The following is a 52,553-nucleotide window of genomic DNA, read 5'->3' on the forward strand; positions in this document are numbered from 1 at the left end:
CTGTTTGTGTGAAGTGATTCACATCTGCCGTGTCAGTGGGTGCGCATTATAGGGATCCCATTTTTTTGCACAAGCCTTTTTTCGATCTTTTTTTCTGAATGATGATTTTTCGCGCTTTTCGCACTGTTATTGCTCAAATAGCTCAATTTTTATCAGAAAAAGGGGTTGCGGGAGCGCCTGAAAGCTACCAAAGTCTGGTTATCTACCCTGATGTTGAGGCAGTCATGTCCAGTTATTTACGTCCTTATAAAGAATTATTCCCTCAAATCGGTCTGCGGGTGATGGTGGATCCCAGCAGCGTTGTGATCGGCGATGTCAGAATTGCCGATGACGTCAGCATTTGGCCGCTGGTCGCCATCCGCGGCGACGTGAATTATGTGTCTATCGGCGCACGTTCGAATATTCAGGATGGTAGCGTCCTGCATGTCACCCATAAGTCGTCTTATAACCCTGAGGGTAATCCGCTACTCATAGGAGAAGATGTCACCGTCGGGCATAAGGTCATGCTGCACGGCTGCACTATCGGCAATCGCATTCTTGTCGGAATGGGGTCAATTCTGCTGGATGGCGTGGTAGTAGAAGATGACGTGATGATCGGCGCCGGCAGCCTGGTGCCGCAAAACAAGCGGCTGGAAAGCGGTTATCTCTATTTTGGCAACCCGGTAAAACAAATCCGCCCCCTGACGGAGGCGGAATATGCAGGGCTGAAGTATTCAGCCAACAACTATGTGAAGTGGAAAGACGACTACCTGGATCAGGAAAGCCAGAGCCAACCCTGATGATCTTCTTGCCGATCGCGAATCAACGCTTCCGCTTCATCTTCCAAATCCCAGCGATGTTCACTAAAGAGAGCCAGCCATCGCGCTGGCTCATCGCCACCGAACCGTTGCTGCAGTATCTGACCCCGAATCGCGCAAGTTAACTGCATGCCATTGACCAACGCGGGGAAAACGATGCACTGCCGTTCAGCGTCCCACTCTTCTCTATCGGGAAATTGGATCGCCTGGTTCACGCATTCAGTTCCTGATGTAAAACGGCAATCACCGGGGCAATTTCCGGTAGTCTACCGTGCCAGAGCAGAACGGCATGTGCGGCCTGAGCCACCAGCATACCTAATCCATCTGCCATTTTTTTAGCGCCATACTGTTGGCACCAATGCAGAAATGGCGTATTTCCTTTCTGATAAAACATGTCATAGCAGTAAACATCGGCATGAATTAACGAGGAAGGTATTGCCGGGATATCGCCGCTTATTCCGCTGGACGTCGCGTTAATAATGAGATCGAACTGATGACCTTCCAGTTTATCCAGCGATAACGCGCTAACGCTGCCGGTATGAGCAAATAGCGTTGCCAGCTCATGAGCGCGGGAAAAAGTACGGTTAACGATGGTGACCGCGCAATCTAAAGAGAGCAGCGGTAACAATACGCCGCGAGATGCGCCGCCTGCGCCAATCAATAAAATCCTCATACCAGGCTTGATAAAGCCCAGACGCTCTAAGTCGCTTAATAACCCAATGCCATCCGTATTGTCGCCAAGCAGACGACCATCCTCAAGACGCTTTAACGTATTGACCGCGCCGGCTAGCGCAGCGCGCTCGGTGAGTTCGTCGGCGCGGGCAAACGCTTCTTCTTTGAAAGGGACAGTCACGTTAGCGCCCTTACCGCCCGTGTTGAAGAAAGCGTCCAGGGTATTCACAAAATCATCTAATGGCGCCAGTACCCGACCATAGGGGTGCGCAATATCTAACTGTTTGGCAAACAGCTGATGAATAGAAGGCGACTTGCTATGGGCTATAGGGTTACCAAAAACGGCATAAGTTTCCATTAATTACCCCTGGCGGAACTGTTCACCCGTCAGGGCATCACGAATTTCAGATGGGTTTTGCCGCCCGCCCGTTGCGCCATCCACCACCGGGAAACTATCGCCAAACTGGGCGCGTACTTCAGCAGTAGTCCGGCACGGCGGCTGACCGGTTAAGTTGGCGCTCGTCGAGACCAGCGGCTTTCCGTAGGCTTCACATAATTCAATTACCAGTGGGTGATCGGTAACGCGCACGGCAAGCGAATCAAAGCGCCCCGTCAGCCAGCGTGGCGTATCCGGACGCGCCGGGAACACAAACGTCACCGGCCCAGGCCAACTGGCAAAGATAACCGCTCTCTGCGCGTCGCTTAATCGGGAATCATCAATATACGGTTTCAGTTGGTCAAAACTGGCGGCGATAAGTATCAGCCCCTTTTCCACAGGGCGTTGCTTTAACGCCAGTAGGCGCATCACGGCCGTTTCGCTATCCGGATCGCAACCGACGCCAAACACAGCTTCGGTTGGATAGGCGATGACATGTTCATTATTCAGTACCGCGACAGCCTGGGCGACGGTCTCTGAGGGCAGGTTTTTATTCACTTATTTGTTCCGCCGGGATCGGCTTTCCACATTGTTTACTGGCGCAAAAGCGTTTAACACCCTGCGCCGTTTTCTTTTCTATTAATAGCGGGTAATGGCATTCAGGGCATTCGCCCGCCACCGGTTTAAAATTAATTACGAACTGGCAATCAGGGTAGCGATCGCAGGAATGAAAGGTTTTACCGAAACGGGAGCGACGCTGCACCAGATGACCCTGTCCGCATTGCGGACACGCGATAGCGGTCTCATCAGGTTTATCAATCAGCTCGGTATGTTCGCATTCGGGATAGCGACTGCAGCCGATGAACATACCAAAACGCCCCTGGCGTAACACCATGACAGCGCCGCAAGATGGGCACTCTTGCCCCTCCAGCACCTTGACGATATGGCCGTCCGCCTGGCTTTTCAGGGGACGGACATAGTCACAGTCCGGATAGTGAGAACAGCCGAGAAACGGGCCATGTTTCCCGGAACGAATCACCAGTTCGGCCCCGCACTGCGGGCAGGGCTCGTTTTTACGCACCGAAAACAGTGCTGATTTGGTCATAACAACTCGATGTTGCTGCAATAAGATTAATGCAGCATACCTTCATTTACTTCGAAGAGTAATTCTTCCATTTGCTGATAGGCGTTTTCACAGCCTGGAATATTAAACAGAACCATCAGGATCACCCATTTCAGGTCTTCCAGTTCAAACTCTGCCGTATCCAGCGCCAGTACGCGCTCTATCACCATTTCTCGCGTTTCGAGGTTCAACACCTGGATCTGCTCGAGGAAGAGTAAAAATCCTCGACAGCTGGCATCCAGACGCTGGCACTCTTCGTCGGTGTATACCCGAAGAGAGAGCGGATCGGAGGCGAGCTGCATGGGTTCAACGAGACCTTCCTGATAATCAGCCAGTTTCTCGAGCCACATTAACGCGTTATAGATATCTTCCCGTTCAAAACCTGCATCGGTCAGATCCCGCGTTAGTTTGTCCTGATCCACGCGCATTTCTGCTTCGTTATGGATATAAGTCTCAAACAAATACATGAGTACGTCGAACATGGCTTGCCCTCCTTAATCGGACATAGCCGCCGGGTACAGCTGCGATCCAGCCTGCTAACTCCAGTTCAAGTAGCTGGGCTACGGTTACTGGCACAGATTGGCCGGCACGTTCAGCGACAACGTCAACAGGTGTTACCTCATCTCCTACGTTAGCCAGGAGCTCTGGAAATGGCAATGCTACAGGAGGCTGATCTGCGTAATTATTTAGCAAATCAGCGGTCTCTTCCCGCGCTGAAAGCTCATATTGCCAATACTCAAGGATCTCTTCCGGCCCGGTAACCGGAACTGCTCCCTGCTTTATTAGCCAGTGCGGCCCTTCAGAGCCAGGATTGCCAATTGGCCCAGGCAGGGCAAAAACATCTCTCCCCTGCTCCAGCGCGCAACGGACAGTTACCAGAGAACCGCTTTTCAAGGCGGCCTCTATCACCAGAACCCCAGCGCTTAACCCGCTGATAATCCGGTTGCGGCGCGGGAAATTCCCTGGTAACGGTAGCGCAGAGAGAGGAAATTCGGAAAGTAGCGCGCCGCCGCTTTCCACGATCTGCTTTGCTAAAGCCCGATGCCGGTGCGGGTAGATATCAGAGAGACCGTTGCCTAATACGGCGATGGTTTTTCCCTTTGCCGCCAATGCCCCGCGGTGGGCGATGCCATCAATCCCCAACGCCAGACCACTGGTAAGGGTCAAGCCATACTGAGCAAGCGCTTCACTGAATGCTTTTCCCCACCGCGCGCCGTACCACGAGTGTGCACGGCTCCCAATGATAGCCAGCTGCCGGCTACACAGGAGATCGACGTTACCGTAGACCAGCAGCGCGCCGGGATAATCATCGATAGCGCGTAGCTGCGGCGGATAGAGCGCGTGATCCGCCGTGATCAGATGATGTTCTGGTTGCTCTAACCATTGCAGTGAAACATCAATTTGCTGTTGGTTGAAGGCAAGAAACTGTGTTGCCTGCGCTTTAGTTAAACCCGCAGCCCGCAACGTTTCAGTATTCAGCTGGCCTGCACATCCTAGCCGTCGTGCAATCAATACCATTTCATCGCCGTACAGGTTATTCACCCGCATCAGGCGCAACCAAATCTCCGTGGGCGTCATCCGTTCCCCCCTGCCATTAGCGGCTCAGCCAATCCTTGTGATTGGTTAGCGAGACTGTCAATTAGAGGGGGTTTTGTCTAGAATAGAGGTAATAATCTTATCAACTACTGAATACGACTCTGGATCTTTATGGCAGTTTTGCAAGTGTTACATATTCCGGACGAGCGCCTTCGCAAAGTCGCCGAGCCGGTCAAAGAAGTGAATGCAGAAATTCAGCGTATCGTCGATGATATGTTCGACACGATGTACGCTGAAGAAGGTATTGGTCTGGCCGCCACGCAGGTGGATATCCATCAGCGCATTATCGTTATCGATGTCTCGGAAAACCGTGAAGAGCGTCTGGTGCTCATCAACCCAGAGCTACTCGAAAAAGACGGCGAAACCGGCATTGAAGAAGGTTGTTTGTCAATTCCGGAACAACGTGCGCTGGTTCCACGAGCCGAAACCGTAAAAATCCGCGCGCTGGACCGTGAAGGTAAGACTTTCGAACTGGAAGCTGATGGCTTGTTGGCTATTTGTATCCAGCATGAAATGGATCACCTGGTCGGTAAGCTGTTCATTGACTATCTGTCGCCGCTCAAACAGCAGCGCATCCGCCAGAAAGTTGAAAAACTGGATCGTTTACGCGCCCGTGCCTGATAACAAGGATTAACGTGTCACAAACACTACGTATCATTTTCGCCGGAACCCCCGACTTTGCAGCGCGTCACCTTGACGCGCTGTTGTCGTCTGAACATCAGGTTGTCGGCGTATTTACTCAGCCCGACCGCCCTGCTGGTCGCGGCAAAAAATTGATGCCGAGCCCGGTAAAAGTGCTGGCTGAAGCCAATAATCTACCGGTCTTCCAGCCATCTTCCCTACGTCCGCAGGAAAATCAGCAGTTAGTTGCCGACCTTAACGCCGATGTTATGGTCGTCGTGGCTTATGGACTGATCCTGCCGAAAGCGGTTCTTGAAATGCCGCGTTTGGGCTGCATTAACGTTCACGGCTCCCTGCTTCCTCGCTGGCGTGGCGCTGCGCCGATTCAGCGTTCGCTATGGGCTGGCGATGCCGAAACCGGTGTCACCATCATGCAGATGGACGTCGGTCTTGATACCGGTGACATGCTGTATAAACTCTCCTGCCCGATTACCGCGGAAGATACCAGCGGCAGCCTGTACGATAAACTGGCCAACCTTGGACCAGAGGGTCTACTGGCGACCTTAGCGCAGCTGGCGGATGGTAGCGCAGAGCCTGAAGTTCAGGACGAATCGCGGGTCAGCTACGCCGAGAAGCTGAGTAAGGAAGAGGCCCGTATTGATTGGTCGCTTTCCGCAGAACAGCTCGAACGCTGCATCCGCGCATTTAATCCCTGGCCGATGAGCTGGCTGGAAATCGATGAACAACCGGTGAAGGTATGGCGCGCATCCGTTATTACGGAGTCCGCCAACGCTGAGCCAGGTACGATCGTCGCAGCAACCAAGCAAGGGATCCAGGTCGCCACCGGCAACGGGATTCTGAATCTGGAATCGCTGCAGCCGGCAGGGAAAAAAGCGATGAGTGCCCAGGATTTACTGAACTCTCGCCGGGAATGGTTTATCCCCGGAAACCGTCTTGCCTGACGCACTTCTCTTCTAAAGCCCGGGTTCGCCGGGCATTTTTATTTTTGCGCTTATGAAAAAGAATAGTAATTTACGCAGCCTGGCAGCCCAGGCCATTGAGCAGGTCGTTGAGAAAGGCCAGTCTTTAAGCAATGTTCTGCCGCCGCTGCAGCAAAAAGTGAGCGAGAAAGACAAAGCGCTGCTGCAGGAGCTGTGCTTCGGCGTCTTGCGTACCCTCAGCCAACTCGAGTGGCTGATCGGTAAGCTGATGGCCCGCCCAATGACCGGCAAACAGCGTACCGTTCATTTCCTGATCATGGTCGGCCTGTATCAGCTACTTTATACGCGAATTCCCCCACACGCCGCGCTGGCGGAAACGGTGGAAGGCGCGGTGGCAATTAAACGTCCGCAGCTTAAAGGGCTTATCAATGGCGTATTACGCCAGTTTCAGCGCCAGCAGGAAGAGCTGCTGGCCGAATTCGCCCAGCACGAGAACCGTTATCTCCATCCTAAATGGCTGCTTAAACGTCTGCAGCAGGCCTGGCCGCAACAATGGCAGGATATTGTGTCAGCCAATAATCTACGTCCGCCAATGTGGCTGCGTGTGAATCGCAATCATCATTCGCGAGATGAATGGCTCGCACTGCTGGAAGACGCTGGTTTACAGGGTTTCACTCACCCGGAGTATCCGGATGCCGTCCGTCTTGCGACCCCAGCCCCGGTCCATGCGTTACCAGGATTTGATAAAGGCTGGGTAACCGTTCAGGACGCCTCAGCCCAGGGCTGCATGCGCTACTTGCAACCGGCAAACGGCGAGCGCATTCTCGATCTCTGCGCGGCGCCGGGCGGCAAGACGACGCATATTCTGGAAGTCGCGCCGCAGGCGAGTCTGATGGCGGTCGACATCGACCAGCAGCGCCTGTCCCGTGTCTATGACAACCTGAAACGTCTGGGCATGAAAGCGGAAGTGAAACAGGGCGATGGCCGCTATCCTGAACAGTGGTGCGGCGATGAGCAGTTCGACCGTATTTTGCTTGATGCGCCATGTTCGGCCACCGGCGTTATCCGTCGCCATCCGGATATTAAATGGCTGCGCCGGGATCGCGATATCGCCGAGCTAGCGCAATTACAGGCAGAAATTCTCGATGCCACCTGGGCCCATCTTAAGCCTGGCGGTACGCTGGTCTATGCGACATGCTCTATTTTGCCGGAAGAGAACAGCCAACAAATCGCCGCTTTCCTGACCCGTACCCGAGATGCCGAACTCCATGAGACGGGAACGCCGGAAACCCCGGGTCAGCAAAATCTGCCAGGAGCGGAAGAAGGCGATGGCTTCTTTTACGCTAAGCTAATCAAAAAGCGCAATTAATGGGTCACTGCTGATGAAGATTATTATTCTTGGCGCCGGACAGGTAGGCGGCACGCTGGCGGAAAATCTCGTTGGCGAAAACAACGATATTACCCTGGTCGATACCAACGGCGACCGTCTGCGCGGCCTGCAGGATAAGTTCGATCTCCGCGTCGTTCAGGGCCACGGTTCGCATCCGCGCGTGCTGCGCGAAGCTGGCGCCGATGATGCCGATATGCTGGTCGCCGTAACCAGTTCGGATGAGACCAACATGGTAGCCTGCCAGGTCGCCTATTCGCTGTTTAATACGCCGAATCGCATCGCCCGTATTCGTTCGCCCGATTACGTTCGCGATGCCGATAAACTTTTTCATTCAGAAGCGGTGCCAATTGACCATCTGATCGCTCCGGAGCAGTTAGTCATCGATAATATCTACCGCCTGATCGAATATCCAGGCGCGCTGCAGGTGGTGAACTTCGCAGAAGGGAAAGTAAGCCTGGCCGTTGTGAAGGCTTATTATGGCGGCCCGCTGGTCGGTAATGCGCTTTCCACGATGCGCGAACATATGCCGCACATCGACACGCGCGTTGCGGCAATTTTCCGCCACGATCGACCGATTCGCCCGCAGGGATCAACCATCGTAGAAGCGGGCGACGAAGTCTTCTTTATCGCCGCGTCGCAACATATTCGCGCGGTAATGAGCGAACTCCAACGTCTGGAGAAACCCTACAAACGCATTATGCTGGTCGGCGGCGGCAACATCGGCGCGGGCCTCGCTCACAGGCTGGAGAAAGACTACAGCGTGAAGTTGATCGAGCGCGATCAACAGCGTGCCGCTGAACTTGCCGAAAAGCTGCAGAATACGATCGTCTTTTATGGCGATGCATCGGATCAAGAGTTACTGGCGGAAGAGCATATCGATCAAGTCGATCTCTTTATTGCCGTCACCAACGATGACGAAGCCAATATCATGTCGGCAATGCTAGCCAAGCGGATGGGCGCGAAGAAGGTCATGGTGCTGATCCAGCGTCGCGCATATGTTGATCTGGTTCAGGGAAGCGTGATCGATATTGCGATATCACCGCAACAAGCCACGATTTCTGCCTTGCTGAGCCACGTACGTAAAGCTGATATTGTCGGTGTTTCGTCGCTACGCCGCGGCGTTGCCGAAGCCATTGAGGCCGTCGCGCATGGCGATGAAAGCACCTCGCGGGTAGTCGGCCGTTCAATTGATGAAATTAAGCTGCCGCCAGGCACCATTATTGGCGCGGTGGTGCGCGGCAATGACGTAATGATCGCCAATAATAATTTACGTATTGAGCAAGGCGACCACGTAATTATGTTCCTGACCGACAAGAAATTTATCTCCGATGTTGAGAGACTATTCCAGCCGAGTCCGTTCTTCCTGTAATTACAATGGGCGTCGCGCAGACGCCTTTTTATTATCCCTTATTTATCAATGGATAATATTTTCCAGCAATTATTCAACAGCAATGGAAAATGGAAATACATTTGATAAACTTATCAATGTCAGCTGGCTCAAGGAGAGTAAAATGGGTATGTTAAAAGAATTCCGCGAATTCGCGATGCGCGGGAATGTTGTCGATTTGGCAGTGGGTGTCATCATTGGTGCAGCATTTGGTAAAATTGTATCGTCTTTAGTGGCCGATATTATTATGCCTCCGCTGGGTTTGCTCATTGGCGGGATCGACTTTAAACAGTTCGCCGTTACGCTACGCGATGCGCAGGGGGATGTCCCAGCCGTTGTCATGCATTATGGTGTGTTTATTCAGAACGTCTTCGATTTCATCATCGTCGCCTTTGCGATTTTCATGGCGATCAAACTGATGAATAAACTGAACCGTAAGAAAGAAGAAGCGCCAGCCGCTCCGGCACCGAGCAAAGAAGAAGTACTTCTGAGTGAAATCCGCGATCTGTTAAAAGAACAAAATAACCGTTCTTAATCAGCACACAGAAAGCAGAAGGCCAGTGGTAAAAAAGCGATTCGCTTGCTTGCCACTGGCCTCCCGGTCATTACGTCCTGCATGTTTGTCTTTACGTTGATAGCTTCCTTTCCCTTTCTTATTTTTCTCAATCCGCTGTCTGAATAATGGGTCATGCAGTAATGCCTCAATCGCATTATCTTTAATTTGCCCTTTGGTATGCTGATAGCGACTCATAGTAACTCCAGTTCATGTGTGAATTCGGCGCGAGTGTAGATCCGCGCGCGGAAAAAATCAACGCCCGGCGTGGCTACCACTGGCGCCTTGCTCTAAGGCTTCGAGAATAGAGCAGTAAACGCTACTGTGCGCCGTGCCGCAGCAGGCATCATTCAGCCGCTGTAAAGAACGCCGCATTGTTTCAAGTTCTTTGATACGCGCTTCGACTTCACTCAGGCGGGCCTGGACGATCCCTTTAGACTCCTGACAAGTATGATGTTCTGGATCGATGCGGATCGATAATAATTCGCGGATCGACTCCAGAGTGAAGCCTAATTGCCTGGCATAACGGATAAAGCGCAGCCGCTGCAGATCGTTATCCGAATAGAGGCGGAAACCGCCTTCAGTGCGAATATCGTGATCCATCATTTGCTGCTTTTCGTAATAGCGGATGGTATCCGGGGTGACATCAGCCAGTTTGGCCAGTTCGCCAATCCGATACATAGCTACTCCTCGTTAATTTTGTGCCACAGTCTATCGGCATAATCACCGCGTAGAAAATCGGTATTCATACCCGCCTGACGTAATTTCAGTTCAAACAGAGTCAAGCGACGATTTAATTCAGTATACCGCGGATCATCATGCTCTACGGTCTTGAGTAAGTCGCTCAACGCCATGGCATCTCTACGTAACTCAAGCTCCGGTGGCAAACAGCCGGCATTTTTTAATAAGCGATAACCGGCGCGCAGTTCAGGGGGCACGTGTGAATCATCATCCAGCGCCAGCGGTTCGCCGCTGCCGGTCAGATTATCAAACTCGCCTTTAGACTGTGCGTCGAGGATGTGGCGTTCTGCCCACTGGTCCAGTAACCACATTATACGGCTCCCAGGGATGAACAAAAAGAGTACAGATAGTGTAGTGAAGTGGGATTGCAGTAGATATAAAAAAACCCGCCGGGGCGGGTTTTTTTACGTTACTACAGATTACTCTGCAGCAGCTTCTGCTTTCAGCTCAGCACGATCAACCAGCTCGATGTATGCCATCGGCGCGTTGTCGCCTGCACGGAAGCCACACTTCAGAATGCGAGTGTAACCACCGGCGCGGCTCGCGAAACGCGGGCCCAGCTCGTTAAACAGTTTTGCCACGATCTCGTTATCACGAGTGCGGGCGAATGCCAGACGACGATTAGCAACGCTATCAGTCTTGGCAAGAGTAATCAGCGGCTCAACTACGCGACGCAGTTCTTTCGCTTTCGGCAGGGTCGTCTTGATGATCTCATGACGAACCAGCGAACCTGCCATGTTACGGAACATAGCCTGGCGATGGCTGCTGTTGCGGTTCAGTTGACGACCACTCTTACGATGGCGCATGACCTTATCCTTCTCAGTAAAACCTTAACCTGTGATCCGGTTACTCGTCAGCAATGCTTGCCGGCGGCCAGTTTTCCAGGCGCATGCCCAGAGACAGACCACGTGAAGCCAGCACGTCTTTAATCTCAGTAAGAGATTTTTTACCCAGGTTCGGCGTTTTCAGCAACTCAACCTCGGTACGCTGTACCAGATCACCGATATAGTGGATAGCTTCTGCCTTGAGGCAGTTAGCAGAGCGGACAGTCAATTCCAGATCGTCAACAGGGCGCAGCAGGATCGGATCGAACTCTGGTTTCTCTTCTTTCACTTCCGGCTGACGTACATCACGTAAGTCAACGAAAGCTTCCAGTTGTTCAGCCAGAATGGTTGCCGCACGACGAATCGCCTCTTCAGGATCGATTGTGCCGTTGGTTTCCATTTCGATGACCAGCTTGTCCAGGTCGGTACGCTGCTCAACACGCGCGGCTTCAACATTGTAGGCAATACGCTCTACAGGGCTGTAGCAGGCGTCGACCAGCAGACGGCCGATTGGGCGCTCATCTTCTTCCGAATGAATTCGGGCAGAAGCCGGCACATAACCGCGACCGCGCTGAACTTTGATGCGCATGCTAATAGATGCGTTCTCATCGGTCAGGTGGCAGATCACGTGCTGCGGCTTGACGATTTCGACATCACCGTCGTGGGTAATGTCGGCTGCAGTCACAGGGCCAATGCCAGATTTATTCAAAGTAAGGATGACTTCATCTTTACCCTGAACTCTCACCGCCAGCCCTTTCAGGTTGAGCAGGATTTCAAGGATGTCTTCCTGAACGCCTTCTTTGGTGCTGTACTCGTGCAGTACACCATCAATCTCAACCTCGGTCACCGCGCAACCCGGCATCGATGAGAGCAGAATACGGCGCAGTGCGTTACCCAGAGTATGGCCGAAGCCACGCTCTAAAGGCTCAAGGGTCACCTTGGCGTGCGTCGAACTCACTTGCTCGATATCGACCAGGCGCGGTTTTAGAAACTCTGTCACAGAACCCTGCATTGTGTCCTCTCTTTGGTACTAAGCTTTACTTGGAGTAAAGCTCGACGATCAGGTGTTCGTTAATGTCCGCAGACAGATCAGAACGCTCCGGCTGACGCTTGAACGTACCTTCCATCTTGCCAGCATCAACTTCCAGCCAGGTTGGCTTTTCACGCTGCTCAGCCAGCTCCAGAGCGGCTTTCACGCGAGATTGCTTTTTCGCTTTCTCACGGATGCTAACAACGTCATTCGCTTTTACCTGATAAGAAGCGATGTTAACAACACGACCGTTTACCATGATAGCCTTGTGGCTAACCAGCTGGCGTGCTTCAGCACGAGTGGCGCCGAAGCCCATACGGTATACAACGTTGTCCAGACGACCTTCCAGCAGAGCCAACAGGTTTTCACCGGTGTTGCCTTTCAGACGTGCTGCTTCTTTATAGTAGTTACGGAACTGACGCTCCAGCACACCGTACATACGGCGAACTTTTTGCTTTTCACGCAACTGCACACCATAGTCAGACAGACGCGGCTTACGCGCACCGTGCTGGCCAGGAGCTTGTTCAATTTTACACTTGGTATCGATCGCGCGAACGCCAGACTTAAGGAATAAGTCAGTGCCCTCACGACGGCTCAGCTTGAGCTTAGGACCCAAATATCTTGCCATTTTCTTTCTCCAACAATCCTAGAAACGAGGCGTTATACGCGACGTTTTTTCGGCGGACGACAACCGTTATGAGGGATCGGAGTCACATCAGTAATATTAGTGATGCGGAAACCAGCGGCGTTCAGTGCACGAATAGTAGATTCGCGACCTGGACCCGGACCTTTAACCATAACTTCCAGATTCTTGATGCCGTATTCTTTTACGGCTTCTGCGCAACGCTCTGCTGCAACCTGAGCTGCAAACGGAGTGGATTTGCGAGAACCACGGAAACCGGAACCACCGGCTGTTGCCCAACCCAGCGCGTTACCCTGACGATCAGTGATGGTAACGATGGTGTTGTTAAAAGAAGCATGGATATGAGCCACGCCATCAGAGACTTGTTTTCTTACACGCTTACGTGCACGAACTGGTGCCTTTGCCATTATTCAATCACCCCGATTATTTCTTGATCGGTTTACGCGGACCCTTACGGGTACGTGCGTTGGTCTTAGTACGCTGACCGCGAACCGGAAGACCACGACGATGGCGTAAACCACGGTAGCAACCAAGGTCCATCAGACGCTTGATGCTCAGGGTGATTTCACGGCGCAGATCACCTTCAACGACAAATTTACCTACTGCTTCACGCAGAGAATCAATCTGTTCTTCAGACAGCTCACTGATCTTAACATTTTCAGCGATACCCGTTTCAGCGCAGATGGCTTTAGAGCGGGTCTTGCCGATACCAAAAATTGCAGTTAAAGCAATTACGGTATGTTTCTGATCAGGAATGTTAATGCCTGCTATACGGGCCACTATGCACTCCTACTATTTAATATGTACGTACCATGCTGAAAAGCCCGTTTTCAGGATACTCAAATGGAAACGTACAGACATACAAAAGATTGGCTGGCTAATCTAGCCAGCTCAACCCAACTTTGCAAGAAAAATATGCGAATAAATCAGCCTTGGCGCTGTTTATGCTTTGGCTCGGCACTGCAAATCACACGGATGACACCATCACGCTTAACGATTTTGCAGTTACGGCATAATTTCTTGACGGAAGCACGAACTTTCATTTTTACTCTCCGTAACTTCTCGGGCGACCAGTTAGCGGCCGTAGCCTTTCAGGTTCGCCTTCTTCAATGCAGACTCATACTGACTAGACATCATCAGAGTTTGCACTTGAGCCATAAAGTCCATAATCACGACGACAACAATAAGCAGCGAGGTTCCACCGAAGTAGAACGGCACTTTCATTGCATCACGCATGAACTCCGGGATCAGGCAGATAAAAGTGATATACAACGCACCGACCAGAGTCAGGCGGGTCATTACTTTATCGATATACTTCGCCGTTTGTTCTCCCGGACGAATTCCTGGTACAAATGCACCGGACTTCTTCAGGTTATCTGCTGTTTCACGCGGGTTGAAAACCAACGCCGTGTAGAAGAAACAGAAGAAGATGATTGCAGACGCATAGAGTAACACATAAAGCGGTTGCCCAGGCTGCAAATACAGCGAAATTGTTGTCAGCCAGTTCCAACCAGTACCGCCCCCGAACCATGACGTGATGGTTGCCGGGAACAGAATAATACTGGAAGCGAAGATTGCCGGGATTACCCCCGCCATATTCACTTTCAGCGGTAAATGTGTGCTCTGTGCAGCATAGACACGACGACCCTGTTGACGCTTAGCGTAGTTTACCACAATGCGGCGTTGACCACGTTCAACGAATACAACGAAGAAGGTCACTGCAAATACTAATACTGCAACCAACAGCAACAGGAGGAAGTGCAGGTCGCCTTGACGCGCTTGCTCGATAGTATGGGCGATGGCCGGCGGGAGTCCCGCAACGATCCCGGCGAAGATCAGGATCGAGATACCGTTTCCGATACCGCGTTCGGTGATCTGTTCGCCGAGCCACATCAGGAACATAGTCCCTGTGACCAGACTAACAACAGCGGTGAAATAGAATGCAAAGCCCGGATTAATCACCAGGCCCTGCATACCAGGCATATTCGGCAGACCGGTAGCAATACCGATCGACTGGAATATAGCCAGCACCAGAGTACCGTAGCGGGTGTACTGGCTGATCTTACGACGACCAGACTCCCCTTCTTTCTTCAGTTCTGCCAGCGGTTGATAAACAACGGTCAGCAGCTGGACAATGATCGACGCCGAAATATACGGCATGATCCCCAGAGCAAAGATAGAAGCACGGCTGAGAGCACCACCAGAGAACATGTTAAACATTTCAATGATGGTGCCTCGCTGTTGCTCAAGCAGTTTGGCAAGTACAGTGGCATCAATACCAGGGATCGGAATAAAAGAGCCAATACGGAACACAATCAGCGCACCGATAACAAACAAAAGTCTGCGTTTCAGTTCGCCAATTCCACCTTTGGCACTTTGAAAATCTAATCCCGGTTGTTTAGCCATCTGCTACTTATTCCTCAATTTTACCGCCAGCAGCTTCGATAGCAGCACGAGCGCCTTTAGTCACGCGCAGGCCACGAACAGTTACCGGACGAGTTACCTCACCAGACAGGATCACCTTCGCGAACTCGATCTGGATACCGATAATGTTAGCCGCTTTCAGCGTGTTCAGGTCTACCACATCGCCTTCTACGTGAGCCAGATCAGACAGACGAACTTCTGCAGTGATCATTGCTTTACGAGAAGTGAAGCCGAATTTCGGCAGACGACGGTACAGTGGCATCTGACCACCCTCGAAACCGCGACGTACGCCACCGCCAGAACGAGAGTTCTGACCTTTGTGACCACGACCACCGGTTTTACCGAGGCCAGAACCGATACCACGACCCAGGCGTTTACCCGCCTTTTTGGAGCCTTCGGCCGGAGACAGAGTATTTAAACGCATCTCTTACTCCTCAACTTTAACCATGAAGGAAACCGCGTTGACCATACCACGAACAGCAGGAGTATCCTCGCGCTCTACGGTGTGACCAATACGACGCAGACCCAGGCCAAGCAGCGTTGCCTTGTGTTTCGGCAAACGACCGATTGCACTGCGGGTTTGAGTAATTTTAATAGTCTTTGCCATGGTTTATTTCCCCAGAATTTCTTCAACGGATTTACCACGCTTGGCAGCGACCATATCTGGAGACTTCATATTTTCCAGGCCATCAATAGTTGCACGAACCACGTTGATCGGGTTGGTGGAACCATATGCTTTAGCCAGAACGTTACGAACCCCAGCGACTTCCAGAACGGCGCGCATTGCACCACCGGCGATGATACCGGTACCTTCGGAAGCCGGCTGCATGAATACACGAGAACCCGTGTGAGTACCCTTAACCGGGTGCTGCAGGGTGCCAGTATTCAGCGCGACGTTAATCATATTGCGACGGGCTTTTTCCATCGCTTTCTGGATCGCTGCTGGAACTTCACGCGCTTTACCGTAACCAAAACCTACGCGACCGTTACCGTCACCAACTACAGTCAGAGCTGTGAAGGAGAAAATACGACCACCTTTAACGGTTTTAGATACGCGGTTTACCGCGATCAGCTTTTCCTGCAGTTCGCCAGCTTGTTTTTCGATGTGAGCCATCTTACACCTCTACCTTAGAACTGAAGGCCAGCTTCACGGGCAGCATCTGCCAGTGCCTGGACACGACCATGATATTGGAACCCGGAACGGTCAAAGGAAACATCTTTGATGCCTTTTTCCAGAGCGCGTTCAGCAACAGCTTTACCCACAGCTGCAGCCGCGTCTTTGTTACCGGTGTACTTCAGTTGTTCAGAGATAGCTTTTTCTACAGTAGAAGCAGCTACCAGAACTTCAGAACCATTCGGAGCAATTACCTGTGCGTAAATATGACGCGGGGTACGATGTACCACCAGGCGAGTTGCACCCAGCTCCTGGAGCTTGCGGCGTGCGCGGGTCGCACGACGGATACGAGCAGATTTCTTATCCATAGTGTTACCTTACTTCTTCTTAGCCTCTTTGGTACGCACGACTTCGTCGGCGTAACGAACACCCTTGCCTTTGTAAGGCTCAGGACGACGGTAGGCGCGCAGATCTGCTGCAACCTGACCGATCACCTGCTTATCAGCGCCTTTCAGCACGATTTCAGTTTGAGTCGGGCATTCTGCAGTGATACCGGCCGGCAGTTTATGCTCAACAGGATGAGAGAAACCTAAAGCCAGGTTTACTACATCCCCTTTGACCGCTGCACGATAGCCTACACCAACCAGCTGAAGCTTTTTAGTGAAGCCTTCGGTAACACCGATAACCATTGAGTTCAGCAGGGCACGCGCGGTACCAGCCTGAGCCCATCCGTCTACGTAACCATCACGCGGACCGAAGGTCAGTGCATTATCTGCATGTTTAACTTCAACAGCATCGTTGAGAGTACGAGTCAGCTCGCCATTTTTACCTTTGATCGTAATAACCTGACCGTTGACTTTAACGTCAACGCCGGCAGGAACAACGACCGGTGCTTTAGCAACACGAGACATTTTTTCCTCCGATTAGGCTACGTAGCAGATAATTTCGCCACCAAGACCAGCTTGGCGCGCTGCACGATCAGTCATAACACCTTTAGAGGTAGAAACAACTGCGATACCCAGACCCGCCATAACTTTCGGCAGCTCATCTTTACGTTTGTAGATGCGCAGACCTGGGCGGCTGACACGCTGAATGCTTTCTACAACAGCTTTACCCTGGAAATACTTAAGAGTCAGTTCCAGTTCCGGCTTGATGTCGCCTTCAACTTTAAAATCTTCAATAAAGCCTTCTTCCTTCAGCACGTTGGCAATTGCCACTTTCAGCTTGGAGGAAGGCATGGTGACCGCAGCTTTATTCGCGGCCTGACCGTTACGGATACGGGTCAGCATATCCGCGATCGGATCTTGCATGCTCATCTGTCTTTACTCCCGTGATTCAATTGGTGACAATTACCAGCTAGCCTTTTTCAGACCCGGGATTTCACCGCGCATAGCGGCTTCACGGACCTTGATACGGCTCAACCCGAACTTCCGCAGGAAACCATGCGGACGACCTGTTTGACGGCAGCGATTACGCTGACGAGACGGGCTGGAATCACGCGGCAGAGTCTGCAGCTTGAGAACAGCGTTCCAACGATCTTCGTCGGTTGCGTTCACATCAGAGATGATAGCTTTCAGTTCAGCGCGTTTAGCGAAGAATTTATCAGCTAAAGCCACGCGCTTTACTTCGCGTGCTTTCATTGATTGCTTAGCCATTAAGTAACCCTACCTTACTTGCGGAACGGGAAGTCAAAGGCAGCCAGCAGAGCGCGGCCTTCTTCATCAGATTTCGCAGTAGTGGTAATGGTAATATCCAAACCACGAACGCGGTCGACTTTATCGTAGTCGATTTCTGGGAAGATGATCTGCTCACGGACACCCATGCTGTAGTTACCACGACCGTCGAAAGACTTAGCGGACAAGCCACGGAAGTCACGGATACGCGGTACAGCAATAGTGATCAGGCGCTCAAAGAACTCCCACATGCGCTCGCCGCGCAGAGTTACTTTACAGCCGATCGGATAGCCCTGACGGATTTTGAAGCCTGCAACTGATTTGCGTGCTTTGGTGATCAGCGGTTTTTGACCGGAGATTGCTGTCAGGTCAGCTGCTGCGTTATCCAGCAGTTTCTTGTCAGCGATCGCTTCACCAACACCCATGTTCAGGGTGATCTTCTCGACCCGAGGGACTTGCATGACAGAATTGTAGTTAAACTCAGTCATGAGTTTAGCGACTACTTCGTCTTTGTAGTAATCATGCAGTTTCGCCATCGTACTACTCCAAATTACTTGATAGTTTCGCTATTAGATTTGAAGAAACGGACTTTTTTGCCGTCTTCGAATCTAAAGCCTACACGGTCAGCCTTGCCGGTTGCCGCGTTGAAGATAGCAAGGTTAGAGACTTGAATAGCTGCTTCTTTCTCTACGATGCCGCCTGGTTGGTTCAGGGCCGGAACCGGCTTCTGATGTTTCTTAACCAGGTTGATACCTTCAACAATGACCTTGCCGGAAGACAGGACATTTTTAACTTTACCGCGTTTACCTTTATCTTTACCGGTTAACACGATAACTTCGTCATCACGACGGATTTTCGCTGCCATGATTCGCTCCTTAGAGTACTTCTGGTGCCAGAGAGATAATTTTCATGAACTTCTCGTTACGAAGTTCACGAGTTACCGGCCCAAAAATACGCGTACCGATAGGTTGCTCGCTGTTATTGTTTAAAATAACGCATGCATTACCATCGAAGCGAATGACAGAACCGTCCGGGCGACGAACACCCTTCTTGGTGCGCACCACTACCGCCTTCAGCACATCACCTTTCTTGACCTTACCACGCGGAATTGCTTCTTTGATGGTGATCTTGATGATGTCGCCTACGCCTGCGTAGCGACGGTGCGAGCCACCCAGAACCTTGATACACATTACGCGACGTGCACCGGAGTTGTCGGCGACGTTCAGCATAGTCTGTTCTTGGATCATTTTAGTGCTCCGCTAATGTCAACTACTACTGGGACCCAAAAGCTGGGTCGTTAAAAAGCCCCATATCGAGGGCGCGGCATTATAACACCGCTTCTGCAATATGGGTAGAAAAAATAAACGGCCCATCGCTGAGCCGTTTATTCGTATTGAGAATGCGTACTCTATTACAGAACCGCTTTCTCTACAACGCGAACCAGCGTCCAGGACTTAGTCTTGGACAGTGGACGGCATTCACGGATTTCAACCTTGTCGCCGATACCACATTCGTTGTTCTCGTCATGTACGTGCAGTTTGGTCGTACGTTTGATGAATTTACCGTAGATCGGGTGTTTCACAAAACGTTCGATAGCAACAACAATGGATTTCTCCATTTTGTCGCTAACTACGCGACCTTGCAGAGTACGGATTTTATCGGTCATTACGCACCCGCCTTCTGAGTCAGTAAAGTCTTAACGCGTGCAACATCACGACGCACTTGCTTCAGCAGATGAGTCTGTTGCAGCTGGCCACTTGCAGCCTGCATACGCAGGTTGAACTGCTCACGCAGCAGGTTCAGCAGCTCAGCGTTCAGCTCTTCAACGCTTTTTTCACGCAGCTCTTTTGCTTTCATTACATCACCGTCTTAGTTACAAAGGTGGTTTTGATCGGCAGTTTCGCTGCTGCCAGGCCGAATGCTTCACGGGCCAGCTCTTCCGGTACGCCGTCCATTTCATAAAGGACTTTACCCGGCTGAATCAAGGCAACCCAGTACTCCACGTTACCTTTACCTTTACCCATACGAACTTCCAGCGGCTTCTCGGTGATCGGTTTGTCCGGGAATACACGGATCCAGATCTTACCTTGACGCTTAACTGCACGGGTCATAGCACGACGTGCTGCTTCGATCTGACGTGCAGTCAGACGACCACGGCCAACAGCTTTCAGACCGAAAGTGCCGAAGCTAACATCCGTACCCTGCGCCAGACCACGGTTGCGGCCTTTGTGCACTTTACGGAATTTTGTACGCTTTGGTTGTAACATCAGCGACGCTCCTTATTTACGGCCTTTACGCTGCTGCTTTTTAGGTTGAGCAGCCGGTTCCGGTTGTTCAACAGCAGCCATACCACCCAGGATCTCACCTTTGAAGATCCATACCTTAACGCCGATTACACCGTAAGTGGTGTGCGCTTCAGAGGTGTTGTAGTCGATGTCAGCACGCAGAGTGTGCAGCGGTACGCGACCTTCACGGTACCATTCGGTACGTGCGATTTCCGCGCCGCCCAGACGGCCGCTAACTTCAACTTTGATACCTTTAGCGCCCAGACGCATTGCGTTCTGTACAGCACGCTTCATAGCACGACGGAACATAACGCGACGTTCCAGCTGAGAAGTGATGCTGTCAGCAACCAATTTAGCGTCCAGTTCAGGCTTACGAACTTCGGCAATATTGATCTGTGCAGGAACGCCAGCGATATCCGCTACGACCTTGCGCAGTTTTTCTACGTCTTCGCCTTTCTTACCGATAACGATACCCGGGCGAGCAGTGTGAATGGTCACACGGATGCTCTTAGCCGGACGCTCGATAACGATGCGAGATACAGACGCTTTAGCCAGCTCTTTAGTTAAGAACTGACGTACTTTAAAATCGCTGTCCAGGTTGTCAGCGAATTCTTTGGTGTTCGCGAACCAGGTAGAGTTCCATGGTTTGACAATACCCAGGCGAATACCATTAGGATGTACTTTCTGACCCATTGCTAGTCTCCAGAGTCTCAGCGATCGGACACAACCACAGTGATGTGGCTGGTGCGCTTCAGGATGCGATCTGCACGACCTTTAGCACGCGGCATAATGCGCTTCATGCTCGGGCCTTCGTCTACGAAAATTTTCGCAACTTTCAGATCATCAATGTCAGCGCCATCGTTGTGTTCAGCGTTAGCAATGGCAGATTCCAGTACCTTCTTGACCAGTACAGCAGCTTTTTTGTTGGTGTAGGTCAGAATATCCAGGGCCTGCGACACTTTCTTACCGCGAATCAGGTCAGCTACAAGGCGAACCTTCTGAGCAGAAGAACGAGCATGGCGATGTTGAGCTAAAGTTTCCATCTCTTCCTCCTACCTTATTTCTTCTTCGCTTTTTTATCAGCAGCGTGGCCGCGATAAGTACGAGTCGGTGCGAATTCACCCAGTTTGTGACCAACCATTTCGTCGGAAACAAAGACTGGAACGTGCTGACGACCATTATGGACAGCGATGGTCAAACCGATCATGTTAGGAAAGATCGTTGAACGACGGGACCAAGTGCGCAGGGGCTTCTTGTCTCCGCTTTCCACCGCTTTCTCTACCTTCTTCAGCAAGTGCAGGTCAATAAAAGGACCTTTCTTGAGAGAACGTGGCATGGCTTATCCTCTAAAATTATTTGCTACGGCGACGTACGATGAATTTATCAGTACGCTTGTTGCTGCGGGTCTTCTTACCTTTGGTCTGCAGGCCCCACGGGGATACCGGGTGCTTACCAAAGTTACGACCTTCACCACCACCATGTGGGTGATCGACTGGGTTCATCGCAGTACCGCGAACGGTAGGACGAACACCACGCCAGCGTGCAGCACCTGCTTTACCCAGAACGCGCAGCATATGCTCAGCATTGCCAACTTCGCCCAGAGTAGCGCGGCAGTCTGCTTCGACTTTACGCATTTCACCAGAACGCAGACGCAGAGTGACATAAGCACCGTCACGAGCAACGATCTGAACGTAAGTACCAGCGGAACGAGCCAGCTGACCGCCTTTACCTGGTTTCATTTCTACGTTATGAACGGTAGAACCAACCGGGATATTGCGCATCGGCAGGGTGTTGCCTGCTTTGATTGCAGCATCAACGCCAGACTGAATCTGGTCGCCAGCTTTCAGGCCTTTCGGGGCCAGAATGTAACGGCGCTCACCGTCTTTGTACAGAACCAGCGCGATGTTCGCGGAACGGTTCGGATCGTACTCAAGACGTTCAACAACTGCCGGGATACCATCTTTGTTGCGTTTGAAGTCAACAATACGGTAAGCCTGCTTGTGACCACCACCGATATGACGAGTGGTGATACGGCCATTGTTGTTACGACCGCCGGATTTGCTGTTTTTTTCAACCAGCGGAGCAAAAGGTTTGCCCTTGTGCAGCTCTGGGTTGACCACTTTAACAACGTGGCGACGACCCGGAGATGTCGGTTTACATTTAACAACTGCCATTGTATTACTCCTCCGACTTACTCAGCGCCGCCGACGAAGTCCAGATTCTGGCCTTCCTTCAGGGTGACGTAAGCTTTTTTCCAGTCGCTACGACGACCGATACGCTGTCCGTGACGTTTAACTTTCCCTTTAACTACCAGGGTGTTAACGACTTCGACTTCGACTTCAAACAGTTTCTGCACAGCAGCTTTGATTTCTGCTTTGGTCGCGTCTTTAGCAACTTTGAGAACGATGGTGTTGGTTTTTTCCATCGCAGTAGACGCTTTTTCAGAAACGTGCGGTGCGCGCAGCACCTTCAGCAGACGTTCTTCACGAATCATGCCAGCATCTCCTCAACTTGCTTAACAGCATCAGCAGTCATTACGACTTTGTCGAAGGCGATCAGGCTAACCGGGTCGATACCAGTCGCATCGCGTACGTCAACCTTGTGCAGGTTACGTGCGGCCAGGAACAGGTTCTCGTCCAGCTCACCGGTGATGATCAGCACATCTTCCAGAGCCATGTCTTTCAGTTTCTGAGCCAGCAGCTTAGTTTTAGGCGCTTCTACAGAGAACTTCTCGACAACGATCAGACGATCCTGACGTACCAGTTCGGACAGAATGCTTTTCAGCGCGCCGCGGTACATCTTCTTGTTAACTTTTTGACTGTGGTCCTGCGGACGAGCAGCGAAGGTTACGCCACCGGAACGCCAGATCGGGCTCTTGATAGAACCTGAACGCGCACGGCCGGTACCTTTCTGGCGCCATGGCTTTTTGCCTGAACCAGTTACTTCAGCACGAGTCTTCTGAGCACGAGTACCCTGACGCGCACCAGCTGCATAAGCAACAACAACCTGGTGAACCAGCGCTTCGTTGAAATCACGACCGAAGGTAGTTTCGGAAACAGTCAGCGCGCTCTGCGCGTCTTTCAATACTAATTCCATTGCTATCCCCTTACGCCTTCACAGCTGGTTTAACGATCAGGTCGCAGCCGGTTGCACCCGGAACACCACCTTTAACCAGCAGCAGGTTGCGCTCAGCGTCAACACGTACTACGTCCAGGCTCTGAACAGTAACGCGTTCGTTGCCCAGCTGACCTGCCATTTTCTTGCCTTTGAACACTTTGCCCGGAGTCTGGTTCTGACCGATAGAACCCGGAACGCGGTGAGACAAGGAGTTACCGTGGGTAGCGTCCTGGGTACGGAAGTTCCAGCGCTTAACGGTACCAGCGAAACCTTTACCTTTAGAGGTACCGGTTACGTCAACTTTTTTAACGTCAGCAAACAGTTCAACGCTAATGTTCTGACCAACGGTGTATTCTTCACCATCTGCCAGACGGAACTCCCACAGGCCGCGGCCAGCTTCTACGCCAGCTTTAGCAAAGTGACCAGCTTCCGGCTTAGTTACACGGTTAGCTTTTTTAGCACCAGTGGTAACCTGAATAGCGCGATAGCCATCGTTAGCCAGATCTTTGACCTGAGTAACGCGGTTTGCTTCAACTTCGATAACGGTTACTGGGATAGAGACGCCATCTTCAGTGAAGATGCGGGTCATACCCACTTTTTTACCGACTAAACCAATCATTGTATCAACCTCTCAATCGCTCGATGACCTGATTAACCCAGGCTGATCTGCACGTCTACACCGGCAGCCAGGTCCAGACGCATCAGAGCATCAACGGTTTTTTCAGTTGGCTCAACGATGTCAACCAGACGCTTGTGAGTACGAATCTCGTACTGATCACGCGCATCTTTGTTGACGTGCGGAGAGATCAGAACGGTGAAACGCTCTTTGCGGGTCGGCAGCGGGATCGGACCACGGACTTGCGCACCAGTGCGCTTAGCAGTCTCGACGATTTCCGCGGTTGATTGATCGATCAGACGATGATCAAACGCTTTAAGGCGGATACGGATTCTTTGGTTCTGCATGAGACCAGAGCTCCAATTATTTTATAGACGAAATGATTACTCCTCATACCCATTACGATTGATGGGAGAGTGTAACCGTTCTTACAGAGTTCCCCGATTGGGAACATTGTTAGGTAGCAAACTGCGCTACCAGGGCTCATATCGAACCGGCCGTCAATTTTGACAGGCCCGCGCATTATACGCAAATTCAGGCGCGACGCAAGTGCTGATTAGAAAATCATCACCATAATTTGCGCGTCTTCTCGCCCAGGCGCTCGGCAATGCAATACCACGATAAATAAGTCAGGAAGCCGCCATCCATCTTGCACAAATGCGCGTTGCGCTAACGCGCGACGATAAGCAATGTGAGCGCATTATCCCCGAACAGGAGTGTTCCATGCTTACCGTCCTCCCCTTCTTAGTTTGTTATTGTGGATTAACCCTGGCGTTATGCCGGCAGGACCTGCTTCGCGGTCTTCTTCCTGACAGCCTCACCTGTCCCCTGCTGTGGAGCGGTTTTGTTTTTTACCTGTGTCTGGCGCCGCAGCGGCTAGAGGATGCCGTCTGGGGGGCAATTGCAGGCTATCTCATTTTTGCCCTGCTCTACTGGCTATATAGGGTGTTTCGCGGCTATGAGGGATTAGGATACGGCGACATTAAATATCTTGCCGCCCTCGGCGCCTGGCATGGCTGGCAGAGGTTGCCGCAGCTGGTATTGGCCGCATCGCTGCTTGCCGGTATGGCATGGGTGATATTGGCGTTGTTCAGGAGGAGTAAGCAACAACGATGGGGTTTGAACAACCCGCTGCCGTTTGGGCCATTTCTGACTGCAGCGGGTTTTTGGTGCGGGTGGCAGACGTTCGCTAGTCTGACACTTTGATCTGCGATTGAAGGTAATTTTGCAGACCGATTTTGCCGATCAGATCTAACTCGGTTTCCAGCCAGTCAATATGGCCTTCCTCATCGGCAAGGATTTCAATCATCATATCGCGACTGACATAATCATGAACGCTGTCGGCATAGGCGATTGCCTCACGCAGGTTTTGCGCGCCTTCGAGCTCCAGCCGTAAGTCAGACTGCAGCATCTCTTCGACATCCTCACCGATGCCAAGTTTGCCAAGATCCTGCAGGTTAGGCAGCCCTTCAAGAAACAAAATACGCTCGATGTACTTATCGGCGTGTTTCATCTCATCGATAGATTCATGATATTCAATATCGTTGAGGCGCATCAGGCCCCAGTTCTTGAACATTCTTGCATGAAGAAAATACTGGTTAATAGCGACCAGTTCGTTTCCCAATAATTTATTGAGATAACTTATGATTTTGACATCACCTTTCATTATAAAGTCCCTCCGCTTCCACTTATTGAAGCGTAGTCCGGGCTATAAGGATGTCAAAAAGAGAAGAGTCGCGATCAGGCGATTTCTTTGAATTCCGGCATGCTGGTTAATTCATCTTCCATCACTTCACGTGCCGCGCGGACGCACTTACCGCATTGATTTCCAACGGGAATAAACTTGCGTAATTGTTGAAAAGATTGCGGTTGAAATTGACGCACAACCTGACGGATTTTTTTATCGCTTACGCCATTGCACAAACAAACGTACATATAAACTCCCGTTCAATTTATGCACAAAGTTTAAATGAGAATAGTTATGATTACAATAGACTGTTTATTAATTATCCCTGGCGGCGCACTTTATGAATATTTATACCATCGCGGCTTTTCACCAAATCATAGACAGCAAAAAGGGCGCCGAAGCGCCCTTTTTAATTCAAAGCTAACGAATTAGCCCAGAACTTTAGCTACAACGCCCGCGCCAACGGTACGGCCGCCTTCACGGATTGCGAAACGCAGACCATCGTCCATCGCGATCGGGTGGATCAGGGTAACAACCATTTTGATGTTGTCGCCCGGCATTACCATCTCTACGCCTTCCGGCAGTTCGATGGTACCAGTCACGTCAGTAGTACGGAAGTAGAACTGCGGACGGTAGCCTTTGAAGAACGGAGTATGACGGCCGCCTTCGTCTTTGGACAGGATGTACACTTCAGATTCGAACTTGGTGTGCGGCTTGATGCTGCCCGGCTTAGCCAGTACCTGACCACGTTCGATTTCTTCACGTTTGATACCACGCAGCAGAACACCTACGTTCTCACCAGCACGGCCTTCGTCCAGCAGTTTGCGGAACATTTCAACGCCAGTACAGGTGGTTTTCGCGGTTTCTTTGATACCAACGATTTCAACTTCTTCACCAACTTTGATGATACCGCGCTCTACACGACCGGTAACAACGGTACCACGACCGGAGATGGAGAATACGTCTTCGATCGGCAGCAGGAACGGCTTGTCAATCGCACGCTCTGGTTCTGGGATGTAAGAATCCAGGAAGCCAGCCAGTTCGATGATTTTCGCTTCCCACTCTGCGTCGCCTTCCAGCGCTTTCAGAGCAGAACCACGAACGATCGGAGTGTCGTCGCCCGGGAAATCGTACTGAGACAGCAGTTCACGAACTTCCATCTCAACCAGTTCCAGCAGCTCTTCGTCATCAACCATGTCGCATTTGTTCAGGAACACGATGATGTACGGAACGCCTACCTGACGACCCAGCAGGATGTGCTCACGAGTCTGCGGCATCGGGCCGTCAGTCGCAGCAACAACCAGGATCGCGCCATCCATCTGAGCAGCACCGGTGATCATGTTTTTAACATAGTCGGCGTGGCCCGGGCAGTCTACGTGTGCGTAGTGGCGAGTCGGGGTGTCATATTCAACGTGGGAAGTGTTGATGGTGATACCACGAGCTTTTTCTTCCGGCGCGTTATCGATCTGGTCGAATGCGCGAGCAGCACCGCCGTAGGTTTTAGCCAGTACGGTGGTGATTGCAGCGGTCAGAGTAGTTTTACCATGGTCAACGTGGCCGATAGTACCAACGTTGACGTGCGGTTTTGTACGTTCAAATTTTTCTTTAGACACGGCTATATTCCTTACTATAGTGCTCTCCCCTCAGGAGAGAGCACGGGACTTAGGTTTTAATCCTGTGGATTATTTACCACGGGCTTCAATAACGGCCTGAGCAACGTTGTTCGGCGCATCATCATACTTCAGGAATTCCATGGTGTATGATGCACGACCTTTGGTCAGAGAACGCAGCTGAGTTGCATATCCGAACATTTCAGACAGCGGAACTTCAGCGTGGATCTTAACGCCAGTTACTTCAGATTCTTGACCGCGCAGCATGCCGCGACGACGGCTCAAGTCACCGATTACGTCACCGGTGTTCTCTTCCGGAGTTTCTACTTCAACCTTCATGATCGGCTCAAGCAGAACTGGTTTCGCTTTCTTAAAGCCTTCTTTAAAGGCGATAGAAGCGGCCAGTTTAAACGCCAGCTCAGAGGAGTCAACGTCGTGGTAAGAACCGAAGTGCAGACGGATACCCATATCAACTACCGGGTAGCCAGCCAGCGGACCAGCTTTCAGCTGTTCCTGGATGCCTTTATCAACGGCCGGGATGTATTCGCCAGGGATTACACCACCTTTAATGTCGTTGATGAACTCGTAACCTTTCGGGTTAGAGCCCGGCTCCAGCGGGTACATGTCGATCACAACGTGACCGTACTGACCACGACCACCAGACTGCTTGGCGTGTTTACCTTCAACATCGGTAACTTTCTGGCGAATCGCTTCGCGGTAAGCAACCTGAGGTTTACCGACGTTCGCTTCAACGTTGAATTCACGCTTCATACGGTCAACGATGATGTCGAGGTGCAGTTCACCCATACCGGCGATGATGGTCTGGTTAGACTCTTCGTCAGTCCATACGCGGAATGACGGGTCTTCTTTAGCCAGACGACCCAGAGCCAGACCCATTTTTTCCTGGTCAGCTTTGGTTTTCGGCTCAACGGCGATGGAGATTACCGGCTCAGGGAATTCCATACGCTCCAGAATGATCGGCGCATCCGGGTCACACAGGGTGTCACCAGTGGTTACGTCTTTCAGACCGATAGCGGCAGCGATATCGCCCGCGCGAACTTCTTTGATCTCTTCACGTTTGTTAGCGTGCATCTGAACGATACGACCGAAACGCTCACGTGCAGCTTTCACGGAGTTCAGTACGGTATCACCAGAGTTAACCACACCGGAGTACACACGGAAGAAGGTCAGGTTACCAACGAACGGGTCGGTAGCGATTTTGAACGCCAGTGCAGAGAACGGCTCTTCGTCGCTTGCGTGACGCTCAGCCGGGGTATCTTTACCGTCGTCCAGGATGCCGTTGATTGCCGGAACATCGATCGGGGATGGCAGGTAATCAATTACCGCATCCAGCATCGCCTGAACACCTTTGTTCTTGAACGCAGAACCACAGGTTACCAGGATGATTTCGTTGTTCAGAACGCGCTGACGCAGAGCTTTTTTGATCTCTTCTTCAGTCAGTTCTTCGCCACCCAGGTATTTTTCCATCAGCTCTTCGGAAGCTTCCGCAGCGGACTCGATCAGGTTCTGGTGCCATTCGTCAGCCAGTTCCTGCATGTCAGCCGGGATATCTTCGTATTCGAAGGTAACGCCTGCATCAGCTTCGTTCCAGTTGATGGCTTTCATTTTCACCAGGTCAACAACACCGGTGAAACCTTCTTCAGCACCAATTGCCAGCTGCAGCGGAACCGGGTTCGCGCCCAGACGGGTTTTGATCTGACCAACAACTTTCAGGAAGTTCGCACCCATGCGGTCCATTTTGTTAACGAACGCAATGCGTGGAACTTTATATTTGTTTGCCTGACGCCATACGGTTTCAGACTGCGGCTGAACACCACCAACTGCGCAGTAAACCATTACCGCACCATCAAGAACACGCATGGAACGTTCTACTTCGATAGTGAAGTCAACGTGCCCCGGGGTGTCGATGATGTTTACACGGTGCGGTTCATACTGTTTAGCCATACCAGACCAGAATGCAGTAGTCGCAGCGGAAGTGATGGTGATACCACGTTCCTGCTCCTGCTCCATCCAGTCCATGGTAGCGGCGCCGTCATGAACTTCACCGATTTTGTGGTTTACACCGGTGTAGAACAGAATACGTTCGGTAGTAGTGGTTTTACCGGCGTCGATGTGCGCACTGATACCGATGTTACGGTAGCGTGCGATGGGTGTTGTACGAGCCATTTGATTCCTCGTTTATTTCTTTAGGCGTTCAGTTAAGTTATCCAGAGCGGGCGACTCATCTGAAACGCCCGCCTGGTGACTATGACTCCGAAGGGATTACCAACGGTAGTGTGCGAACGCCTTGTTGGCTTCGGCCATACGGTGAACGTCTTCACGTTTCTTAACTGCAGTACCTTTGTTGTCTGCAGCGTCAGTGAGTTCGTTCGCCAGGCGCAGAGCCATGGATTTATCACCGCGTTTACGAGCAGCTTCAACGATCCAACGCATTGCCAGGGCATTACGACGAACCGGACGTACTTCAACTGGAACCTGATAAGTAGAACCACCTACGCGGCGGGACTTAACTTCGACAGTCGGGCGCACGTTTTCGAGCGCAACTTCGAAGGCTTCCAGTTCAGTTTTACCAGAGCGCTGAGCCAGGGTCTCCAGCGCGCTGTATACGATAGTTTCTGCAGTAGATTTTTTACCATCTACCATCAGGATATTTACAAATTTAGCCAGCAGTTCTGATCCGAACTTCGGATCCGGCAGAATTTTACGCTGACCAATGACGCGACGACGTGGCATGGAAATACTCCGTTGTTAATTCAGGATTGTCCAAAACTCAAAGAGTTTAGTTTGACATTAATATAAAACGTTTGGCCTTACTTAACGGAGAACCATTAAGCCTTAGGACGCTTCACGCCGTACTTGGAGCGAGCCTGCTTACGGTCTTTAACGCCGGAGCAGTCAAGCGCACCACGAACGGTGTGGTAACGAACACCCGGAAGGTCTTTAACACGACCGCCACGGATCAGGATCACGGAGTGCTCCTGCAGGTTGTGACCTTCACCACCGATGTAGGAGGTGACTTCGAAACCGTTAGTCAGACGCACACGGCAAACTTTACGCAGTGCGGAGTTCGGTTTCTTAGGAGTGGTGGTATATACGCGAGTACATACGCCACGTTTCTGCGGGCAGGCTTCCAGCGCCGGCACGTTGCTCTTTGCAACTTTGCGCGCGCGTGGTTTGCGTACCAGCTGGTTAACTGTTGCCATTAAATAGCTCCTGGTTTTAGCTTTTGCTTCGTAAACACGTAATAAATCGCCTCATATAATATGAGGACGCAGAATTTTAGGGCGGTGCCGAAAAGGTGTCAAGAAATATACAACGATCCCGCCATTACCAGGCCAACTGACCTTCATGTTTGACCGTAAGACTGACGAAATCAGTATAGCCAACCCTGACGACACTGTCCGCAATTTGACCAGCCAGCCCGCGGGCTTCGATATCGTCTTGCAGAGCATGTAGGGTTATGGGGGCGGATTGCAGGATTTCAAGGAAACGGCCGCCGTCAATCGCCGCGACCACGCCATCGGAGAGCAGGAGCAGATCGTCGCCTGGCTTCACCAGACGCAGCATCGCGTCGATATCGACATGCCAGGGAGAGACGCTTAGAGTGTGGAGCATCTGGGCCTCAGAATCGTAGAATCACGTTGAACTCATCAAGCCGGGCGCGCAGCGCTTCTGGCTCGAGGCTTTCTACATCCACCACCCACGGCGTATCGGCGGCCAGGCCGCGCTCGCGGGCAGACGCCGCGCATAACCAACACTGTTCGATGTCATACAGCGATAACAGCTTGAAGGTGGCGATATAATCACGGGCGAGGATTTTTCCCGGCTGCTGGCCAGGGATAATCTGAAACACGCCGTCGCCGACAAAAAAGACGCCGAGGTCGTCGGTAAGCGCCGAGGTCGCCAGTAAGGCGTCCAGCCCTTCCCTGCCGGCTGCGCTGCCGTGCGGCGCGGAAGAAAATACGAAAGCCACGCGTTTCATCAGAACTGCACCATTCTATCGCAGGTTAACGACGCTTCAGCCAGCGCGCCTAACCCGCTTAAGGTAAATCCCGTCTGCAGATTATGCGCCGGCAAACCAAGCTGCTGCGCTTCGCGTTCATCGGTCACGCCGCGGCGTAGCGCCGCTGCCACGCAAATGTGCAGCGCAACGGCATGTTCATCATGCAGGCGCTGCCAGTGACGCACCAGGTCTACCTCATCGCTGGCGGGAGCCGTCAGCTGATTGGCGTTGTAGACTCCTTCACGATAGAAAAATACGCAGGCCAGTTCATGTCCTGCGTTAATAACCGCCTGCGCAAACTGCCACGCGCTACTGGCCTGCTGAGTACCGTAGGCAGGCCCGGTTACGGTGATGGCAAAACGCATTACTTATCGAGCCCCTGGAAATCTCCGCTTTTAAACTGGCGGATGTAGAGGTACACCGTGTGTTTAGAGATATTCAGGCGATCGGCTACCTGGTTAATCGCATCTTTGATATCGAAGATGCCTTTCTCGTATAGATTCAGCACGATTTGGCGGTTTTTCGCGTTATTCGATACGTTGCGATCGGCATTCACCTCTTCAATGGTGAACTCCAGCGTTTGCGCCACCAGATCATCCACCGACGAGGCGAAGTTGACCTGCGAGTTGACTTCCGGCGTCTCCGGCGGAATGAAAGTGCTCATAATCTGCGAGAACGGAACATCAAGGTTCATGTTGATACAAAGCAGACCAATCACCCGATGTTCCCGGTTGCGAATGGCAATAGTCACCGATTTCATCAGCACACCGCTTTTCGCGCGGGTAAAATAGCACTTCGATACGCTGCTATCCGCTCCCGTCATGTCGTGCAGCATACGTAACGCCAGATCGGTAATCGGCGAGCCAATTTGGCGGCCGGTGTGTTCACCGTTAGCGATACGAATAGCGGAGCATTTTAAATCCTGCAGTGAGTGCAGCACGATTTCACAATGGGAACCAATGAGCATCGCTAACCCGTCCACCACCGCTTCATAGGATTTTAGGATATCGAAGTCGGTCTGGTCGAAAGGACGTTGATCCAGCAGGTCAAGCTCGCTGGTTTCGTTGGTTAAAAGCGACCTGGACATGTAAAAAAGCACTCCTTTTCAGGAGCCTGTCGTTATCGTCAGGGCAGGCTCATCATCATTATTAAGCTATCTAAAGTAATACAGCGCCTGAGGAATTTTCCAGTTTTAATTATATCTACAGCCAATAAAAAAGCCGCCGCCCCTGAAGGCGGCGGCTTATAGCAGATTACTTCTTAGCGTCTGCAGCCGGTGCTTCGGCAGCGGCTTCTGGCTTAGCATCAGCCTTCGGAGCCGGTTTGATATCCAGCAGTTCTACATCGAATACCAGCGTAGAGTTAGCCGGGATACCCGGAACGCCAGTTTTGCCGTAGGCCAGATCTGGTGGGATAACCAGCTTGATTTTGCCGCCTTTTTTGATGTTTTTCAGGCCTTCGGTCCAGCCAGGAATAACGCCATCAAGACGGAAAGAGAGCGGCTCGCCGCGGGTGTAAGAGTTATCGAACTCTTTACCGTCGATCAGCGTACCTTTGTAGTTCACCACGACGGTATCGCTGTCTTTCGGCGCATCGCCAGTACCGGCTTTCTCGACTTTATACATCAGGCCGGATTTAGAGGTTTTCACGCCCTTCTCTTTAGCGAAGGCGTCACGGAACGCTTTGCCTTTGGCATCGTTCTCGGTCGCATCTTTTTCCATCTTCTGCTGAGCGGCGGTTTTCACACGGGTCTCAAAGGACTGCAGAGTGGTTTCAATTTCTTTGTCGGACAGTTTGCTCTTATCGGCAAACGCATCCTGCACACCGGCAATCAGCTGGTCTTTATCCAGTTTGATACCCAGCTTCTCTTGTTCTTTCAGGGAGTTTTCCATGTAACGGCCGAGGGATGCACCCAGCGCATAAGCGGATTTTTGATCGTCATTTTTAAATGCCGATTTGCTGTCCGCCGCCGGTGCGGCTTTCGCTGCGGTATCGGCAGCAAAGGTCAGCGGTGCATTCAGGGCAACGGCCATCGTGGTCGCCAGCAGCGTTACTTTAAACAGTGATTTCATCCATTTCTCCAGGGCCGGGGCATCTCACCCCAGGGTTATCATAAAAAGCAAAAAACGTACTATAGAACGTTGCAGAACAAATCTACATACGGACCTACCTGAATATCGCCTCATTTCAGACTATTTTTGTATGAATTAGTTTCCTCTCTGACGTTACGATGCTGCGTTAACGCGGAAACTTGAGTAGAATCCGCCCGCAAACAAGACAGAAGAGGCGACCTATGAACGATAGCACAATGGAGACGCGTCTGGCGGAACTGGAAAGCCGACTGGCGTTTCAGGAGATCACCATCGAGGACCTCAACAAAACCGTCACGGCGCATGAAATAGAAATGGCCAAAATGCGCGAACATATGCGCTTGATGATCGAAAAATTGAAAGCGACACAGCCGTCGCACATCGCGTCACAGTCTGAAGAGACGCCGCCTCCGCATTATTGAGACGTAAAAAAAGCGGGTTTCCCCGCTTTTTTGGCTATTCGCGCGAACGCGACGCCATTAGTGGCAACCGCAACCACCGTTACCGCAACCACCTTTGCCGTGTTCATGGTCGTGACCATGATCGTGGCCGTGGCCGCCGCAGCAACCGTCATGACCGTGGTCATGATCGTGATCGTGGCCATGAGCGCCGTGTACGTGACCGTGCTCCAGCTCTTCTGCAGTGGCTTCGCGCAGGGCGACAACTTCTACGTTGAACTTCAGATTCTGGCCAGCCAGCATGTGGTTGCCGTCAACCACCACGAAATCGTCGCCGACTTCGGTGATTTCTACCGGTACCGGACCCTGGTCGGTTTCAGCCAGGAAGCGCATGCCAACCTGCAGTTCGTCAACGCCCATGAAAACGTCTTTAGGAACGCGCTGAACCAGGTTTTCGTCATACTGGCCGTACGCGTCATTCGCGCCGACTTCGACATCAAATTTGTCGCCCACTTCGTGGCCGTTTAATGCGTTTTCCAGGCCGGAAATCAGGGAACCGTGACCATGCAGGTAGTCCAGCGGCGCACTCACCGGAGACTCATCAACCAACACACCGTCTTCTGTACGTACCTGATAGGCCAGGCTGACCACCAGGTCTTTTGCTACTTTCATGATATCTCCTGAGCATGGGAAGAATAGTGGCGCAGATTGTAGCGGAATTCTGCAGCCGTGTACCCTTTAGCTTAAAAAAAGGCGACAGATAACGCTAGTCCGGATGAAAAATGCCGATCACTTGCTCTTCTTTACGAACGTGCTCGCGGACCTCTTTATCGGCCTCGCGCATCTGATGTCCGCACTTAACGCACTCAACAATATCGACATTATTCTCGCGCCACATCGCCAGTGAATCCTGCGCCTGGCACGCCGGGCATTTTGCGCCGGCAATAAAACGTTTACGTACCGCCATTTTGTTCTACCTTCTATTCAAACTCGTCCCAGCCGTCCAGCTGCCGGCTTTCTTTCTGCATTTCACGCTCAAAAATCTCTTCCAGCTCGCGCCGGGCCTCCCGCACGCGGGATATCTGTACGGTATCAGTATGCACTGGCATTAACTCGCGCAGCATTCGCATATCGAGGCGTCGAAAGTGTAACTGCGCGCGCTGCGCCTGATGCGGATGCATTCCCAGGGTCACCAGCGCCTTGCGCCCCAATTCCAGGGCGCTGGAGAAGGTTTCTCGCGAGAATTGCGTCACGCCGGCCTGTAATAGCTCATGCGCCTCTACGCGCCCCCGCGCACGCGCCAGAATATGGAGGTGGGGAAAATGCTGTTGGCACATCTCCACCAGCTTCATGGTATCTTCCGGCTCGTTGCAGGTAATCACAATAGACTGCGCCTCTTCCGCCCCCGCCGAACGCAGCAGCTCAAGCTGCGTCGCATCGCCGAAATAGACTTTGTAGCCATATTTGCGCATCAGGTTGACCGCGCTGATATCGCATTCAAGCACGGTAATACGCATTTTATTGGCCATCAGCAGGCGCCCAATCACCTGACCAAAACGCCCGAAGCCAACGATAATCACCTGTGGCTTATCATCCTCGACCCATGGCGCCTCATCGGTATCCTCCGCCGGGTTAAGCCGTCGCGACAGCACTTTATCAATGACCTTCATCAGGAGCGGCGTGGTCATCATCGATAAGGTTACGGTAACCAGCAGCAGCGCCATTTGATCGTTATGGAACAGCTTCTGCGAAGCCGGCATGGAAAAGAGAACAAAGGCGAACTCGCCGCCCTGGCTCAATACGCCGGCGAACTGCGTGCGCTCGGAGCTGCGCAAACCATATAGCCGGGCCAATACATAAAGCACCAACGCTTTAACCGCCACCAGCGCGGCAACGCTCAGCGCGACCCACAACAGATGGGTATATAGCACGCCAAGATTCAGCGCCATGCCGACGGAGATAAAAAACAGCCCCAGCAGCAAGCCTTTAAACGGCTCAATAGCGATTTCCAGCTCGTGGCGATATTCGCTTTCCGCCAGCAGCACGCCGGCGATAAACGTCCCCAGCGCCATTGACAGCCCCAGGGCGTCCATAAACAGCGCGGAACCCAGCACCAGCAGCAGCGTGGCGGCGGTAAATACCTCACGCACGCCGGAACCGGCGATAAAACGGAAAACCGGACGCAGCAGAAAACGGCCGCCAATCAGCATGCCGGCGAAAGCCAGCACCTTCATCCCCACCGACATCCAGTTGAAGTTATCGTCGCCGTGTCCGGCGAGCAGCGGGACCAGCGCCAGCGCCGGGATCACCGCTAAATCCTGAAATAACAGAACTGAAAAGCCCAGCTGGCCGGATTCGTTACGGCTCATTCCCTTCTCGCGCATCAGCTGCAGCGCCATTGCGGTAGAGGACATTGCTAACCCAATACCGCCCACCACGGCCGCCTGCCACGAAAACCCGGTGACCACCAGCAATCCGCCGAGGATCGCCGCGCTAAACAGCACCTGCGCCGCGCCGACGCCGAATATCGAGTTGCGCAGTTGCCACAATTTGGCCGGATTAAGCTCAAGGCCGATGATGAACATCAGGAATACAACGCCCAGCTCGGAAAAATGGAGAATTTCATCCACATCGCTAATAAAGCCAAGCCCCCACGGGCCAATTGCAATCCCGGCCAGCAGGTAGCCGAGCACGGCGCCAATGCCCAGCCGGGCCGCCAGCGGTACCGCCACCACGGCGGCAAACAAAAACAGTACCCCCGCTAATAGCAAATCAGCTCCCGCCATTGACGCCTCCTGTAGCAACAGGATTCGCGAGCCAATCACGATATGCGCGGGCGTGGCTTTGCAAATCTTCCGGCCGCTGTCGGCGCGCCCAGTAGACAATAATCGGACTCAGCCAGTGCATGCGGCACATGCCGGCCGTTAACTCAAAAGGGCGCAGAATATCATTCATCGGATAGCGATTAGCATCGCGGCGGTAAGCGCTCTCCGGCTCGCCGGTGGTGATCACGCTACGCCAGTACTTTCCCGCCAGTTGATTTCCTCCCGCGCCGCTGGCGAAGCCGCGGCTCAGCACCCGGTCCAGCCACTCTTTCAACAATGCCGGGCAGCTCCACGTATACAGCGGATGTTGGAAAACAATCACCTGATGCTGACGCAGGAGATCCTGCTCATGGGCGATATCAATAAAAAAATCTGGATAGTGCGCATAAAGATCGTGCACGGTGACATTCGGCAACTGTAAGGCCGGTTCAAGCAAAACCCGGTTGGCCACGGAATCCTGAGATTCTGGGTGGGCATACAGCAGCAACACTTTCGCTGTCTGAGACATCATTCCCCTCCCGAACGTCATCTGGCGGCTTGCGAAGCGGCTGCGTCTCGACGCAACCAGAATGACTTTGTCTATCGTCTTCATTTTGGGCTACCATTGCGGCCCTATGGAGCGTTTCGCTTCCACACTACATTATCATAAAGACAAATTAACATAGTCTGAACATACGGCGCCTTATGATTGTTTTCTCCTCGTTACAAATTCGTCGCGGCGTACGCGTCCTGCTGGACAACGCCACCGCCACCATCAATCCTGGCCAGAAGGTCGGTCTGGTGGGTAAAAACGGCTGCGGTAAATCTACGTTGCTTTCGCTTTTGAAAAACGAGATAAGCGCCGACGGCGGCTCCATGGCCTTCCCGAGCAACTGGCAGCTGGCGTGGGTTAATCAGGAAACGCCGGCCCTGCCGCAACCGGCTATTGATTATGTTATTGATGGCGATCGCGAGTTCCGCAAGCTGGAAGCCGATTTACAGCAGGCCAATGAGCGTGACGACGGCCACGCCATCGCTACCGTCCACGGTAAGCTGGATGCCATTGACGCCTGGACGATTCGTTCCCGCGCCGCCAGCCTGCTACACGGCCTTGGTTTCAGTAACGAGCAGCTTGAGCGCCCGGTCAGTGATTTCTCCGGCGGCTGGCGTATGCGCTTAAACCTCGCGCAGGCGCTGATCTGCCGTTCCGACCTGCTGCTGCTCGACGAACCGACCAACCACCTCGATCTTGATGCGGTGATCTGGCTGGAAAAATGGCTGAAAGGCTATACCGGTACGCTGATCCTGATTTCCCACGATCGTGATTTCCTCGATCCGATCGTCGATAAAATTATTCATATCGAACAGCAAACGATGTTCGAATACACCGGTAACTACAGCTCGTTTGAAATCCAGCGCGCGACCCGTCTGTCGCAGCAGCAGGCCATGTATGAAAGCCAGCAGCAGCGCGTAGCCCACTTGCAGAGCTATATCGACCGCTTCCGCGCCAAGGCCACCAAAGCGAAGCAGGCGCAGAGCCGTATCAAAATGCTTGAGCGCATGGAGCTTATCGCTCCGGCGCACGTCGATAACCCGTTCCACTTCAGCTTCCGCGCGCCGGAAAGCCTGCCGAACCCGTTACTCAAGATGGAAAAAGTCAGCGCCGGCTACGGCGAACGGATTATTCTCGACTCCATCAAGCTGAACCTGGTGCCCGGTTCGCGTATCGGTCTGCTGGGGCGCAACGGCGCCGGTAAATCAACGCTGATTAAGCTGCTGGCCGGTGAGTTACAGCCGCTGTCCGGTGAAATTGGCCTGGCGAAAGGGATTAAGCTCGGTTACTTCGCCCAGCATCAGCTCGAATTCCTGCGCGCCGATGAGTCGCCGATACAGCATCTGGCCCGCCTGGCGCCGCAGGAGCTGGAACAAAAACTGCGCGACTACCTCGGCGGCTTTGGATTCCAGGGGGATAAAGTCAGCGAAGAGACCCGCCGTTTCTCCGGCGGCGAAAAAGCGCGCCTGGTGCTGGCGTTAATCGTCTGGCAGCGCCCTAACCTACTGCTGCTCGATGAACCGACCAACCACCTTGATCTTGATATGCGTCAGGCCTTAACCGAAGCGCTGATCGACTTCGAAGGGGCGCTGGTCGTGGTCTCGCACGATCGTCACCTGATCCGCTCCACCACTGACGATCTGTATCTCGTACACGACGGTAAAGTTGAACCGTTTGATGGCGATCTGGAAGATTATCAGCAGTGGCTGAGTGATTCGCAGAAGCAGGAAAACCAGACTTCTGAAGCGCCGAAGGATAACGGCAACAGCGCGCAAGCGCGTAAGGATCAAAAACGCCGCGAAGCCGAACTGCGCACGCAAACGCAACCGCTGCGTAAAGAGATCGCCCGGCTGGAAAAAGAGATGGATAAACTCAACGCGCAGCTGGCGCAGGCGGAAGAGAAACTGGGCGACAGCGAGTTATATGACGCCTCGCGCAAAGCGGAATTAACCGCGTGCCTGCAGCAGCAGGCGAGCGCCAAATCAGGGCTCGAAGAGTGTGAAATGGCGTGGCTGGACGCGCAGGAACAGCTGGAGCGGATGCTGCAGGAAGGTTAATGCAAGACAGTGACAACAAAAGGCGGGATATCCCGCCTTTTTTCATTCGCCTGGCATCAACGCTGCGCCGCCAGCCGGGCGCGGATCTGTGACAATGATTCGTAACCAAACAGCTGGCCATCAAGGAAACGAGTGGTTAGCTCTCCCTGACCTTCTTGCTCCTGGCTTTGATCGTCATGCAGCCGTAGCTCGCCGCTGGCATCGCGCGCTACGCGTAACAGCCCGCGCGCAGAACGTTTCAGGCCGTTGTCGGTTTTTGGCTCCTTAAAGAGCGCTCTTCCTTCGCCATTCACTTCCCCCCAGGTGGCTTTCATCGCAAAGCCGAAAGTATCACGCGTATTGTACTGGTAGGTATATGAACCCACCCCGAATACCACGTTAGCGCTGGCAAAGCCTTTAGCTTCCAGGCGACGCAGGATCTCATCCGCTCTCGCAAGCGTAATAGAATCGCCATAAATCAGACCTACGTGGGGGTCCAGCACCTTATACCCCTTCTCGTTAATCGTCCCGCCAAAGATTTCCCACAGCACCTCAACCGAACCTTTCTCCTCGGCGCGACGATCGCTGCGGGTATCATCATCGGCGGCAGTGCCGCAGAGGATAGCCACCGGATCGCCGCTGTCCGGTCGGAATACCACACGTCCCTGGCGTTGCATAATGACGGCTTTCAGTTCGCGGGTATACTCGGTCAGTACCTGCCAGTAATCCCAGGTATCGGAAACAATAGAGACAAACCCCTGCGGGTGGACGTCAGAGATGAGCCGGCGAAAAGTTTCTATCTCCCGATCCCGCTCGCCCATACACATCACGCTATGCTCGGTAGCGGGGATGCTGGCGCCGATCGTGTCTTCTTCACCCCGAGTATAGTAATCACGAGCGTAGAGCAGCGCAGGCAGGCTATCCGTCCCTTTAAAGCTAATCAGATGCCCGCTGCCAGACTGTGCGGCGTCATGTAGCCCGGACATGCCGCGAAACGAAAAGTCGTGGCATTGAAAATCCAGATGTGTCAAATCGCTACAGGTTTGCTCCGCCCAGCGTTCGCAGATCAGACGATAGTGATGCGCGATAGTGGCATTAGTTGACGTTTTCCACAGTTCTGCCGAAAGGACCGTCTCCAGATAGTTCACCAGCCAGAAAAACTGCGGCAGGGTATTGGTGATGGTTAAAACCGGTACCTTCATCGGCACTTTCGTGCCCTCATCCAGCGCTTTGATGTGCAGCGGCAGGTAGCCTAGCTGATGCAGCTCGCGGATATGATCTACCGCGACACTATCCCGTCCCAGGTAGCCGTCCATAACCTGCTTATACTCGCTGACCACTTCCTCTTCCGGACGAGCGAAAAAGCCCTCGTTAAACAGATCGATGAGGAACCACTGTAAAAAACCCTGTAAGCCGAAGAATACCAACTTGCCATCCGCTAGCGGCGACTGAAAGAAACGGTCGCCGCGCGGCGTAAAATTCGAATAGACCTTAGTCGTCCCCTGTGGATACTGAACGCGATGGGAAACTTTATAACCATCGATAGCCAGAATCGGATTCATTTTCATTTTGTTATCCCCAATAAGCGCGGTAAATGGTTTCAATATCAATCAGTTCCAGCTGTGGATGGACTAAAGCCGCAGAGGAATAAGAGGTGGTGGAGTAAATGGCATCGATGCCATTATTCAATAGATGCGTAATGCCTTTAGAAAAGACGCCATGCGTCACGTACAGGCTAACGCTACGCGCGCCGGCGTCACGCAGGACCTGCGCCGAGCCGATAAACGTTCCACCGGCATCGCAAAGATCATCAACGATCAGTACCGCTTTACCCGCCACCTCTCCGGCCAGCAGCGAAAAGCCTGTTAACGCGCCGCTAGCGACATCTCGCTCCTTACTGAGGATCGCAAACTCGCTGGCGCCACAGGCTTTAGCGACATACTGAATTTTCTTTAACGCTCCAGCATCCGGCGCCACCAGCATTAACTTCCCGGCGGCGATGGCACGTCGCAGATGGGAGTTCTGCAGCATGCACTGTTGTTGGCTAATCGCGACCAGGTTGTTTACCGCCGCCGCCGCCGCCTCACTATGCGGGTCGAGGACTACAATTTTGTCGAATCCCAGTGTATTCAGCTGCTGTGCAAAAACTTTCAGCGCAAAGCTGTCGCCTGGCACCATATGGCGATCCTGGCGCGCCCACGGCAGCCATGGCAGCTCCAGATGGCTGAAGGCGACATCGGTCACATGGCGAACGGCCTCCACCAACTGGGCCAGCAGCATAAAATCATTCATATCACGTAGCGCGACCGCCCGAATGCGCATTAACGCGGCGGAGGCCGGCAGCTCACCGGTCACTTTCAGCCAGCCTGCGCCATCAGGGAAGACGCCGCTGGCAAGGGTTACCGCTGTATCGTCCAGCAAAAGTGTGAATTTTTCGCTCATGATGGCCTCCTCGCCTAAATTATGTCTCTTGGACACAATTGATAATGTCCTTAAGACACTATTCATGCAAGCATTAAATATCGTTCCGCGACGAAAAAGAATTAACCAATTGAAAGATAGAAGGAAAAAATAGCCACTTGCCGCTCTGAAGGGGGCTGGTACACTTGTCGGCGTTCTTATTGCGCAGCGAGCATGTTATGACCACCGACGCCGATTACCTCAACCACTACGACGCCAGCCGTTTTCCTTCACCGCTGGTGACCGTCGACAGCGTGCTGTTTACCCTTCATCAGGGAGCGCTGTGCGTACTGTTGGTTGAACGCGCGAATCCGCCACAGCAAGGCGCATGGGGGCTGCCCGGCGGATTTATCGATACGGGCCACGATGAGTCCACCCGCACTACGGCGCTGCGGAAGCTGACGGAAAAAACCGGCATTTCCCCTTCATGGCTGGAGCAGTTCGGTACCTTTTCCGGACCGGACCGCGATCCGCGCGGTTGGAGCCTGACCGTTGCCTGGTTCGCGCTAATCGCCTGGGTCGATTGTCAGCCGCATATCGCCAGCGTCAGCGACGCCCGCTGGGTGCCGGTCCAGCAGCTTGATGAGTATCACCTTGCCTTCGATCATCGGCAGATAGTCAGCGCCGCGCTGGAGCGCCTGCGCCAGAAAACGATGTATTCGTTATTGCCTGTTTACTGTTTGGGGGATACCTTTACCCACGGCCAGTTGCAGGAAGCGACCGAAATCATCCTCGGCCAGCCGATTCAGCGTAAAAGCCTAATCCGCCGTTTTGAGGCCTCCGGCATGTTCGAAGAAACCGGAGAAACGCTGGCGACAGGGGCGCGAAAGGCGCGATTGTGGCGGCTCAAGCCCGGTGCGGATATCCACCTCTTCTCGCGCAATCTGCTTGCCGATTAGCCGCAAGACCACATATTGGCTAACCGCCCACTTTTATGCGCGGTATAGTGTTCTAAAAGTTTCTTAATAATCCTGGTACTATGGTTGAAATAACCCCGACAGCAGTGACGCCCCCCGATAACGATTCGCGCGAATTCCATCCGATGCGCGGCGTGGGCAATCGTCATCTGCAAACCATGCTGCCGCGGATCATCCGCCGCAAGCTCCGATTTACGCCGCACTGGCAGCGCCTTGAGCTGCCGGATGGCGATTTCGTCGATCTGGCCTGGAGCGAAGACCCCGCCGGCGCGCGCCACAAACCGCGACTGGTGGTCTTTCACGGTCTGGAAGGCAGCCTGCACAGCCCTTACGCCCACGGTTTAATTCACGCCGCCATGCAGCGCGGCTGGCTCGGGGTGGTGATGCATTTTCGCGGCTGCAGCGGCGAGCCGAATCGCAACAGTCGTATTTATCACTCTGGCGAAACGGAAGACGGCACCTGGTTCCTGCACTGGTTGCGGCGTGAATTCGGCGCCGCGCCGACGGCGGCGGTAGGCTATTCGCTTGGCGGCAACATGCTGGGCTGTCTGCTGGCGAAAGAAGGCGACAATATTCCGCTCGATGCGGCCGTCATTGTCTCGGCGCCCTTTATGCTGGAAGCCTGCAGCTACCATATGGATAAAGGATTTTCGCGCGTCTATCAGCGTTACCTGCTCAACCTGCTGAAAGCCAACGCCTCGCGCAAGCTGAAAGCCTATCCAGGCTCGCTGCCGGTGGATCTTCGCCAGCTCAAAAGCATGCGCCGCATCCGCGAATTCGACGACATGATCACCGCCAAAATCCACGGTTTCGCCGATGCGCTAGACTATTACCGACAGTGCAGCGCGATGCCGCGCTTAAGCGATATCACCAAGCCGACGCTGATCATTCACGCAAAAGACGATCCATTTATGGACCATCATTCAATACCGCCGCAGGAACAGCTGCCGGCTAACGTCGAATATCAGCTCACGGAACAAGGCGGCCACGTTGGCTTTGTCGGCGGTACGCTGCGAAAACCGCAAATGTGGCTGGAGCAACGTATTCCGGATTGGTTAACCCGCTGGCTGGGAGGACAAGCATGATTATTCCCTGGCAGGATCTCGATCCCGAAACGCTGGATAATCTGATTGAAAGCTTTGTGTTGCGCGAAGGCACCGATTATGGTGAACATGAACGTTCGCTTGCCGATAAAGTCGCCGATGTAAAACAGCAGCTTAAAACCGGGGAGGCCGTACTGGTGTGGTCAGAACTGCACGAGACGGTCAACATCATGCCCCGCAAGATGTTTAACGGCTAAGCGCCATGCCCCTCTAACCGCGAGAGCCTGGCGCGATACGGCGACACACCATCACTTAATCAGGGAGTTGTTATGTCTGCCAAACATCCAGTGATCGCAGTCACGGGCTCCAGCGGCGCGGGCACCACCACCACCAGCCTCGCGTTTCGCAAAATTTTCTCGCAACTGAACCTGCATGCCGCGGAGGTCGAAGGGGATAGCTTCCATCGCTATACTCGCCCGGAAATGGACATGGCGATCCGCAAAGCGCGCGATCAGGGCAAACACATCAGCTACTTCGGCCCGGAGGCCAACGACTTCAGCCTGCTTGAACGCACCTTTTTAGAGTACGGCGAATTCGGCAAGGGCCAGTCGCGAAAATATCTCCATACCTATGATGAAGCGGTTCCCTGGAATCAGGTTCCCGGCACCTTTACCCCGTGGCAGCCGCTGCCTGAACCGACCGACGTGCTGTTTTATGAGGGGCTGCACGGCGGCGTGGTGACGCCGCAGCATGACGTGGCGAAACATGTCGACCTGCTGGTCGGCGTGGTGCCGATCGTCAACCTCGAATGGATTCAGAAGCTCATTCGCGATACCAGCGAACGCGGCCATTCGCGCGAAGCGGTGATGGACTCAGTGGTGCGTTCGATGGAGGACTACATCAATTTCATCACCCCCCAGTTCTCACGTACCCATATCAACTTCCAGCGCGTGCCGACGGTCGATACCTCGAATCCGTTTGCCGCCAAAGGTATTCCATCGCTCGACGAAAGCTTCGTGGTGATTCACTTCCGCAATTTGCAGGGGATTGATTATCCCTGGCTGTTGGCGATGCTACAGGGGTCGTTTATCTCGCATATGAACACCCTGGTGGTGCCGGGCGGTAAGATGGGGCTGGCGATGGAGCTCATTATGGCGCCGCTGGTCGAGCGCTTGATGGAAGGCAAAACCATTAGTTAAGGGCAAAATAAAACCCCGGTCGCCGTGCTGCCGGGGTTAGTGTCCCGCTACGTCAATTCGCCTCAGGCTTCGATGACTTCGTAAGAGTGGGTGATGTTGACCGCCTTTTCCAGCATCAACGCCACCGAGCAGTACTTCTCCGCGGATAAATCCACCGCACGGGACACCGCCGCATCCTTCAGCTCTTTACCGGTGACGATAAAGTGCAGATTGATATGAGTGAACAGGCGCGGCGCCTCTTCACGGCGTTCGGAGGTCAGCTTCACTTCGCAGTTAGTGACGTTTTGACGCCCTTTTTGCAGGATAGACACCACGTCAATTGCGCTACAGCCGCCCGCCGCCATTAACACCATCTCCATCGGGCTGGGCGCTTTGTCCCCGGAGTTGCCATCCATTAAAATCTGGTGGCCGGAGGCCGACTCACCGATGAAGGTTAGACCTTCCACCCATTTCACACGCGCTTGCATAAAATTTAACTCCGCTGTTGCAATTTTCCTGACAGATTACGCGCACATAACAAATCTCGCAACGGAAGGCGACCTGGGTCATGCTGAAGCGAGACACCAGGAGACATGCGGTGAAAGCTATGCTAAAACAGTCTGGATGCTACAGTAATACATTGATGTACCGCATGTATGCTGAGGAGTTCACATTACAGGCTGCATAAATTGAGCAGCCAGCTTCCCAGGCATAGGGAAAAATACGATTGCATGCCCGGATGCCGTGTAGTGTCGGCGTCCGGAGATAGCTTATAACAGAGGATAACCGCGCATGGTGCTTGGCAAACCGCAAACAGACCCTACCCTTGAATGGTTCTTGTCTCATTGCCACATTCATAAGTACCCATCAAAGAGCACGCTGATTCACCAGGGTGAGAAAGCGGAAACGCTTTACTACATCGTAAAAGGCTCCGTGGCTGTACTCATCAAGGATGAAGAAGGTAAAGAGATGATCCTCTCTTACCTCAACCAGGGCGATTTCATCGGTGAATTAGGCCTGTTTGAAGAAGGTCAGGAACGTAGTGCCTGGGTACGTGCGAAAACCGCATGTGAAGTGGCCGAGATCTCTTACAAAAAATTCCGTCAGTTAATCCAGGTGAACCCGGACATCCTGATGCGCCTTTCTTCGCAGATGGCGCGTCGTCTGCAGGTCACTTCCGAGAAAGTCGGTAACCTTGCTTTCCTCGACGTGACGGGCCGTATCGCTCAGACCTTACTGAATCTGGCGAAACAGCCTGATGCCATGACTCACCCGGACGGGATGCAGATCAAAATCACCCGCCAGGAAATTGGCCAGATCGTCGGTTGCTCTCGTGAAACCGTCGGCCGTATTCTGAAGATGCTGGAAGATCAAAACCTGATCTCGGCACACGGTAAAACTATCGTCGTCTACGGTACCCGTTAAGTCGCTAAACGGCGTATTGCTCCGCGCAGTACGCCGTTTTTGTTTCTCCCATGTGGCGCAGGCTGATTTACCACCCGGAAGTCAACTATGCACTGCGGCAAACGCTGGTGCTGTGTCTACCTGTGGCCATCGGGCTTCTGCTCGGCCATCTGCAGCAAGGGCTGCTGTTCTCTTTAGTTCCCGCCTGTTGCAATATTGCCGGTCTCGACACCCCGCATAAACGTTTTTTCAAACGCCTGATCGTTGGCGGCTGCCTGTTTGCCGGCAGCAGCCTGATTGTGCAATTGCTTCTGGCGCGCGACATCCCGTTGCCGCTTATCCTCAGCGCGCTGGCGCTGATTCTCGGCGTGACGGCGGAAATCAGCTCGCTACACGCTCGCCTGTTGCCGGCATCGCTTATCGCCGCCATTTTTACCTTAAGCCTGGCCGGCAATATGCCCATCTGGGAGCCGCTGCTTATCTATGCGCTGGGAACCTTGTGGTACGGACTCTTTAACTGGTTCTGGTTTTGGCTCTGGCGAGAGCAGCCGCTGCGCGAGTCGTTAAGCCTGCTTTACCGCGAACTGGCTAACTATTGCGAGGCCAAATATAGCCTCCTGACGCAGCACACTGATCCGACGACCTCCCTGCCGCCGCTGCTTACCCGCCAGCAGAAGGTAGTCGATTTAATTACCCAGTGCTATCAGCAGATGCATATGTTAGCCGCCAACCAGCGTAGCGATCATAAGCGACTGCTGCGCGCGTTCCAGGTTGGGCTGGATCTGCAGGAACATATTTCAGTGAGCCTGCACCAGCCGGAAGAGGTGCAAAAACTGGTGGAGCGCAGCCATGCGGAAGCGGTCATCCGCTGGAACGCGCAGACCGTTGCCGCTCGTCTGCGGGTGCTGGCGGATGATATTCTCTACCACCGCTACCCGCGCCGCTTTCAGATGGATAAGCAAATCGGCGCGCTGGAAAAAATCGCCTATCAGCATCCCGATAACCCAGTTGGCCAGTTCTGCGCCTGGCACTTCAGTCGTATCGCCCGCGTGCTACGTACTCAGCGACCGCTGTACGCACGTAACCTGATGGCGGACAAAGAACGACGCCTGCCGCTGCTACCGGCCCTGAAGAATTACCTGTCATTGAAATCCCCGGCGCTGCGCAACGCCGCGCGCATCAGCGTAATGTTGAGCATCGCCAGCCTGATGGGCAGCGCCCTGCACCTGCCGAAGCCTTACTGGATCCTGATGACCGTGCTGTTCGTGACGCAAAACGGTTACGGCGCCACCCGCGTGCGGATTGTCCACCGGGCGGCAGGCACCCTGGCGGGCCTGGTGATCGCCTGGCTGACCTTACACTTCCACGTACCGGAGAGCTATACGTTAAGCGGTATGTTGTTCATCACGCTGCTGAGCTATCTCATCATTCGTAAACACTACGGCTGGGCGATGGTGGGCTTTACCGTCACCGCGGTATATACCCTGCAGTTGCTAACGCTTAACGGCGAGCAGTTCATCGTCGCCCGCTTTATCGATACCATCATTGGCTGTCTGATCGCCTTTGGCGGGATGGTCTGGCTATGGCCGCAATGGCAGAGCGGCCTGCTGCGTAAAAACGCCCACGATGCCCTGGAGGCCGATCAGGAGGCTATTCGGCTGATACTTAGCGCCGATCCGCAGGCCCCGGCGTTGGCCTACCAGCGTATGCGCGTCAACCAGGCGCACAACGCCCTGTATAACTCGCTTAACCAGGCGATGCAGGAACCGGGTTTTAACTCGCACTATCTGGAAGATATGAAGCTGTGGGTAACCCATAGCCAGTTTATCGTTGAGCATATCAACGCCATGACCACGCTGGCGCGCGAGCATACGATGCTAACGCCTGACCTGGCGCAGCGGTATCTGGAATCTTGTGAAATTGCGCTGCAGCGCTGTCAGCAGCGTCTGGATTCAGACGGGCCGGGCAGCGCGGGCGATGTAAATATTATGGAATCCCAGGACGGGGAAGTGTTGCGTGGGCCGCTCAGCACCCTTGAGCAGCATCTGCAGCGGATCCTCGGCCATCTGAACACCATGCACACCATTTCGTCGGTGGCATGGCGTCAGCGTCCGCATCACGGCATCTGGCTACGCACGACTAGGCGCTAAGCACGTTTTTAACCGCCTGCGCAAAGCGCGCCATCCCTTCGGCGATATCGCTATCATCAATCACCAGCGACGGCACAAAGCGCATTACGTCCGGCCCGGCGTTTAACACCATCACCCCGGCCTCCGCCGCGGCATAGAGGAAATCGCGCGCGCGTCCATGATGCTGCGGCTTAAGCGCGGCGCCGATTAACAGCCCCATGCCGCGGATGTCGCTGAACAGATCAAACTGCGCATCGATCTGCTGCAGGTGTTCGACAAACAGCGCCCGTTTGGCATTCACGCCCTCCAGCACCTGCGGCGTGTTAATCAGGTTGAAAGCCGCGGTCGCCACCGCGCAGGCCAGCGGATTGCCGCCGTAGGTGGAGCCATGGGAACCGGCATGGAAGGCGCTGGCAATTTCATTGGTGGTCAACATCGCGCTAATCGGGAAACCGCCGCCGAGCGCTTTCGCGCTGGTCAGGATATCCGGGGTCACGCCGTAATGCATATAGGCGAACAGCGAACCGGTACGGCCCATACCGCACTGCACTTCATCAAATACCAGCAGTGCCTGATACTGGTCGCACAGTTCGCGCAGCCCCTGCAGGAACGCCGGCGTCGCCGCCATCACCCCGCCCTCGCCCTGAATCGGCTCAACCACCACCGCGCAGGTATGGTCATCGATCACCGCTTTCACCGCCTCGAGATCGTTAAATGGGACATGCACGATATCTGCCGGTTTCGGCCCGAAACCGTCAGAGTATTTCGGCTGACCACCAACCGAGACGGTGAACAGCGACCGTCCGTGGAAGGCATTATGGAAAGCGATGATTTTGGTTTTGTACGGGCTATGGCGAGTGATTGCGTAATGACGCGCCAGCTTGAACGCCGTTTCATTGGCTTCCGTACCGGAGTTCATAAACACCACGCGTTCGGCAAAAGTAGCGTCCACCAGTTGGCGACCCAGGCGCAGCGCCGGCTCGTTGGTAAAAACGTTGCTGGTGTGCCACAGGGTTTCGCCCTGCTCGTGCAGCGCCGCCACCAGCGCCGGGTGGCAGTGGCCCAGCGCGGTCACCGCAATCCCGCCGGCAAAATCAACGTACTCTTTGCCCTGCTGATCCCAAACGCGGCTGCCTTTCCCCTTCACCGGAATAAACTCCGCCGGTGCATAAATCGGCAGAATGACTTCATCGAATGTGGCGCGGGTGATTGCCGGTTGCTCTGTTGCCATGTGATGCCCATCCTTCTGTGTAACGTGCAATGATTGCGATGTTTTAATCACAAAATATGCATAATAAATCAACCCATGGCAACTACAAATCAGCGTTTAAGGAAGTTTTCCAGCAGTTGGTGTCCCTGTTCGCTAAGAATACTCTCCGGGTGGAACTGCACGCCTTCGAGATCCCACTGGCGATGGCGGATACCCATGATTTCACCGCTGGCGCTGCGGGCGGTAACGATAAAATCCGCGGGAAGGGTTGGCGGGTCGATAACTAATGAATGGTAACGCGTAACGGTGAGCGGGTTGTTTAACCCCTTAAAAACGCCCTCGCCGTTGTGCTCAATAAGCGACGTTTTACCATGCATGACCTGAGCGGCGCGTACGATGGCGGCGCCGAAGACCTGGGCGATAGCCTGATGACCCAGACACACGCCGAGCAGCGGGGTTTTTCCGGCATAACGGCGGATAACGTCCAGCGAAATACCTGACTCATCGGGCGTGCAGGGGCCCGGCGAAATAACGATTTTCTCCGGCGCCAGCGACGCTATCTCTGCCAGCGTTAACTCATCGTTACGCTTAACCAGCACCTCCGCCCCCAGTTCGCAAAAGTACTGGTACAGATTCCAGGTGAAAGAGTCATAGTTATCGATTAGCAGGATCATAGCGGCTCCGGAAAAAACAAAACCGGGCTATTCTACTCAGATTCCCGCGCTTCGCTTACCACTTTACGAAAGATCCGCTCCAGCGGTTCCGGGTCGCCCATCGCTCCCAGCTGGTTAGCCTGGCTCCACGCATCCGGCTCAATACCCCGCCAGTCGAGCAGGTAGCCGGCGTGAATGGCCAACTGTTCGAAGAAGATCCTTTGCGTCAGGCCGTTGCCAAGACGGAACGGGTGCAGGACATTGATTTCGCCGTAGTACCAGCTCAGGCGCTCGACGAACGTCTCCCGGGGTTGTTCACACAGATAGTCCTCTTCTTCCAGCTTGCGCATCAGCGCGTTACCCTCTTTCTCTATCCACGCGAAGTGGCAAAACGGCGTATCGCCCTGGTAGATATCGATTTCCCGCAGTTTGCCCGCCCAGTCAAAGAGATCCTGATAAAGTTGCCGGTGAATGGCGCACAGATGCGGTAAGCCGCGGCCGCGCGGGCCCAACGGGATCGTCGCCGCGCGCAGGGAAGTGAATTCCCAGGCCGTTTGTTCCAGCCGCTGTGCCTGACGAATACCCAGCCGATTACGCAACACATCCAGCGTCGGATAGAGATAGGGGTCGCGATCGTCGCCATATTTAGCGCTCATGACGCCTCCTCAGCTCGGCAAGACGCGCCAGCGCTTCCTCAGCCGTCAAGGTAATGAGCGGTACCGTCGCGCCTTCAAGGCGTCGGCTGGCCTGAAAATTGGCATTGCGGGTCTGTTCCCAGAGCCGGGATTTTTGTTTATCGGTGAGTAAACGCATGGTCGCCTCCCTTGTCGTCCCCTGTGTGCCACAAGTATAAGCAGCAATTTCAGGTTACGCAGAGAGGCAAGCTGGACGCAGGCGGACCGCCCGCGCCTGAAGAAGATTACGGCAGCACTTTCGCCGAGAGAATAACGACCGGTTTGGACGGAACATTTTGGTATGGGCCGACGTTGTGGGTCGGAACCTGAGAAATTTTGTCGGCGACGTCCATTCCCTTCACCACTTTACCAAATACCGCGTAGCCAAAATCACGCTGCCCGTGGTCGAGGAAAGCGTTATCAGCCACGTTGATGAAGAACTGGCTGGTCGCGCTGTCCTGATCGGCGGTACGCGCCATGGCGATTGTCCCGCGGGTATTACGCAGGCCGTTGTCGGCTTCGTTTTTAATCGGCGGGTTCGGCTGCTTTTGCTGCATCTGCTCGTTAAAGCCGCCGCCCTGCACCATAAAGCCTGGGATCACCCGGTGGAAGGTCGTGTTGTTATAGAAACCGCTGTTCACGTACTTCAGGAAGTTATCGACAGAAATCGGCGCCTTCTGGCTATTCAGCTCCAACTCGATGTTGCCAGCAGAAGTGGTCAGCAGTACGTGCGGGTCGCCCTTGGCCGCCATGGCGGGGGAGAATGCTGAAATGGCGAATACGGCAGCCATCGCCGCCAGAGTGGATTTGAGCATGGAAATTCCTTAACGGAGCAGAGTAAAAAGCAAGTGCCTTGATTCTAAAGAGCCTTTGCATAGCGGGCTAGCCTTTTACCTAATTTTACTTAGCTGAAACACTTGTTACGAACTGACTCAGGGGTGAGCAATCTTATTAATGTGATCAATGTCACACAAAACCATGCAATAAGCTCTACATTTCAATATAAACGTTTGCCTTCATCACTTGAATGAATAAAATCTGTGCGCCCGGCGCAGCGTCAACGCGCTTTACCTATCTATTCACAGGCCTGTCATGACTAACAGCAATCGTATCAAGCTCACATGGATCAGCTTTTTCTCCTACGCCCTGACCGGCGCGTTGGTGATCGTCACCGGGATGGTGATGGGGAACATCGCGGATTATTTCCATCTGCCGGTGTCCAGTATGAGTAACACCTTTACCTTCCTCAATGCCGGTATTCTGATTTCTATCTTCCTGAATGCCTGGCTGATGGAGATCGTGCCGCTGAAAACCCAGCTGCGCTTCGGCTTTATCCTGATGCTGTTAGCTATCGCCGGGCTGATGTTCGGCCACAGCCTGACGCTGTTCTCCGCGTCGATGTTCGTGCTCGGTCTGGTCAGCGGGATCACCATGTCGATCGGTACTTTCCTGATTACCCACATGTATGAAGGCCGCCAGCGCGGCGCGCGTCTGCTGTTCACCGACTCCTTCTTCAGCATGGCAGGGATGATCTTCCCGATGGTCGCCGCCGTTCTGCTGGCGCGCAGCATCGAGTGGTACTGGGTTTACGCCTGTATCGGCCTGGTCTACGTTGCTATTTTCGTGCTGACTTTCGGCTGTGAGTTCCCGGTGCTTGGCAACAAAGCGCTGGCGGAAAACAGCCAGCCGGTAGTGAAAGAGAAATGGGGCATCGGCGTGCTGTTCCTTTCCATCGCCGCGCTATGCTACATCCTCGGTCA

Annotated in this window: 75 protein-coding genes and 1 pseudogene (1 of these 76 running past the window's edge); 16 read left to right on the forward strand and 60 right to left on the reverse strand. The window is 53.3% G+C overall.

Annotated features, from left to right (window positions below; all coding sequences use genetic code 11):
* Positions 1–224 precede the first annotated feature (224 nt).
* Positions 225–779, forward strand: coding sequence for a gamma carbonic anhydrase family protein (locus ABLU86_RS18415; RefSeq protein ID WP_015703633.1), 555 nt, complete (start codon positions 225–227; stop codon positions 777–779).
* Here ABLU86_RS18415 and ABLU86_RS18420 read toward each other — a convergent pair.
* From ABLU86_RS18420 to dprA, 6 genes are read right to left on the reverse strand one after another with little or no spacing between them, the layout of a single operon-like run.
* On the reverse strand, positions 755–1,012 hold the full coding sequence (locus ABLU86_RS18420; RefSeq protein WP_071844502.1) for a DUF1488 domain-containing protein: 258 nt from the start codon (positions 1,010–1,012) through the stop codon (positions 755–757). The genes ABLU86_RS18415 and ABLU86_RS18420 overlap by 25 nt on opposite strands.
* Positions 1,009–1,827 carry a shikimate dehydrogenase gene (gene aroE / locus ABLU86_RS18425; protein ID WP_032709258.1) on the reverse strand — a complete coding sequence of 273 codons (819 nt, stop codon included), beginning with the start codon at positions 1,825–1,827 and terminating at the stop codon, positions 1,009–1,011. The genes ABLU86_RS18420 and aroE overlap by 4 nt, the downstream gene beginning before the upstream one ends.
* 3 nt (positions 1,828–1,830) lie before the next feature.
* Positions 1,831–2,403, reverse strand: coding sequence for an L-threonylcarbamoyladenylate synthase type 1 TsaC (gene tsaC, locus ABLU86_RS18430; RefSeq protein ID WP_015369442.1), 573 nt, complete (start codon positions 2,401–2,403; stop codon positions 1,831–1,833).
* Positions 2,396–2,950, reverse strand: coding sequence for a type I DNA topoisomerase (locus ABLU86_RS18435; protein ID WP_015369441.1), 555 nt, complete (start codon positions 2,948–2,950; stop codon positions 2,396–2,398). Before ABLU86_RS18435 ends, tsaC begins: the two co-directional genes overlap by 8 nt.
* A 26-nt stretch (positions 2,951–2,976) precedes the next feature.
* A complete protein-coding gene (gene smg, locus ABLU86_RS18440; protein ID WP_015369440.1) occupies positions 2,977–3,450 on the reverse strand; it encodes a DUF494 family protein Smg in 474 nt (157 codons plus the stop codon).
* Positions 3,422–4,546: a DNA-protecting protein DprA gene (gene dprA / locus ABLU86_RS18445; RefSeq protein ID WP_045413560.1), complete on the reverse strand. Its 1,125-nt coding sequence runs from the start codon at positions 4,544–4,546 to the stop codon at positions 3,422–3,424. The genes smg and dprA overlap by 29 nt, the downstream gene beginning before the upstream one ends.
* A 129-nt stretch (positions 4,547–4,675) precedes the next feature.
* Here dprA and def point away from each other — a divergent pair, with 129 nt between their 5' ends.
* The 5 genes from def to mscL all read left to right on the forward strand — a co-directional run bounded on the left by def (position 4,676) and on the right by mscL (position 9,438).
* A complete protein-coding gene (gene def / locus ABLU86_RS18450) occupies positions 4,676–5,185 on the forward strand; it encodes a peptide deformylase (protein ID WP_015703636.1) in 510 nt (169 codons plus the stop codon).
* A 14-nt stretch (positions 5,186–5,199) separates the two neighbouring features.
* Positions 5,200–6,147: a methionyl-tRNA formyltransferase gene (gene fmt / locus ABLU86_RS18455; protein WP_015703637.1), complete on the forward strand. Its 948-nt coding sequence runs from the start codon at positions 5,200–5,202 to the stop codon at positions 6,145–6,147.
* A 52-nt stretch (positions 6,148–6,199) separates the two neighbouring features.
* Entirely contained in the window at positions 6,200–7,495 is a 1,296-nt protein-coding gene (gene rsmB, locus ABLU86_RS18460; RefSeq protein WP_046884268.1) for a 16S rRNA (cytosine(967)-C(5))-methyltransferase RsmB, read from the forward strand.
* A gap of 13 nt (positions 7,496–7,508) precedes the next feature.
* On the forward strand, positions 7,509–8,885 hold the full coding sequence (gene trkA, locus ABLU86_RS18465) for a Trk system potassium transporter TrkA (protein WP_015369435.1): 1,377 nt from the start codon (positions 7,509–7,511) through the stop codon (positions 8,883–8,885).
* A 142-nt stretch (positions 8,886–9,027) separates the two neighbouring features.
* Complete coding sequence (gene mscL, locus ABLU86_RS18470; protein WP_015369434.1) at positions 9,028–9,438, forward strand: large-conductance mechanosensitive channel protein MscL; 411 nt, start codon at positions 9,028–9,030, stop codon at positions 9,436–9,438.
* Here mscL and ABLU86_RS18475 read toward each other — a convergent pair.
* The 31 genes and pseudogenes from ABLU86_RS18475 to rpsJ form a co-directional block, all read right to left on the reverse strand.
* Positions 9,398–9,654: pseudogene (locus ABLU86_RS18475) on the reverse strand (alternative ribosome-rescue factor A); the annotation flags it as partial. The gene mscL and the pseudogene ABLU86_RS18475 sit on opposite strands and share 41 nt — an antisense overlap.
* 57 nt (positions 9,655–9,711) lie before the next feature.
* Positions 9,712–10,137, reverse strand: a complete 426-nt coding sequence (zntR, locus tag ABLU86_RS18480) for a Zn(2+)-responsive transcriptional regulator (protein WP_015369432.1) — start codon at positions 10,135–10,137, stop codon at positions 9,712–9,714.
* A gap of 2 nt (positions 10,138–10,139) precedes the next feature.
* The gene (locus tag ABLU86_RS18485; RefSeq protein WP_045389777.1) at positions 10,140–10,508 is read right to left on the reverse strand and encodes a DUF1992 domain-containing protein; all 369 of its coding nucleotides are present in this window, start codon (positions 10,506–10,508) and stop codon (positions 10,140–10,142) included.
* A gap of 108 nt (positions 10,509–10,616) precedes the next feature.
* The gene (rplQ, locus tag ABLU86_RS18490) at positions 10,617–11,003 is read right to left on the reverse strand and encodes a 50S ribosomal protein L17 (protein WP_004868344.1); all 387 of its coding nucleotides are present in this window, start codon (positions 11,001–11,003) and stop codon (positions 10,617–10,619) included.
* A 40-nt stretch (positions 11,004–11,043) separates the two neighbouring features.
* Positions 11,044–12,033: a DNA-directed RNA polymerase subunit alpha gene (gene rpoA / locus ABLU86_RS18495; protein ID WP_002438685.1), complete on the reverse strand. Its 990-nt coding sequence runs from the start codon at positions 12,031–12,033 to the stop codon at positions 11,044–11,046.
* 25 nt (positions 12,034–12,058) lie between these two features.
* Positions 12,059–12,679, reverse strand: a complete 621-nt coding sequence (rpsD, locus tag ABLU86_RS18500; RefSeq protein ID WP_002919224.1) for a 30S ribosomal protein S4 — start codon at positions 12,677–12,679, stop codon at positions 12,059–12,061.
* Positions 12,680–12,711: 32 nt separating this feature from the next.
* The gene (gene rpsK / locus ABLU86_RS18505; protein ID WP_004388621.1) at positions 12,712–13,101 is read right to left on the reverse strand and encodes a 30S ribosomal protein S11; all 390 of its coding nucleotides are present in this window, start codon (positions 13,099–13,101) and stop codon (positions 12,712–12,714) included.
* A gap of 16 nt (positions 13,102–13,117) precedes the next feature.
* Complete coding sequence (rpsM, locus tag ABLU86_RS18510; protein WP_015369429.1) at positions 13,118–13,474, reverse strand: 30S ribosomal protein S13; 357 nt, start codon at positions 13,472–13,474, stop codon at positions 13,118–13,120.
* 146 nt (positions 13,475–13,620) lie between these two features.
* Positions 13,621–13,737, reverse strand: a complete 117-nt coding sequence (gene rpmJ / locus ABLU86_RS18515; RefSeq protein ID WP_000868187.1) for a 50S ribosomal protein L36 — start codon at positions 13,735–13,737, stop codon at positions 13,621–13,623.
* Positions 13,738–13,768: 31 nt separating this feature from the next.
* Positions 13,769–15,100, reverse strand: a complete 1,332-nt coding sequence (gene secY / locus ABLU86_RS18520) for a preprotein translocase subunit SecY (RefSeq protein WP_015703640.1) — start codon at positions 15,098–15,100, stop codon at positions 13,769–13,771.
* A gap of 7 nt (positions 15,101–15,107) precedes the next feature.
* Complete coding sequence (gene rplO, locus ABLU86_RS18525) at positions 15,108–15,542, reverse strand: 50S ribosomal protein L15 (RefSeq protein WP_015369426.1); 435 nt, start codon at positions 15,540–15,542, stop codon at positions 15,108–15,110.
* Positions 15,543–15,545: 3 nt separating this feature from the next.
* Complete coding sequence (gene rpmD, locus ABLU86_RS18530; RefSeq protein ID WP_001140434.1) at positions 15,546–15,725, reverse strand: 50S ribosomal protein L30; 180 nt, start codon at positions 15,723–15,725, stop codon at positions 15,546–15,548.
* A gap of 3 nt (positions 15,726–15,728) precedes the next feature.
* Positions 15,729–16,232 carry a 30S ribosomal protein S5 gene (gene rpsE / locus ABLU86_RS18535; protein WP_015703641.1) on the reverse strand — a complete coding sequence of 168 codons (504 nt, stop codon included), beginning with the start codon at positions 16,230–16,232 and terminating at the stop codon, positions 15,729–15,731.
* Positions 16,233–16,246: 14 nt separating this feature from the next.
* The gene (gene rplR / locus ABLU86_RS18540; RefSeq protein WP_006817270.1) at positions 16,247–16,600 is read right to left on the reverse strand and encodes a 50S ribosomal protein L18; all 354 of its coding nucleotides are present in this window, start codon (positions 16,598–16,600) and stop codon (positions 16,247–16,249) included.
* A 9-nt stretch (positions 16,601–16,609) separates the two neighbouring features.
* Positions 16,610–17,143 carry a 50S ribosomal protein L6 gene (gene rplF, locus ABLU86_RS18545; protein WP_008807049.1) on the reverse strand — a complete coding sequence of 178 codons (534 nt, stop codon included), beginning with the start codon at positions 17,141–17,143 and terminating at the stop codon, positions 16,610–16,612.
* A gap of 12 nt (positions 17,144–17,155) precedes the next feature.
* Positions 17,156–17,548, reverse strand: a complete 393-nt coding sequence (gene rpsH / locus ABLU86_RS18550) for a 30S ribosomal protein S8 (protein ID WP_008807048.1) — start codon at positions 17,546–17,548, stop codon at positions 17,156–17,158.
* Positions 17,549–17,581: 33 nt separating this feature from the next.
* On the reverse strand, positions 17,582–17,887 hold the full coding sequence (gene rpsN / locus ABLU86_RS18555) for a 30S ribosomal protein S14 (protein WP_002919667.1): 306 nt from the start codon (positions 17,885–17,887) through the stop codon (positions 17,582–17,584).
* 14 nt (positions 17,888–17,901) lie between these two features.
* Positions 17,902–18,441 (reverse strand): 50S ribosomal protein L5, encoded by a 540-nt coding sequence (gene rplE, locus ABLU86_RS18560; RefSeq protein ID WP_003031123.1) that lies wholly within the window; start codon positions 18,439–18,441, stop codon positions 17,902–17,904.
* 14 nt (positions 18,442–18,455) lie between these two features.
* Entirely contained in the window at positions 18,456–18,770 is a 315-nt protein-coding gene (gene rplX / locus ABLU86_RS18565; RefSeq protein WP_015369424.1) for a 50S ribosomal protein L24, read from the reverse strand.
* Between the two features lie 10 nt (positions 18,771–18,780).
* A complete protein-coding gene (gene rplN / locus ABLU86_RS18570; RefSeq protein ID WP_000613954.1) occupies positions 18,781–19,152 on the reverse strand; it encodes a 50S ribosomal protein L14 in 372 nt (123 codons plus the stop codon).
* Positions 19,153–19,316: 164 nt separating this feature from the next.
* A complete protein-coding gene (gene rpsQ / locus ABLU86_RS18575; RefSeq protein ID WP_002438707.1) occupies positions 19,317–19,571 on the reverse strand; it encodes a 30S ribosomal protein S17 in 255 nt (84 codons plus the stop codon).
* Positions 19,571–19,762, reverse strand: a complete 192-nt coding sequence (rpmC, locus tag ABLU86_RS18580) for a 50S ribosomal protein L29 (RefSeq protein WP_002919754.1) — start codon at positions 19,760–19,762, stop codon at positions 19,571–19,573. The genes rpsQ and rpmC overlap by 1 nt, the downstream gene beginning before the upstream one ends.
* Positions 19,762–20,172 carry a 50S ribosomal protein L16 gene (rplP, locus tag ABLU86_RS18585; protein ID WP_002919759.1) on the reverse strand — a complete coding sequence of 137 codons (411 nt, stop codon included), beginning with the start codon at positions 20,170–20,172 and terminating at the stop codon, positions 19,762–19,764. The genes rpmC and rplP overlap by 1 nt, the downstream gene beginning before the upstream one ends.
* Before the next feature lie 12 nt (positions 20,173–20,184).
* On the reverse strand, positions 20,185–20,883 hold the full coding sequence (gene rpsC / locus ABLU86_RS18590; RefSeq protein WP_002919766.1) for a 30S ribosomal protein S3: 699 nt from the start codon (positions 20,881–20,883) through the stop codon (positions 20,185–20,187).
* Between the two features lie 17 nt (positions 20,884–20,900).
* The gene (gene rplV, locus ABLU86_RS18595) at positions 20,901–21,233 is read right to left on the reverse strand and encodes a 50S ribosomal protein L22 (RefSeq protein ID WP_002919773.1); all 333 of its coding nucleotides are present in this window, start codon (positions 21,231–21,233) and stop codon (positions 20,901–20,903) included.
* Between the two features lie 14 nt (positions 21,234–21,247).
* Positions 21,248–21,526 (reverse strand): 30S ribosomal protein S19, encoded by a 279-nt coding sequence (gene rpsS, locus ABLU86_RS18600; RefSeq protein ID WP_001138115.1) that lies wholly within the window; start codon positions 21,524–21,526, stop codon positions 21,248–21,250.
* A 16-nt stretch (positions 21,527–21,542) separates the two neighbouring features.
* The gene (rplB, locus tag ABLU86_RS18605; RefSeq protein WP_015369423.1) at positions 21,543–22,364 is read right to left on the reverse strand and encodes a 50S ribosomal protein L2; all 822 of its coding nucleotides are present in this window, start codon (positions 22,362–22,364) and stop codon (positions 21,543–21,545) included.
* 17 nt (positions 22,365–22,381) lie between these two features.
* Positions 22,382–22,684: a 50S ribosomal protein L23 gene (rplW, locus tag ABLU86_RS18610; protein ID WP_000617546.1), complete on the reverse strand. Its 303-nt coding sequence runs from the start codon at positions 22,682–22,684 to the stop codon at positions 22,382–22,384.
* Positions 22,681–23,286 (reverse strand): 50S ribosomal protein L4, encoded by a 606-nt coding sequence (gene rplD / locus ABLU86_RS18615; protein ID WP_000424395.1) that lies wholly within the window; start codon positions 23,284–23,286, stop codon positions 22,681–22,683. Before rplD ends, rplW begins: the two co-directional genes overlap by 4 nt.
* Before the next feature lie 10 nt (positions 23,287–23,296).
* Positions 23,297–23,926 carry a 50S ribosomal protein L3 gene (gene rplC / locus ABLU86_RS18620; protein WP_015369422.1) on the reverse strand — a complete coding sequence of 210 codons (630 nt, stop codon included), beginning with the start codon at positions 23,924–23,926 and terminating at the stop codon, positions 23,297–23,299.
* Positions 23,927–23,958: 32 nt separating this feature from the next.
* Positions 23,959–24,270, reverse strand: coding sequence for a 30S ribosomal protein S10 (gene rpsJ / locus ABLU86_RS18625; RefSeq protein WP_001181005.1), 312 nt, complete (start codon positions 24,268–24,270; stop codon positions 23,959–23,961).
* Positions 24,271–24,646: 376 nt separating this feature from the next.
* Here rpsJ and ABLU86_RS18630 point away from each other — a divergent pair, with 376 nt between their 5' ends.
* Positions 24,647–25,129, forward strand: a complete 483-nt coding sequence (locus ABLU86_RS18630) for an A24 family peptidase (RefSeq protein WP_015369421.1) — start codon at positions 24,647–24,649, stop codon at positions 25,127–25,129.
* Here the strand turns inward: ABLU86_RS18630 and bfr are convergent.
* The 11 genes from bfr to fkpA all read right to left on the reverse strand — a co-directional run bounded on the left by bfr (position 25,113) and on the right by fkpA (position 33,316).
* Positions 25,113–25,589 carry a bacterioferritin gene (gene bfr, locus ABLU86_RS18635; RefSeq protein WP_015369420.1) on the reverse strand — a complete coding sequence of 159 codons (477 nt, stop codon included), beginning with the start codon at positions 25,587–25,589 and terminating at the stop codon, positions 25,113–25,115. The two genes, ABLU86_RS18630 and bfr, sit on opposite strands and share 17 nt — an antisense overlap.
* A 74-nt stretch (positions 25,590–25,663) precedes the next feature.
* The gene (bfd, locus tag ABLU86_RS18640) at positions 25,664–25,858 is read right to left on the reverse strand and encodes a bacterioferritin-associated ferredoxin (RefSeq protein WP_015369419.1); all 195 of its coding nucleotides are present in this window, start codon (positions 25,856–25,858) and stop codon (positions 25,664–25,666) included.
* A gap of 180 nt (positions 25,859–26,038) precedes the next feature.
* Positions 26,039–27,223, reverse strand: coding sequence for an elongation factor Tu (gene tuf, locus ABLU86_RS18645; RefSeq protein ID WP_015369418.1), 1,185 nt, complete (start codon positions 27,221–27,223; stop codon positions 26,039–26,041).
* A gap of 69 nt (positions 27,224–27,292) precedes the next feature.
* Entirely contained in the window at positions 27,293–29,407 is a 2,115-nt protein-coding gene (gene fusA, locus ABLU86_RS18650; RefSeq protein WP_015369417.1) for an elongation factor G, read from the reverse strand.
* A 96-nt stretch (positions 29,408–29,503) separates the two neighbouring features.
* Positions 29,504–29,974, reverse strand: coding sequence for a 30S ribosomal protein S7 (rpsG, locus tag ABLU86_RS18655; protein ID WP_015369416.1), 471 nt, complete (start codon positions 29,972–29,974; stop codon positions 29,504–29,506).
* 95 nt (positions 29,975–30,069) lie between these two features.
* On the reverse strand, positions 30,070–30,444 hold the full coding sequence (gene rpsL / locus ABLU86_RS18660) for a 30S ribosomal protein S12 (RefSeq protein ID WP_000246815.1): 375 nt from the start codon (positions 30,442–30,444) through the stop codon (positions 30,070–30,072).
* Between the two features lie 124 nt (positions 30,445–30,568).
* Complete coding sequence (tusB, locus tag ABLU86_RS18665) at positions 30,569–30,856, reverse strand: sulfurtransferase complex subunit TusB (RefSeq protein WP_015369415.1); 288 nt, start codon at positions 30,854–30,856, stop codon at positions 30,569–30,571.
* A gap of 7 nt (positions 30,857–30,863) precedes the next feature.
* Complete coding sequence (gene tusC / locus ABLU86_RS18670) at positions 30,864–31,223, reverse strand: sulfurtransferase complex subunit TusC (RefSeq protein WP_015369414.1); 360 nt, start codon at positions 31,221–31,223, stop codon at positions 30,864–30,866.
* Positions 31,223–31,609 (reverse strand): sulfurtransferase complex subunit TusD, encoded by a 387-nt coding sequence (tusD, locus tag ABLU86_RS18675; protein ID WP_015703643.1) that lies wholly within the window; start codon positions 31,607–31,609, stop codon positions 31,223–31,225. Before tusD ends, tusC begins: the two co-directional genes overlap by 1 nt.
* The gene (locus ABLU86_RS18680) at positions 31,609–32,331 is read right to left on the reverse strand and encodes a transcriptional regulator (RefSeq protein ID WP_004868391.1); all 723 of its coding nucleotides are present in this window, start codon (positions 32,329–32,331) and stop codon (positions 31,609–31,611) included. The genes tusD and ABLU86_RS18680 overlap by 1 nt, the downstream gene beginning before the upstream one ends.
* Positions 32,332–32,497: 166 nt before the next feature.
* Positions 32,498–33,316, reverse strand: a complete 819-nt coding sequence (gene fkpA, locus ABLU86_RS18685; protein WP_015369412.1) for an FKBP-type peptidyl-prolyl cis-trans isomerase — start codon at positions 33,314–33,316, stop codon at positions 32,498–32,500.
* Positions 33,317–33,537: 221 nt separating this feature from the next.
* Here fkpA and ABLU86_RS18690 point away from each other — a divergent pair, with 221 nt between their 5' ends.
* Complete coding sequence (locus ABLU86_RS18690) at positions 33,538–33,756, forward strand: protein SlyX (RefSeq protein WP_015369411.1); 219 nt, start codon at positions 33,538–33,540, stop codon at positions 33,754–33,756.
* 57 nt (positions 33,757–33,813) lie between these two features.
* Here ABLU86_RS18690 and slyD read toward each other — a convergent pair whose 3' ends face one another.
* From slyD to kefG, 4 genes are all read right to left on the reverse strand, one after another.
* Positions 33,814–34,404 (reverse strand): peptidylprolyl isomerase, encoded by a 591-nt coding sequence (gene slyD, locus ABLU86_RS18695; RefSeq protein WP_015369410.1) that lies wholly within the window; start codon positions 34,402–34,404, stop codon positions 33,814–33,816.
* A 94-nt stretch (positions 34,405–34,498) separates the two neighbouring features.
* A complete protein-coding gene (locus tag ABLU86_RS18700) occupies positions 34,499–34,699 on the reverse strand; it encodes a YheV family putative zinc ribbon protein (RefSeq protein WP_004106389.1) in 201 nt (66 codons plus the stop codon).
* Between the two features lie 13 nt (positions 34,700–34,712).
* Positions 34,713–36,518, reverse strand: coding sequence for a glutathione-regulated potassium-efflux system protein KefB (gene kefB / locus ABLU86_RS18705; protein ID WP_348796413.1), 1,806 nt, complete (start codon positions 36,516–36,518; stop codon positions 34,713–34,715).
* Positions 36,505–37,068, reverse strand: coding sequence for a glutathione-regulated potassium-efflux system ancillary protein KefG (gene kefG, locus ABLU86_RS18710; protein WP_015369408.1), 564 nt, complete (start codon positions 37,066–37,068; stop codon positions 36,505–36,507). Before kefG ends, kefB begins: the two co-directional genes overlap by 14 nt.
* Before the next feature lie 173 nt (positions 37,069–37,241).
* Between kefG and ABLU86_RS18715 the strand changes: the two genes are divergently transcribed.
* Positions 37,242–39,146, forward strand: a complete 1,905-nt coding sequence (locus tag ABLU86_RS18715; protein WP_151085437.1) for an ABC transporter ATP-binding protein — start codon at positions 37,242–37,244, stop codon at positions 39,144–39,146.
* Positions 39,147–39,202: 56 nt separating this feature from the next.
* Here the strand turns inward: ABLU86_RS18715 and ABLU86_RS18720 are convergent, their stop codons facing one another.
* Positions 39,203–40,693, reverse strand: coding sequence for a nicotinate phosphoribosyltransferase (locus ABLU86_RS18720; RefSeq protein ID WP_139397215.1), 1,491 nt, complete (start codon positions 40,691–40,693; stop codon positions 39,203–39,205).
* Between the two features lie 4 nt (positions 40,694–40,697).
* Positions 40,698–41,567, reverse strand: a complete 870-nt coding sequence (prs, locus tag ABLU86_RS18725; RefSeq protein ID WP_139397217.1) for a ribose-phosphate diphosphokinase — start codon at positions 41,565–41,567, stop codon at positions 40,698–40,700.
* A 197-nt stretch (positions 41,568–41,764) separates the two neighbouring features.
* Here prs and ABLU86_RS18730 point away from each other — a divergent pair, with 197 nt between their 5' ends.
* The 4 genes from ABLU86_RS18730 to ABLU86_RS18745 all read left to right on the forward strand — a co-directional run bounded on the left by ABLU86_RS18730 (position 41,765) and on the right by ABLU86_RS18745 (position 44,744).
* Entirely contained in the window at positions 41,765–42,484 is a 720-nt protein-coding gene (locus ABLU86_RS18730) for an NUDIX domain-containing protein (protein ID WP_108684469.1), read from the forward strand.
* An 80-nt stretch (positions 42,485–42,564) separates the two neighbouring features.
* Positions 42,565–43,587 carry a hydrolase gene (locus ABLU86_RS18735; protein ID WP_015703647.1) on the forward strand — a complete coding sequence of 341 codons (1,023 nt, stop codon included), beginning with the start codon at positions 42,565–42,567 and terminating at the stop codon, positions 43,585–43,587.
* Complete coding sequence (locus ABLU86_RS18740; protein WP_015369405.1) at positions 43,584–43,802, forward strand: YheU family protein; 219 nt, start codon at positions 43,584–43,586, stop codon at positions 43,800–43,802. Before ABLU86_RS18735 ends, ABLU86_RS18740 begins: the two co-directional genes overlap by 4 nt.
* Positions 43,803–43,874: 72 nt before the next feature.
* Entirely contained in the window at positions 43,875–44,744 is an 870-nt protein-coding gene (locus tag ABLU86_RS18745) for a phosphoribulokinase (protein WP_015369404.1), read from the forward strand.
* Positions 44,745–44,806: 62 nt separating this feature from the next.
* Here the strand turns inward: ABLU86_RS18745 and ABLU86_RS18750 are convergent, their stop codons facing one another.
* Positions 44,807–45,211 carry an OsmC family protein gene (locus ABLU86_RS18750; protein WP_015703648.1) on the reverse strand — a complete coding sequence of 135 codons (405 nt, stop codon included), beginning with the start codon at positions 45,209–45,211 and terminating at the stop codon, positions 44,807–44,809.
* A 304-nt stretch (positions 45,212–45,515) separates the two neighbouring features.
* Between ABLU86_RS18750 and crp the strand changes: the two genes are divergently transcribed.
* Both crp and ABLU86_RS18760 read left to right on the forward strand, forming a co-directional pair.
* The gene (gene crp, locus ABLU86_RS18755; RefSeq protein WP_000242758.1) at positions 45,516–46,148 is read left to right on the forward strand and encodes a cAMP-activated global transcriptional regulator CRP; all 633 of its coding nucleotides are present in this window, start codon (positions 45,516–45,518) and stop codon (positions 46,146–46,148) included.
* Between the two features lie 50 nt (positions 46,149–46,198).
* Positions 46,199–48,277: a YccS/YhfK family putative transporter gene (locus tag ABLU86_RS18760; RefSeq protein WP_015369402.1), complete on the forward strand. Its 2,079-nt coding sequence runs from the start codon at positions 46,199–46,201 to the stop codon at positions 48,275–48,277.
* Here ABLU86_RS18760 and ABLU86_RS18765 read toward each other — a convergent pair.
* From ABLU86_RS18765 to ppiA, 5 genes are all read right to left on the reverse strand, one after another.
* Positions 48,267–49,487 (reverse strand): aspartate aminotransferase family protein, encoded by a 1,221-nt coding sequence (locus tag ABLU86_RS18765; protein WP_015369401.1) that lies wholly within the window; start codon positions 49,485–49,487, stop codon positions 48,267–48,269. The genes ABLU86_RS18760 and ABLU86_RS18765 overlap by 11 nt on opposite strands.
* Positions 49,488–49,576: 89 nt before the next feature.
* Positions 49,577–50,140 carry an aminodeoxychorismate synthase component 2 gene (gene pabA / locus ABLU86_RS18770; protein ID WP_015369400.1) on the reverse strand — a complete coding sequence of 188 codons (564 nt, stop codon included), beginning with the start codon at positions 50,138–50,140 and terminating at the stop codon, positions 49,577–49,579.
* Between the two features lie 32 nt (positions 50,141–50,172).
* Entirely contained in the window at positions 50,173–50,775 is a 603-nt protein-coding gene (locus ABLU86_RS18775) for a putative adenosine monophosphate-protein transferase Fic (protein WP_032713183.1), read from the reverse strand.
* On the reverse strand, positions 50,765–50,932 hold the full coding sequence (locus ABLU86_RS18780; RefSeq protein ID WP_064506480.1) for a YhfG family protein: 168 nt from the start codon (positions 50,930–50,932) through the stop codon (positions 50,765–50,767). The genes ABLU86_RS18775 and ABLU86_RS18780 overlap by 11 nt, the downstream gene beginning before the upstream one ends.
* A gap of 106 nt (positions 50,933–51,038) precedes the next feature.
* Positions 51,039–51,608, reverse strand: coding sequence for a peptidylprolyl isomerase A (ppiA, locus tag ABLU86_RS18785; protein WP_015369397.1), 570 nt, complete (start codon positions 51,606–51,608; stop codon positions 51,039–51,041).
* A gap of 277 nt (positions 51,609–51,885) precedes the next feature.
* Between ppiA and tsgA the strand changes: the two genes are divergently transcribed.
* Positions 51,886–52,553 carry the 5' portion of an MFS transporter TsgA gene (gene tsgA, locus ABLU86_RS18790; RefSeq protein WP_015369396.1) on the forward strand. The gene runs 511 nt beyond the window's last position, so the window shows 668 of its 1,179 coding nt (coding positions 1–668); its start codon is at positions 51,886–51,888; the stop codon falls past the right edge of the window.

The sequence above is a fragment of the Klebsiella sp. JN_Kp121 genome, from assembly GCF_040062145.1.
Classification (GTDB): Bacteria; Pseudomonadota; Gammaproteobacteria; order Enterobacterales; family Enterobacteriaceae; genus Klebsiella; species Klebsiella aerogenes.

Coding starts and splice junctions, on each gene's coding strand:
- ABLU86_RS18415 (WP_015703633.1), top strand. CDS start 225: ATGTCCAGTTATTTACGTCCTTATAAAGAATTATTCCCTCAAATCGGT.
- aroE (WP_032709258.1), bottom strand. CDS start 1,827: ATGGAAACTTATGCCGTTTTTGGTAACCCTATAGCCCATAGCAAGTCG.
- ABLU86_RS18435 (WP_015369441.1), bottom strand. CDS start 2,950: ATGACCAAATCAGCACTGTTTTCGGTGCGTAAAAACGAGCCCTGCCCG.
- smg (WP_015369440.1), bottom strand. CDS start 3,450: ATGTTCGACGTACTCATGTATTTGTTTGAGACTTATATCCATAACGAA.
- dprA (WP_045413560.1), bottom strand. CDS start 4,546: ATGACGCCCACGGAGATTTGGTTGCGCCTGATGCGGGTGAATAACCTG.
- def (WP_015703636.1), top strand. CDS start 4,676: ATGGCAGTTTTGCAAGTGTTACATATTCCGGACGAGCGCCTTCGCAAA.
- rsmB (WP_046884268.1), top strand. CDS start 6,200: ATGAAAAAGAATAGTAATTTACGCAGCCTGGCAGCCCAGGCCATTGAG.
- trkA (WP_015369435.1), top strand. CDS start 7,509: ATGAAGATTATTATTCTTGGCGCCGGACAGGTAGGCGGCACGCTGGCG.
- mscL (WP_015369434.1), top strand. CDS start 9,028: ATGGGTATGTTAAAAGAATTCCGCGAATTCGCGATGCGCGGGAATGTT.
- zntR (WP_015369432.1), bottom strand. CDS start 10,137: ATGTATCGGATTGGCGAACTGGCCAAACTGGCTGATGTCACCCCGGAT.
- ABLU86_RS18485 (WP_045389777.1), bottom strand. CDS start 10,508: ATGTGGTTACTGGACCAGTGGGCAGAACGCCACATCCTCGACGCACAG.
- rplQ (WP_004868344.1), bottom strand. CDS start 11,003: ATGCGCCATCGTAAGAGTGGTCGTCAACTGAACCGCAACAGCAGCCAT.
- rpoA (WP_002438685.1), bottom strand. CDS start 12,033: ATGCAGGGTTCTGTGACAGAGTTTCTAAAACCGCGCCTGGTCGATATC.
- rpsD (WP_002919224.1), bottom strand. CDS start 12,679: ATGGCAAGATATTTGGGTCCTAAGCTCAAGCTGAGCCGTCGTGAGGGC.
- rpsK (WP_004388621.1), bottom strand. CDS start 13,101: ATGGCAAAGGCACCAGTTCGTGCACGTAAGCGTGTAAGAAAACAAGTC.
- rpmJ (WP_000868187.1), bottom strand. CDS start 13,737: ATGAAAGTTCGTGCTTCCGTCAAGAAATTATGCCGTAACTGCAAAATC.
- secY (WP_015703640.1), bottom strand. CDS start 15,100: ATGGCTAAACAACCGGGATTAGATTTTCAAAGTGCCAAAGGTGGAATT.
- rplO (WP_015369426.1), bottom strand. CDS start 15,542: ATGCGTTTAAATACTCTGTCTCCGGCCGAAGGCTCCAAAAAGGCGGGT.
- rpmD (WP_001140434.1), bottom strand. CDS start 15,725: ATGGCAAAGACTATTAAAATTACTCAAACCCGCAGTGCAATCGGTCGT.
- rpsE (WP_015703641.1), bottom strand. CDS start 16,232: ATGGCTCACATCGAAAAACAAGCTGGCGAACTGCAGGAAAAGCTGATC.
- rplR (WP_006817270.1), bottom strand. CDS start 16,600: ATGGATAAGAAATCTGCTCGTATCCGTCGTGCGACCCGCGCACGCCGC.
- rplF (WP_008807049.1), bottom strand. CDS start 17,143: ATGTCTCGTGTTGCTAAAGCACCGGTCGTTGTTCCTGCCGGCGTTGAC.
- rpsH (WP_008807048.1), bottom strand. CDS start 17,548: ATGAGCATGCAAGATCCGATCGCGGATATGCTGACCCGTATCCGTAAC.
- rpsN (WP_002919667.1), bottom strand. CDS start 17,887: ATGGCTAAGCAATCAATGAAAGCACGCGAAGTAAAGCGCGTGGCTTTA.
- rplE (WP_003031123.1), bottom strand. CDS start 18,441: ATGGCGAAACTGCATGATTACTACAAAGACGAAGTAGTCGCTAAACTC.
- rplX (WP_015369424.1), bottom strand. CDS start 18,770: ATGGCAGCGAAAATCCGTCGTGATGACGAAGTTATCGTGTTAACCGGT.
- rplN (WP_000613954.1), bottom strand. CDS start 19,152: ATGATCCAAGAACAGACTATGCTGAACGTCGCCGACAACTCCGGTGCA.
- rpsQ (WP_002438707.1), bottom strand. CDS start 19,571: ATGACCGATAAAATCCGTACTCTGCAAGGTCGCGTAGTTAGCGACAAA.
- rpmC (WP_002919754.1), bottom strand. CDS start 19,762: ATGAAAGCAAAAGAGCTGCGTGAAAAAAGCGTTGAAGAGCTGAACGCT.
- rplP (WP_002919759.1), bottom strand. CDS start 20,172: ATGTTACAACCAAAGCGTACAAAATTCCGTAAAGTGCACAAAGGCCGC.
- rpsC (WP_002919766.1), bottom strand. CDS start 20,883: ATGGGTCAGAAAGTACATCCTAATGGTATTCGCCTGGGTATTGTCAAA.
- rplV (WP_002919773.1), bottom strand. CDS start 21,233: ATGGAAACTTTAGCTCAACATCGCCATGCTCGTTCTTCTGCTCAGAAG.
- rpsS (WP_001138115.1), bottom strand. CDS start 21,526: ATGCCACGTTCTCTCAAGAAAGGTCCTTTTATTGACCTGCACTTGCTG.
- rplB (WP_015369423.1), bottom strand. CDS start 22,364: ATGGCAGTTGTTAAATGTAAACCGACATCTCCGGGTCGTCGCCACGTT.
- rplW (WP_000617546.1), bottom strand. CDS start 22,684: ATGATTCGTGAAGAACGTCTGCTGAAGGTGCTGCGCGCACCGCACGTT.
- rplD (WP_000424395.1), bottom strand. CDS start 23,286: ATGGAATTAGTATTGAAAGACGCGCAGAGCGCGCTGACTGTTTCCGAA.
- rplC (WP_015369422.1), bottom strand. CDS start 23,926: ATGATTGGTTTAGTCGGTAAAAAAGTGGGTATGACCCGCATCTTCACT.
- rpsJ (WP_001181005.1), bottom strand. CDS start 24,270: ATGCAGAACCAAAGAATCCGTATCCGCCTTAAAGCGTTTGATCATCGT.
- ABLU86_RS18630 (WP_015369421.1), top strand. CDS start 24,647: ATGCTTACCGTCCTCCCCTTCTTAGTTTGTTATTGTGGATTAACCCTG.
- bfr (WP_015369420.1), bottom strand. CDS start 25,589: ATGAAAGGTGATGTCAAAATCATAAGTTATCTCAATAAATTATTGGGA.
- bfd (WP_015369419.1), bottom strand. CDS start 25,858: ATGTACGTTTGTTTGTGCAATGGCGTAAGCGATAAAAAAATCCGTCAG.
- fusA (WP_015369417.1), bottom strand. CDS start 29,407: ATGGCTCGTACAACACCCATCGCACGCTACCGTAACATCGGTATCAGT.
- rpsG (WP_015369416.1), bottom strand. CDS start 29,974: ATGCCACGTCGTCGCGTCATTGGTCAGCGTAAAATTCTGCCGGATCCG.
- rpsL (WP_000246815.1), bottom strand. CDS start 30,444: ATGGCAACAGTTAACCAGCTGGTACGCAAACCACGCGCGCGCAAAGTT.
- tusB (WP_015369415.1), bottom strand. CDS start 30,856: ATGCTCCACACTCTAAGCGTCTCTCCCTGGCATGTCGATATCGACGCG.
- tusC (WP_015369414.1), bottom strand. CDS start 31,223: ATGAAACGCGTGGCTTTCGTATTTTCTTCCGCGCCGCACGGCAGCGCA.
- tusD (WP_015703643.1), bottom strand. CDS start 31,609: ATGCGTTTTGCCATCACCGTAACCGGGCCTGCCTACGGTACTCAGCAG.
- ABLU86_RS18680 (WP_004868391.1), bottom strand. CDS start 32,331: ATGTCCAGGTCGCTTTTAACCAACGAAACCAGCGAGCTTGACCTGCTG.
- fkpA (WP_015369412.1), bottom strand. CDS start 33,316: ATGAAATCACTGTTTAAAGTAACGCTGCTGGCGACCACGATGGCCGTT.
- ABLU86_RS18690 (WP_015369411.1), top strand. CDS start 33,538: ATGAACGATAGCACAATGGAGACGCGTCTGGCGGAACTGGAAAGCCGA.
- slyD (WP_015369410.1), bottom strand. CDS start 34,404: ATGAAAGTAGCAAAAGACCTGGTGGTCAGCCTGGCCTATCAGGTACGT.
- ABLU86_RS18700 (WP_004106389.1), bottom strand. CDS start 34,699: ATGGCGGTACGTAAACGTTTTATTGCCGGCGCAAAATGCCCGGCGTGC.
- kefB (WP_348796413.1), bottom strand. CDS start 36,518: ATGGCGGGAGCTGATTTGCTATTAGCGGGGGTACTGTTTTTGTTTGCC.
- kefG (WP_015369408.1), bottom strand. CDS start 37,068: ATGATGTCTCAGACAGCGAAAGTGTTGCTGCTGTATGCCCACCCAGAA.
- ABLU86_RS18715 (WP_151085437.1), top strand. CDS start 37,242: ATGATTGTTTTCTCCTCGTTACAAATTCGTCGCGGCGTACGCGTCCTG.
- ABLU86_RS18720 (WP_139397215.1), bottom strand. CDS start 40,693: ATGAAAATGAATCCGATTCTGGCTATCGATGGTTATAAAGTTTCCCAT.
- prs (WP_139397217.1), bottom strand. CDS start 41,567: ATGAGCGAAAAATTCACACTTTTGCTGGACGATACAGCGGTAACCCTT.
- ABLU86_RS18730 (WP_108684469.1), top strand. CDS start 41,765: ATGACCACCGACGCCGATTACCTCAACCACTACGACGCCAGCCGTTTT.
- ABLU86_RS18735 (WP_015703647.1), top strand. CDS start 42,565: ATGGTTGAAATAACCCCGACAGCAGTGACGCCCCCCGATAACGATTCG.
- ABLU86_RS18740 (WP_015369405.1), top strand. CDS start 43,584: ATGATTATTCCCTGGCAGGATCTCGATCCCGAAACGCTGGATAATCTG.
- ABLU86_RS18745 (WP_015369404.1), top strand. CDS start 43,875: ATGTCTGCCAAACATCCAGTGATCGCAGTCACGGGCTCCAGCGGCGCG.
- ABLU86_RS18750 (WP_015703648.1), bottom strand. CDS start 45,211: ATGCAAGCGCGTGTGAAATGGGTGGAAGGTCTAACCTTCATCGGTGAG.
- crp (WP_000242758.1), top strand. CDS start 45,516: ATGGTGCTTGGCAAACCGCAAACAGACCCTACCCTTGAATGGTTCTTG.
- ABLU86_RS18760 (WP_015369402.1), top strand. CDS start 46,199: ATGTGGCGCAGGCTGATTTACCACCCGGAAGTCAACTATGCACTGCGG.
- ABLU86_RS18765 (WP_015369401.1), bottom strand. CDS start 49,487: ATGGCAACAGAGCAACCGGCAATCACCCGCGCCACATTCGATGAAGTC.
- pabA (WP_015369400.1), bottom strand. CDS start 50,140: ATGATCCTGCTAATCGATAACTATGACTCTTTCACCTGGAATCTGTAC.
- ABLU86_RS18775 (WP_032713183.1), bottom strand. CDS start 50,775: ATGAGCGCTAAATATGGCGACGATCGCGACCCCTATCTCTATCCGACG.
- ABLU86_RS18780 (WP_064506480.1), bottom strand. CDS start 50,932: ATGCGTTTACTCACCGATAAACAAAAATCCCGGCTCTGGGAACAGACC.
- ppiA (WP_015369397.1), bottom strand. CDS start 51,608: ATGCTCAAATCCACTCTGGCGGCGATGGCTGCCGTATTCGCCATTTCA.